At 67.1% G+C, this 56202-nt stretch carries 55 protein-coding genes and 1 tRNA gene (2 of these 56 only partly in view); 50 read left to right on the top strand and 6 right to left on the bottom strand.

The annotated features are described in order from the left end of the window. From scpB to OU996_RS14000, 9 genes are all read left to right on the top strand, one after another. Window positions 1–531 carry the 3' portion of an SMC-Scp complex subunit ScpB gene (gene scpB, locus OU996_RS13960; protein WP_267582213.1) on the top strand. It extends 177 nt beyond the left edge of the window, so 531 of the gene's 708 nt are visible here — the last part of the coding sequence; its start codon lies off the left edge, out of view; the stop codon is at window positions 529–531. Between the two features lie 30 nt (window positions 532–561). Further along, entirely contained in the window at window positions 562–1653 is a 1092-nt protein-coding gene (locus OU996_RS13965; RefSeq protein WP_420712634.1) for an ABC transporter ATP-binding protein, read from the top strand. Window positions 1654–1719: 66 nt separating this feature from the next. Further along, window positions 1720–1944, top strand: coding sequence for a twin-arginine translocase TatA/TatE family subunit (locus tag OU996_RS13970; protein WP_267582214.1), 225 nt, complete (start codon window positions 1720–1722; stop codon window positions 1942–1944). A gap of 59 nt (window positions 1945–2003) precedes the next feature. Further along, on the top strand, window positions 2004–2918 hold the full coding sequence (tatB, locus tag OU996_RS13975) for a Sec-independent protein translocase protein TatB (RefSeq protein WP_267582215.1): 915 nt from the start codon (window positions 2004–2006) through the stop codon (window positions 2916–2918). Continuing rightward, complete coding sequence (gene tatC / locus OU996_RS13980) at window positions 2915–3709, top strand: twin-arginine translocase subunit TatC (protein WP_267582216.1); 795 nt, start codon at window positions 2915–2917, stop codon at window positions 3707–3709. Before tatB ends, tatC begins: the two co-directional genes overlap by 4 nt. 126 nt (window positions 3710–3835) lie before the next feature. Further along, window positions 3836–5239, top strand: a complete 1404-nt coding sequence (serS, locus tag OU996_RS13985) for a serine--tRNA ligase (RefSeq protein WP_267582217.1) — start codon at window positions 3836–3838, stop codon at window positions 5237–5239. Window positions 5240–5461: 222 nt separating this feature from the next. Continuing rightward, window positions 5462–6229 carry a 5'/3'-nucleotidase SurE gene (gene surE / locus OU996_RS13990; RefSeq protein WP_267582218.1) on the top strand — a complete coding sequence of 256 codons (768 nt, stop codon included), beginning with the start codon at window positions 5462–5464 and terminating at the stop codon, window positions 6227–6229. Further along, window positions 6226–6879 carry a protein-L-isoaspartate(D-aspartate) O-methyltransferase gene (locus OU996_RS13995; RefSeq protein ID WP_267582219.1) on the top strand — a complete coding sequence of 218 codons (654 nt, stop codon included), beginning with the start codon at window positions 6226–6228 and terminating at the stop codon, window positions 6877–6879. The genes surE and OU996_RS13995 overlap by 4 nt, the downstream gene beginning before the upstream one ends. A gap of 114 nt (window positions 6880–6993) precedes the next feature. Further along, a complete protein-coding gene (locus OU996_RS14000) occupies window positions 6994–8241 on the top strand; it encodes a peptidoglycan DD-metalloendopeptidase family protein (RefSeq protein ID WP_267582220.1) in 1248 nt (415 codons plus the stop codon). Between the two features lie 75 nt (window positions 8242–8316). Here OU996_RS14000 and OU996_RS14005 read toward each other — a convergent pair whose 3' ends face one another. After that, complete coding sequence (locus OU996_RS14005; RefSeq protein ID WP_267582221.1) at window positions 8317–9228, bottom strand: ATP-binding protein; 912 nt, start codon at window positions 9226–9228, stop codon at window positions 8317–8319. A gap of 238 nt (window positions 9229–9466) precedes the next feature. On the opposite strand from OU996_RS14005, the gene yajC reads away from it, so the two are divergent. The 6 genes from yajC to OU996_RS14035 all read left to right on the top strand — a co-directional run bounded on the left by yajC (window position 9467) and on the right by OU996_RS14035 (window position 15310). Continuing rightward, complete coding sequence (gene yajC / locus OU996_RS14010; RefSeq protein WP_267582222.1) at window positions 9467–9805, top strand: preprotein translocase subunit YajC; 339 nt, start codon at window positions 9467–9469, stop codon at window positions 9803–9805. 47 nt (window positions 9806–9852) lie between these two features. After that, window positions 9853–11451, top strand: coding sequence for a protein translocase subunit SecD (secD, locus tag OU996_RS14015; RefSeq protein WP_267582223.1), 1599 nt, complete (start codon window positions 9853–9855; stop codon window positions 11449–11451). Between the two features lie 14 nt (window positions 11452–11465). After that, window positions 11466–12434: a protein translocase subunit SecF gene (secF, locus tag OU996_RS14020; RefSeq protein ID WP_267582224.1), complete on the top strand. Its 969-nt coding sequence runs from the start codon at window positions 11466–11468 to the stop codon at window positions 12432–12434. Window positions 12435–12472: 38 nt separating this feature from the next. After that, on the top strand, window positions 12473–12850 hold the full coding sequence (locus OU996_RS14025) for an Mth938-like domain-containing protein (RefSeq protein ID WP_267582225.1): 378 nt from the start codon (window positions 12473–12475) through the stop codon (window positions 12848–12850). Window positions 12851–12868: 18 nt separating this feature from the next. Further along, the gene (locus OU996_RS14030; RefSeq protein WP_267582226.1) at window positions 12869–13720 is read left to right on the top strand and encodes a phytoene/squalene synthase family protein; all 852 of its coding nucleotides are present in this window, start codon (window positions 12869–12871) and stop codon (window positions 13718–13720) included. A 90-nt stretch (window positions 13721–13810) separates the two neighbouring features. Beyond that, window positions 13811–15310 (top strand): phosphomannomutase/phosphoglucomutase, encoded by a 1500-nt coding sequence (locus tag OU996_RS14035; protein ID WP_267582227.1) that lies wholly within the window; start codon window positions 13811–13813, stop codon window positions 15308–15310. A gap of 80 nt (window positions 15311–15390) precedes the next feature. Here OU996_RS14035 and OU996_RS14040 read toward each other — a convergent pair whose 3' ends face one another. The 4 genes from OU996_RS14040 to OU996_RS14055 all read right to left on the bottom strand — a co-directional run bounded on the left by OU996_RS14040 (window position 15391) and on the right by OU996_RS14055 (window position 19247). Beyond that, window positions 15391–15780, bottom strand: a complete 390-nt coding sequence (locus OU996_RS14040) for a hypothetical protein (RefSeq protein WP_267582228.1) — start codon at window positions 15778–15780, stop codon at window positions 15391–15393. Next, window positions 15780–16628 (bottom strand): 3-deoxy-8-phosphooctulonate synthase, encoded by an 849-nt coding sequence (gene kdsA, locus OU996_RS14045; protein WP_267582229.1) that lies wholly within the window; start codon window positions 16626–16628, stop codon window positions 15780–15782. Before kdsA ends, OU996_RS14040 begins: the two co-directional genes overlap by 1 nt. 29 nt (window positions 16629–16657) lie before the next feature. Next, complete coding sequence (locus OU996_RS14050; RefSeq protein ID WP_267582230.1) at window positions 16658–17668, bottom strand: KpsF/GutQ family sugar-phosphate isomerase; 1011 nt, start codon at window positions 17666–17668, stop codon at window positions 16658–16660. Window positions 17669–17822: 154 nt separating this feature from the next. Further along, entirely contained in the window at window positions 17823–19247 is a 1425-nt protein-coding gene (locus tag OU996_RS14055) for a mannose-1-phosphate guanylyltransferase/mannose-6-phosphate isomerase (protein WP_267582231.1), read from the bottom strand. A 212-nt stretch (window positions 19248–19459) separates the two neighbouring features. On the opposite strand from OU996_RS14055, the gene OU996_RS14060 reads away from it, so the two are divergent. Continuing rightward, window positions 19460–20572, top strand: coding sequence for an AI-2E family transporter (locus OU996_RS14060; RefSeq protein WP_267582232.1), 1113 nt, complete (start codon window positions 19460–19462; stop codon window positions 20570–20572). Between the two features lie 130 nt (window positions 20573–20702). Next, a tRNA-Asp gene (locus OU996_RS14065) sits at window positions 20703–20779 on the top strand. Between the two features lie 145 nt (window positions 20780–20924). Here OU996_RS14065 and OU996_RS14070 read toward each other — a convergent pair. Next, window positions 20925–21104, bottom strand: a complete 180-nt coding sequence (locus tag OU996_RS14070) for a hypothetical protein (RefSeq protein WP_267582233.1) — start codon at window positions 21102–21104, stop codon at window positions 20925–20927. A 314-nt stretch (window positions 21105–21418) separates the two neighbouring features. On the opposite strand from OU996_RS14070, the gene OU996_RS14075 reads away from it, so the two are divergent. From OU996_RS14075 to bamA, 33 genes are all read left to right on the top strand, one after another. Then, window positions 21419–21757 carry a DUF1488 family protein gene (locus tag OU996_RS14075; protein ID WP_267582234.1) on the top strand — a complete coding sequence of 113 codons (339 nt, stop codon included), beginning with the start codon at window positions 21419–21421 and terminating at the stop codon, window positions 21755–21757. Between the two features lie 464 nt (window positions 21758–22221). Then, window positions 22222–22587, top strand: a complete 366-nt coding sequence (locus OU996_RS14080) for an NADH-quinone oxidoreductase subunit A (RefSeq protein WP_267582235.1) — start codon at window positions 22222–22224, stop codon at window positions 22585–22587. Next, window positions 22578–23156 (top strand): NuoB/complex I 20 kDa subunit family protein, encoded by a 579-nt coding sequence (locus OU996_RS14085; RefSeq protein ID WP_267582236.1) that lies wholly within the window; start codon window positions 22578–22580, stop codon window positions 23154–23156. Before OU996_RS14080 ends, OU996_RS14085 begins: the two co-directional genes overlap by 10 nt. A gap of 92 nt (window positions 23157–23248) precedes the next feature. Beyond that, window positions 23249–23863, top strand: coding sequence for an NADH-quinone oxidoreductase subunit C (locus OU996_RS14090; RefSeq protein ID WP_267582237.1), 615 nt, complete (start codon window positions 23249–23251; stop codon window positions 23861–23863). A gap of 15 nt (window positions 23864–23878) precedes the next feature. After that, window positions 23879–25078: an NADH-quinone oxidoreductase subunit D gene (locus tag OU996_RS14095; RefSeq protein ID WP_267582238.1), complete on the top strand. Its 1200-nt coding sequence runs from the start codon at window positions 23879–23881 to the stop codon at window positions 25076–25078. Between the two features lie 38 nt (window positions 25079–25116). Next, window positions 25117–25983: an NADH-quinone oxidoreductase subunit NuoE gene (nuoE, locus tag OU996_RS14100; protein ID WP_267582239.1), complete on the top strand. Its 867-nt coding sequence runs from the start codon at window positions 25117–25119 to the stop codon at window positions 25981–25983. Window positions 25984–25993: 10 nt separating this feature from the next. Then, complete coding sequence (gene nuoF / locus OU996_RS14105; protein WP_267582240.1) at window positions 25994–27295, top strand: NADH-quinone oxidoreductase subunit NuoF; 1302 nt, start codon at window positions 25994–25996, stop codon at window positions 27293–27295. Window positions 27296–27303: 8 nt separating this feature from the next. Next, window positions 27304–29382, top strand: coding sequence for an NADH-quinone oxidoreductase subunit NuoG (gene nuoG, locus OU996_RS14110; protein WP_267582241.1), 2079 nt, complete (start codon window positions 27304–27306; stop codon window positions 29380–29382). Window positions 29383–29395: 13 nt separating this feature from the next. Continuing rightward, entirely contained in the window at window positions 29396–30430 is a 1035-nt protein-coding gene (gene nuoH, locus OU996_RS14115) for an NADH-quinone oxidoreductase subunit NuoH (RefSeq protein ID WP_267582242.1), read from the top strand. A gap of 1 nt (window position 30431) precedes the next feature. Further along, a complete protein-coding gene (locus OU996_RS14120; protein ID WP_267582243.1) occupies window positions 30432–30695 on the top strand; it encodes a hypothetical protein in 264 nt (87 codons plus the stop codon). Between the two features lie 10 nt (window positions 30696–30705). Continuing rightward, window positions 30706–31194, top strand: coding sequence for an NADH-quinone oxidoreductase subunit NuoI (gene nuoI, locus OU996_RS14125; RefSeq protein WP_267582244.1), 489 nt, complete (start codon window positions 30706–30708; stop codon window positions 31192–31194). 103 nt (window positions 31195–31297) lie between these two features. After that, entirely contained in the window at window positions 31298–31903 is a 606-nt protein-coding gene (locus OU996_RS14130; protein ID WP_267582245.1) for an NADH-quinone oxidoreductase subunit J, read from the top strand. 3 nt (window positions 31904–31906) lie between these two features. Continuing rightward, the gene (nuoK, locus tag OU996_RS14135) at window positions 31907–32215 is read left to right on the top strand and encodes an NADH-quinone oxidoreductase subunit NuoK (RefSeq protein WP_267582246.1); all 309 of its coding nucleotides are present in this window, start codon (window positions 31907–31909) and stop codon (window positions 32213–32215) included. A gap of 10 nt (window positions 32216–32225) precedes the next feature. Beyond that, on the top strand, window positions 32226–34154 hold the full coding sequence (nuoL, locus tag OU996_RS14140; protein ID WP_267582247.1) for an NADH-quinone oxidoreductase subunit L: 1929 nt from the start codon (window positions 32226–32228) through the stop codon (window positions 34152–34154). Next, window positions 34154–35668, top strand: a complete 1515-nt coding sequence (locus OU996_RS14145; RefSeq protein ID WP_267582248.1) for an NADH-quinone oxidoreductase subunit M — start codon at window positions 34154–34156, stop codon at window positions 35666–35668. The genes nuoL and OU996_RS14145 overlap by 1 nt, the downstream gene beginning before the upstream one ends. Before the next feature lie 31 nt (window positions 35669–35699). Continuing rightward, window positions 35700–37127 carry an NADH-quinone oxidoreductase subunit NuoN gene (gene nuoN, locus OU996_RS14150; protein ID WP_267582249.1) on the top strand — a complete coding sequence of 476 codons (1428 nt, stop codon included), beginning with the start codon at window positions 35700–35702 and terminating at the stop codon, window positions 37125–37127. Window positions 37128–37129: 2 nt separating this feature from the next. Continuing rightward, window positions 37130–37900: a biotin--[acetyl-CoA-carboxylase] ligase gene (locus tag OU996_RS14155; protein WP_267582250.1), complete on the top strand. Its 771-nt coding sequence runs from the start codon at window positions 37130–37132 to the stop codon at window positions 37898–37900. Window positions 37901–37911: 11 nt separating this feature from the next. Then, window positions 37912–39600: a ribonuclease J gene (locus OU996_RS14160; RefSeq protein WP_267582251.1), complete on the top strand. Its 1689-nt coding sequence runs from the start codon at window positions 37912–37914 to the stop codon at window positions 39598–39600. A gap of 83 nt (window positions 39601–39683) precedes the next feature. Then, complete coding sequence (gene mce, locus OU996_RS14165) at window positions 39684–40088, top strand: methylmalonyl-CoA epimerase (RefSeq protein ID WP_267582252.1); 405 nt, start codon at window positions 39684–39686, stop codon at window positions 40086–40088. Window positions 40089–40097: 9 nt separating this feature from the next. Beyond that, entirely contained in the window at window positions 40098–40373 is a 276-nt protein-coding gene (locus OU996_RS14170) for a DUF1467 family protein (RefSeq protein ID WP_267582253.1), read from the top strand. 466 nt (window positions 40374–40839) lie between these two features. Next, window positions 40840–42162 carry a proline--tRNA ligase gene (gene proS / locus OU996_RS14175; RefSeq protein WP_267582254.1) on the top strand — a complete coding sequence of 441 codons (1323 nt, stop codon included), beginning with the start codon at window positions 40840–40842 and terminating at the stop codon, window positions 42160–42162. Window positions 42163–42323: 161 nt separating this feature from the next. Further along, window positions 42324–43547 (top strand): lipoprotein-releasing ABC transporter permease subunit, encoded by a 1224-nt coding sequence (locus tag OU996_RS14180; protein ID WP_267585720.1) that lies wholly within the window; start codon window positions 42324–42326, stop codon window positions 43545–43547. An 8-nt stretch (window positions 43548–43555) separates the two neighbouring features. Next, complete coding sequence (locus OU996_RS14185) at window positions 43556–44248, top strand: ABC transporter ATP-binding protein (protein ID WP_267582255.1); 693 nt, start codon at window positions 43556–43558, stop codon at window positions 44246–44248. A 119-nt stretch (window positions 44249–44367) separates the two neighbouring features. After that, window positions 44368–44820, top strand: coding sequence for a hypothetical protein (locus OU996_RS14190; RefSeq protein ID WP_267582256.1), 453 nt, complete (start codon window positions 44368–44370; stop codon window positions 44818–44820). 402 nt (window positions 44821–45222) lie between these two features. Further along, window positions 45223–48666, top strand: a complete 3444-nt coding sequence (gene dnaE / locus OU996_RS14195; RefSeq protein WP_267582257.1) for a DNA polymerase III subunit alpha — start codon at window positions 45223–45225, stop codon at window positions 48664–48666. 203 nt (window positions 48667–48869) lie between these two features. After that, window positions 48870–49868, top strand: a complete 999-nt coding sequence (locus OU996_RS14200; RefSeq protein WP_267582258.1) for a 30S ribosomal protein S2 — start codon at window positions 48870–48872, stop codon at window positions 49866–49868. Between the two features lie 113 nt (window positions 49869–49981). After that, on the top strand, window positions 49982–50905 hold the full coding sequence (gene tsf / locus OU996_RS14205; RefSeq protein WP_267582259.1) for a translation elongation factor Ts: 924 nt from the start codon (window positions 49982–49984) through the stop codon (window positions 50903–50905). A gap of 100 nt (window positions 50906–51005) precedes the next feature. Then, a complete protein-coding gene (gene pyrH, locus OU996_RS14210) occupies window positions 51006–51740 on the top strand; it encodes a UMP kinase (RefSeq protein WP_267582260.1) in 735 nt (244 codons plus the stop codon). A 143-nt stretch (window positions 51741–51883) separates the two neighbouring features. Beyond that, window positions 51884–52447, top strand: coding sequence for a ribosome recycling factor (gene frr, locus OU996_RS14215; RefSeq protein ID WP_267582261.1), 564 nt, complete (start codon window positions 51884–51886; stop codon window positions 52445–52447). 140 nt (window positions 52448–52587) lie between these two features. Beyond that, window positions 52588–53271 carry an isoprenyl transferase gene (locus OU996_RS14220; RefSeq protein WP_420712765.1) on the top strand — a complete coding sequence of 228 codons (684 nt, stop codon included), beginning with the start codon at window positions 52588–52590 and terminating at the stop codon, window positions 53269–53271. A gap of 4 nt (window positions 53272–53275) precedes the next feature. Further along, entirely contained in the window at window positions 53276–54097 is an 822-nt protein-coding gene (locus OU996_RS14225; protein ID WP_267582262.1) for a phosphatidate cytidylyltransferase, read from the top strand. 118 nt (window positions 54098–54215) lie between these two features. Next, window positions 54216–55361 carry an RIP metalloprotease RseP gene (gene rseP / locus OU996_RS14230; RefSeq protein WP_267582263.1) on the top strand — a complete coding sequence of 382 codons (1146 nt, stop codon included), beginning with the start codon at window positions 54216–54218 and terminating at the stop codon, window positions 55359–55361. 179 nt (window positions 55362–55540) lie between these two features. Then, a protein-coding gene (gene bamA / locus OU996_RS14235; protein WP_267582264.1) for an outer membrane protein assembly factor BamA crosses the window boundary here: on the top strand, window positions 55541–56202 show its beginning. It continues 1771 nt past the right edge of the window; only the first 662 of its 2433 coding nucleotides appear in the window; the start codon lies at window positions 55541–55543; its stop codon lies beyond the right edge, outside the window.

Below are 56202 nucleotides of genomic sequence, written 5' to 3' on the forward strand. Positions count from 1 at the left end.
CTGGCGGCGGATTATGCGCCGCGCGGCGTCAATCTCGTCCGGGTCGCTGGCAAGTGGATGCTGCGCACCGCGCCCGATCTCGGCTTCCTGCTGTCGCGCCACAAGCCGGAGCCACGCCGCCTCTCCCGCGCGGCGCTGGAGACGCTGGCGATCATCGCCTATCACCAGCCGGTGACGCGGGCGGAGATCGAGGAAATCCGTGGCGTTTCAACCAATAAGGGCACGCTCGACGTGCTGCTCGCCGCCGGCTGGGTGCGGATGCGCGGGCGCCGGCGCAGCCCCGGCCGGCCGGTTACCTATGGCACCACGGAGACCTTTCTGGTGCATTTCGGGCTCGACAGCATCCAGGATCTGCCGGGTCTGGAGGAGCTGCGCGGCACCGGGCTCATTGACGCGCGCGTCTCCGCCGGCTTAACCGTGCCCCTGCCCAGTGACGATGCCGGGCTGAAGGACGACGAGGATCCGCTGGAGCCCGAGTTCGACCTCTCCTTCGCCCCGGAACCGGAGGCGGATGATGAGGACGAGGGGTAGCGGCGGTTCCTCGCAGAGGAAAGGCGCCGCATGTCCCAGATGCCGGTCCGCGCGCAGGCCCGCACTCCGGTCTCGCTCGCCAATCGCCTGACGCTGGACGGGCTTCGCCACGCCTTTGGCGCCTCGGAATCGGTGCGCGGCATCTCGCTCACCGTCGAGCCCGGCGAGATCCTGTGCCTGCTCGGCCCGTCGGGCTGTGGAAAGACCACGCTGCTGCGCCTCATCGCCGGCATCGAGCGGCCGAGCGCCGGCCAGATCCTGCTCGACGGCAAGGTGGTGGCCGGTCCGGGCGTGTTCGTCCCGCCGGAAAAACGCAGCATTGGCCTTGTTTTTCAAGACTATGCGCTGTTCCCGCACCTCACCAACGAGCAGAACGTCGCCTTCGGTTTGCGGGCGCTCAGTGCGGGCGATGCGAGGGCGGAGGCGTTGCGGGCTTTGGCGCGGGTGCGGCTGGAGGCGCATGCGCAGGATTATCCGCATGCGCTGTCGGGCGGCGAGCAGCAGCGCGTGGCGCTGGCCCGTGCGCTTGTGCCACGCCCCGGCATTCTCCTTATGGACGAACCTTTCTCCGGGCTGGACAGTCGCCTGCGTGGCAGTGTGCGCGCGCAAACCCTTGCCGTGCTTAGGGAAGCGCGCGCGACCTGCATCATCGTCACGCATGACCCGGAGGAGGCGATGCGGCTCGGGGACAGGATCGCGCTGATGCGCAAGGGCGAAATCGTCCAGCTCGGCACGCCCGAAGAACTCTACCGCCACCCGGCGGATCTGTCCGCCGCGCGCTTCTTCAGCGAGGTTAATGAGGTGAACAGTGTGGCCAGTCAGGGCAAGATTCACACGCCCTTCGGCGACTACCCGGCACCCGGCCTCGCCGAGGGCAGTCCGGCCGTCGCGGCCATCCGCCCGCAGGGGGTCGATCTGCGCGCGCCCGGCACCGGGGTGCCCGGCCGGGTGATCAACCACCGATTCCTCGGCGAGCTCGATCTCTATGAGGTCGCGGTCGAGGGCCTCGATACCCCTTTGGTCGCACGCCGCCGCCCGGTTGCCGGATTGCACCGTGGCCATGACGTAGGCGTGCACATCGACGCGGCTGAAGTTCTTGTCTTCGCCGCAACCGGGCCCTAGTGTCCGCTCACAATTGCGAAGCGTCGTCACCAGGGGCCGGCGGCGCCTCGGACAGGGAGTTGTAAAATGGGTTCGCTGAGCATCTGGCATTGGATCATCGTGCTGGTCGTCGTGCTCCTCCTCTTCGGCCGCGGCAAGCTGTCGGAGCTGATGGGCGACGCCGCCAAGGGCATCAAGGCCTTCAAGAAGGGCATGTCGGACGACGACGAGACGCCCGCCAAGCCGGCCGAGCCGGTGCGTTCCCTCGACCACCAGTCGAGCGTTGAAGCCGAGCGGACCAAGGTCGGCTGAAGCCCGCTCGCGGGCGTTCTTGATCGGGGAGGGCCGCTGCGGCGGCCCCGGCTTGACATATGCTTGATATCGGCTGGTCCGAACTACTGGTGATCGGCGTCGTCGCTCTGGTCGTGATCGGGCCCAAGGAATTGCCGACTGTCCTGCGCAAGATAGGGCAGGGGGTCGGCAAGCTGCGCCGCATGGCCGGCGAGTTCCAGGGGCAGTTCAACGAGGCGCTGCGCGAGGCGGAGCTATCCGACCTCAAGGACAGCGTGAGCGGTCTGCGCAACGACCTCTCCGGTCTGGCCGACAATGCGCGCTCGACGCTGAGCAACGCCTTTCCGACCAATCCGCTGCAGGATCTCGATACCGAGATGAAGGCGACCTCGACCCCGGTCGAGCGCACGGACCTGCCGGCGGCCGACATCGAGGCGCAGCTTCCCGCGCCGAGCGAGCTGGAAACCCACGCCTTCGAGACCATCGAAGACGAGGTGCGCGCCGCGACGCAGAAGATGGAGCCTGCGGGGCCGGCCGGCGCTGCCGTTGCCGCCGCCGCGCCGGTGTCGGCTTCTGCCGCCCCGGCGACGGCGCAGCCACCGGCGCCTGCCGCGGTGACGCCTGAGAAGGCCCCAACCACGGCGCCGGCCGCGCCGGCCTCCACGGTGGCCGACGCTCCGCCGCGCCCGGCGCTGCCCAAGCGGGCGACGCGCCGCAAGGCGGCTCCCGCCTCTGACGCTGCCGCCGATCCGGTGGTCGCGCCGGTTGCCGCCACGCCCAAGGAAATCGCCTCCAAGGAAATAGCCTCCACGGAAAGCGCGCCCAAGCGTGTCGCCAAGCCGCGTGTGCGCGCCAAAGCCGCCGAGGTTGTGGCCTCGACCGGTGAGCTGCCGCTTGATACCCCGCCGGCCGCCGCCAAGGCGTCTCCCAAGCCCCGGTCTCGCGCCGCCAAGGCGCCGGCCGGTTCTACCGGCAATGAAGGGCCGGGCGCATGAGCCAGGACGATATCGACGCCTCCAAGGCCCCGCTGATCGAGCATCTGATCGAGCTGCGCTCGCGGCTGATCAAGTCGCTGATCGCCTTTTTCATCGCCTTCTTCGCCTGCTTCATGCTGGGCAAGTTCATCTACAATATCCTGCTCTGGCCCTATGAGTTCGCGGCCGGCGGCACCGAGCATGTGAAGCTGATCTACACGGCGCCGCAGGAATTCCTGTTCACCCAGATCAAGCTCGGCATGTTCGGGGCGGCGTTCATCTCCTTCCCGGTGGTGGCGACGCAGATCTACATGTTCGTGGCGCCCGGCCTCTACAGCCACGAGAAGAACGCCTTCCGCCCCTATCTGGTGGCGACGCCGGTGTGCTTCCTGATCGGCGCGGCCTTCGTCTATTTCGTCGCCATGCCCATGGCGATGACCTATTTCCTCTCCATGCAGCAGGCCGCCGGCCCCGGCACGCCGGAAATCTCCATGCTGCCGCAGGTGAGCGAATATCTCTCGCTCATCATGACGCTGATTTTCGCCTTCGGCATTTGCTTCCAGCTGCCGGTGATCCTGACGCTGCTGGCGCAGATCGGCGTGGTCTCGTCCGATCAGCTGAAGAAGTTCCGCCGCTATGCGATTGTCGGCGTGTTCGTCGTCGCGGCGGTGCTGACCCCGCCCGACGTGGTCAGCCAGCTCGGCCTCGCTATCCCCACCCTGCTGCTCTACGAAATCTCGGTGATCCTCGTGCAGATGATCGAGAAGCGGCGCGCCGCGCGCGAGGCGGCGACCGAGGGCTCGGTGGCGTAAGGGGCGTCCCGCGCGTCGCGTTTGATCGGTGCCCGTGCGATCGCCGCCCTTGTCGGCGGCGCCGTCATTGGGTAGTCCCCTGCGGCACGGGCCACAGGGCCGATCAGACGCGAAAGCGAGACGTCCATGCACGACATCAAATGGATTCGCGAGGAGCCCAAGGGCCTCGTGACCGCTCTCACCCGCCGGGGCACGCCCGAGAGCGAGGCGCAGGCGCTGGTGGACGGGCTGATCGCGCTCGACGAGCGCCGCCGCGCCGGCATCGTGAAGCTGGAAGAGCTTCAGGCCCGCCGCAACGCCGCCTCCAAGGAAATCGGCGCCGCCAAGAAGGCGGGCGACACGGCCCGCGCCGACGCGCTGATGGCCGAGGTCGGCGCGCTGAAGACCGATATTCCCGCGCTGGAAGAGGATGTGAAGGCGGTCGAGGCCGAGCTTCACACGCAGCTCGCCGCCATTCCGAACGCGCCGCTCGACGTGGTGCCGGACGGCAAGGACGAGCACGACAATGTCGAGATCGACCGTGTCGGCGCGCCGCGCTCTTACGCCTTCACGCCGAAGCAGCATTTCGAGATCGGCGAGGCGCTCGGCCAGATGGATTTCGAGGCCGCCGCCAAGCTCTCCGGCGCGCGCTTTGTCGTGCTCAAGAGCCAGCTCGCCCGGCTGGAACGTGCCATCGGCCAGTTCTTCATCAACACCCATGTCGACGAGCACGGCCTCACCGAGGTCGCGCCGCCGGTGCTGGTGAAGGACGAGGCGATGTTCGGCACGGCGCAGCTGCCGAAGTTTCGCGAGGATCAGTTCTTAGTCGGAACGGCACCCGGCCGCGACATGGGCGTTCGTCGTGCCCATAGCTTGGGGACAAAGGGGATAGACGAAGATACGGCAGCAGAGGAGGCTGCTGAGCTTGAACGGATAGCAAGCCACTCCCTCTGGCTCATCCCCACTTCCGAAGTGCCGCTGACCAATCTCGTCGCGCAGTCCATCCTCTCCGAGGAAGAACTGCCGATGCGCCTTACCGCGCTCACCCCCTGCTTCCGTGCCGAGGCCGGCTCGGCGGGGCGCGATACGCGTGGCATGATCCGCCAGCACCAGTTCAACAAGGTGGAGATGGTCACCATCTGTACGCCCGAGACCTCGCTGGACGAGCAGGAACGGATCCTCGCCTGCGCGCAGGCCGTGCTGAAGAAGCTCGACCTGCCGCACCGCGTGGTGACGCTCTGCACCGGCGACATGGGCTTCGCCTCGGCCCGCACCTTCGACATCGAGGTGTGGCTGCCCGGCCAGAACGCCTATCGCGAGATTTCCTCGGTCTCGACCTGCACCGACTTCCAGGCCCGCCGGATGAATGCGCGCTACCGGGCGAAGGACGCCAAGGCGCCGCGCTATGTCCACACGCTCAACGGCTCGGGCGTCGCGGTTGGCCGCGCGCTGGTGGCGATCCTCGAGACCTACCAGAACGAGGACGGCTCGGTGACCGTGCCGGACGTGCTGGTGCCCTATATGGGCGGGCTGACGCGGATCGGCGGGTGAGCGACGGCGGGTGACGAACAGCGTCATCCCGGACGGCCAAGGGCCTAAGCGTCATCCCGGACGGCCGAAGGCCGAGCCGGGATCGCGTGACGCGGACCCGCCAGAGGGCCGTCATCCCCGGGCTTGGCCCGGGGATCCACGCCTTCTGATCGCAGGCGCCCGTGAAAGACGTGGATGGCCGGGACAAGCCCGGCCATGACGGCGAGAGGAGTTGGAGGACCGATGCGCATCCTGGTCACGAATGACGACGGCATCCATGCGCCGGGGCTCGAGGCCTGCGCCAACATTGCGCGGGCGCTCTCGGACGATGTGTGGATCGTCGCGCCGGAGACCGACCAGTCGGGTGTGTCGCATTCGCTCTCGCTCTCCGACCCGCTGCGGCTGCGGCAGATCGAGGAGAAGCGCTTCGCGGTGAAGGGCACGCCGACCGACTGCGTCATCATGGCGGTGCGCCACATCCTCAAGGACCACAAGCCGGACCTCGTGCTCTCCGGCGTCAATCGCGGGCAGAACGTCGCCGAGGATGTCGGCTATTCCGGCACGGTGGCGGGCGCCATGGAGGGCACGGTGCTCGGCATCCCCTCCGTCGCCCTGTCGCAGGCCTATGGCTTCGAGACCCGCAAGGCGCCGCCCTACACGGTCGCCGAGCATTTCGGGCCGGACGTGGTGCGCACGCTGCTGAAGGAGGGCATCCCGCCGGGCATCGTGGTCAATGTGAACTTCCCCAACCGCCCGGTGGGCGAGGTGAGGGGGGTAAAGGTCACCGCGCAGGGCCGGCGCAACCAGGATCTGCTGCGCATCGACGAGCGGGCGGACGGGCGCGGCAATCCCTATTACTGGATCGCCTTCGAGAAGCGCATCTTCGAGACGGTGAACGGCTCGGACCTGCACGCGCTGGACGAGGGCTTCATTTCGGTGACGCCGCTGCGCTTCGACATGACCGACGAGCCGATGATGACGCAGCTCGCGCAGGTCTTCGCGCGGCCATGACGGAGGCGTCCGACGAGGCGCTGGAGCGGGCGCAGCTTCTCCTCGCGCTGCGCCAGCGCGGCATTCGCGACCGGGCGGTGATGAGCGCGCTGGAGCGCGTGCCGCGCGAGCGCTTCGTCGAGGCGGGCCTGCGCCCGCTCGCCTGGGCCGACCAGGCGCTGCCCATTGACTGCGGCCAGACCATCAGCCAGCCCGCCGTGGTGGCGCTGATGGCGCAGGCGCTCGACCTCGCCCCCGGCCATCGCGTGCTGGAGGTCGGCACCGGCTCGGGCTACGCGGCGGCGATCCTCGGCCATATCGTGCGCGAGGTGGTGAGCGTCGAGCGCTTCCGCACGCTGGCCGACGCGGCGGCGCGCCGGCTCGATTCGCTGGGGCTGTCCAATGTCGAGGTGGCCATCGCCGACGGGATGCGCGGCTATGGCGCCCGCGCGCCCTATGACCGCATCCTGCTGTCGGCGGCGGTGGAGGAAATCCCGGCGGCGATCCTCGAACAACTGACCCCCGAGGGGGTGCTGGTCGCCCCCGTCGGCCCGCCGCACGATACCCAGATACTGCTGCGCCTTGCCCGAACGGCAGGCGGGCTGGAACGGCGCGAACTCGGCCATGTCCGCTTCGTGCCGATGCGGCCGGGAATCGCGACGGTGCTTTGATCCTCCTGCCCCGAAAAGGCCGCGAAGGTTGCCGAACGCGCGGTGATTTAAGCCGACGTTTACCTATACGAGGTTTTAATCGACCTCACAGTTTTAGCGTTCGGGTGCGGTGAGATGCGTAACTTTCTGACGACCTCCGGCAGCAGCTCCCTGGTACGGCTTTCGGTTGTCGCGCTTCTTGGTGGCACGGCTGCCGCCTGCAGCTCGGATACGGGTCGCTTCAACGATCCGAACGCCAGCCCGTTCGCCACAAGCGCCGGGGCGCCGAGCTACACCGGCTCGGTCGCCGCCGCTCCCACGGGGGTCGTGCAGCAGGCGCCGATGGGCGGTCCGATGGGGTCTCAGGTTGCGGCCGCCCCGCTCGCGTCGCCATCCGCGCCGCCCTATCCCGCGCCCTATGGCTCCACGTCGGCGCCGGCCTATCCCGCCCCCTACGGCGCTCCCCAGCAGCTTGCCAGCGCCGCCCCGAACTACCCGGTCGCCGCCGCCGCTCCGACCTCCTATCCCGCCGCCGCGCCCGTGCCGGCGACGCAGCCGCTCTATGGCGCGCAGCCCCAGCAGCTGGCGCCGCAGGCCGCCGCGCCGCGCGCGCCGCAGATGGCCGCTGCCGGCGGCGGCAGCCATGTGGTGAAGCCCGGCGAGACGCTGAGCTCCATCGCCCGCAATTACGGCGTGCCGCGCGGCACGCTCGCCGCCGCCAATGGGCTCGACATCAACGCGCAGGTGCAGATCGGCCGGACTCTGACCATTCCGGGCGCCGGTGCCGCTGCCGCCAACCCGGTCGCTGCCGCGCCCAAGCCCGCAACGACCCCCGTCGTTGCCGCCGCGCCGCAGCCGGTTGCCCCCGCGGCGCCCGCCGCACCCAAGCCCGCCGCCGTTGCCAGTGCGCCGGCGACCCCGGCGCCGGTCGCCGTCGAGAAGCCGCAGACCATCGCCGCGGTGAAGCCGGCCGAGACGCCGGACGACATGCGCACCAGCTCCGGTACGCAGTTCCGCTGGCCGGTCCGTGGCCGGGTGATCTCGACCTTCGGGCCGAAGCCCGGCGGGCAGCAGAATGAGGGCATCAACGTCTCGGTGCCGGAAGGCACGGCGGTCAAGGCCGCCGAGGACGGTGTTGTCGCCTATGCTGGCAGCGAGCTGAAGGGCTATGGCAACCTCGTGCTGATCAAGCACGCTGATGGCTACGTCACCGCCTACGCGCATAACAGCGAGCTGGAGGTGAAGAAGGGCGATACGGTCAAGCGCGGCCAGGTCATCGCCAAGGCCGGCCAGACCGGCAATGTGACCTCGCCGCAGGTGCATTTCGAGATCCGCAAGGGCTCGCAGCCGGTCGACCCGTCGCAGTATCTCGCCGGCCTCTGAGCCGCCGAGCCGTTCCGGCGGAGCGCTGCGCTCCGCCGTTCCCCACCCGGCGTGACGTTTGGACCTCGGCGCCGGTCAGCGCGGGGCGGCTGGCGGTTCCGACAACGATACGCCCAGCCGTCCCGCGACATCCTGAACATATTGCCAGGCGGTGCGCCCCGAACGTGCGCCGCGCGTGGTCGCCCACTCCAGCGCCTCGGCCCGCAGCGTGTCGGCGTCGAGTGGCAGGGCGAAATGGGCGGCATAGCCTTCCACCATGGCCAGATAGTCGTCCTGGCTGCATTTGTGGAAGCCGAGCCACAGTCCGAAGCGGTCGGACAGCGACACCTTCTCCTCCACCGCCTCGCCCGGATTGATCGCCGTCGAGCGCTCATTCTCCATCATGTCGCGCGGCAGAAGATGCCGGCGGTTGGAGGTGGCGTAGAACAGCACATTCTCCGGCCGCCCCTCGATGCCGCCTTCCAGCACCGCCTTGAGCGACTTGTAGGAGGTGTCGTCGGCGTCGAAGGAGAGATCGTCGCAGAACACGACGAATCGGAACGGCGCCGGGCGCATGAGCGCCATCAGCGCGGGCAGGGATTCGATATCCTCGCGATGGATCTCCACCAGCTTCAGCGGCGACTTGCCCTCGCTGGCCATCACCGCATTGACGCTGGCATGAGCGGCCTTGACCAGCGAGCTCTTGCCCATGCCGCGCGCGCCCCAGAGCAGGGCGTTGTTGGCGGGCAGGCCGCGGGCGAAGCGCAGCGTGTTGTCGAGGAGCTGCTCGCGCGTGCGCTCGATGCCCTTGAGCAGCGCCATCTCGACCCGGCTGACCTTCGGCACGGGGGCGGGATGCCTGGCGTCCGTCTGCCAGACAAAGGCGTCGGCGGCCTCGAAGTCGCCCCGCGCGGCCGGCACCGGGGCAAGGCGTTCCAGTGCCTCAGCGATGCGCACGAGCAGCGGGCCGAGATCGGGCGGGGCGGCGGCGTCGGAAGCGTGGGTCATGGCGGGCTCCTTGTCCGCCCGGAATAGCCAGCCGGCCCGGCGAGGACAAGCGCGGGGCGCGGGACACATCGCGCGGGACGCAGGACACATCGCGCGGGACTCATGGGCCGTGGATGCTGTCCCATCCGTGACCGGGACGGGCGCCCGCGCCGTTTGCAATCGGCAGGCGCCTCAGTATAGTCCGCGCCGCTTCCGCCGGGCCTTCCGCCCGCCACTCTTCGACGGACAAGGAACCGACATGTTCATCACTCCCGCCTTCGCGCAGGGCGCCGCTCCGGGCGGTACCGACATGCTGATGTCGCTGCTGCCGTTCGTGCTGATTTTCGTCATCATGTACTTCCTCATCCTGCGTCCGCAGCAGAAGAAGGTGAAGGCGCATCAGGAGCTGGTGAAGAATATCCGCCGTGGCGACACGGTGGTGACCACCGGTGGCCTCATCGGCAAGGTCTCCCGCGTGGTGGACGACACCGAAATCGAGCTGCAGCTCGCCGATGGCGTGAAGGTCCGCCAGCTTCGTGCCCTGATCTCCGACGTGCGCGCCAAGGGCGAGCCCGCCAAGGAAGACAGCGCCGCCTGACGCTTACCTCTTGCGGGCGTTCCTGAGGGGCGGCCGGAAAGAACGACATGCTCTATTTCTCGAAATGGAAGGCACTGGCGATTGCGGTGTTCTCGACGATCATCTGCCTGATGATCGTGCCGAGCCTGCTGCCGCCGGCCGCCTATGACAGCCTGCCGCGTATCCTCCAGCGCAAGATCGTCCTCGGCCTCGATCTGCAGGGCGGTTCCTACATCGTCCTCCAGGTCGACGCGAACGAACTGCGCAAGGGCCGGCTCGAACAGCTCCGCGACGATGCCCGTCGCGTGCTGCGCGATGCCAAGGTCGGCTATAGCGGCCTCGCCATCCAGGGCGACAGCGTGCAGATCCGCATCCGCGAGGGGCAGGACGCCGACGCGGCGCTGACCCAGCTTCGTGCCCTCGCGCAGCCTCTGGGCGGCGCGATGGCGACGACCGGGCAGATGGATATGGACGTGTCGCGCTCGGGCGATATCATCACGATCACCCCGACCTCGGCGGGCATCCAGTCCCGCACGATCCAGGCGGTGTCGCAGTCCATCGAGATCATCCGCAAGCGTATCGACCAGCTCGGCACCACCGAGCCGTCGATCCAGCGGCAGGGTGCCGACCGCATCCAGGTGCAGGTGCCCGGCCTTCAGGATCCCTCGCGCCTGAAGGCGCTGCTCGGCCAGACCGCCAAGCTGACCTTCCGCCTCGTCGACACTTCGATGAGCGCGCAGCAGGCGCTGCAGGGCCGTCCTCCGGCGGGCACGGACGTGCTCTATTCGGAAGACCAGCCGCCGGTGCCCTATCTCATCGAGCAGCGCGTGCTCGTCGCCGGCGAGGATCTCACCGACGCCCAGCCGAGCTTCGATCCGACGACGCGCGAGCCGGTCGTCACCTTCCGCTTCAACACCAATGGCGCGCGCCGCTTCGCCGAGGCGACGCAGGCCAATGTCGGCCGGCCCTTCGCGATCATCCTCGACAACAAGGTGATCTCGGCCCCGGTCATCCGCGAGCCGATCCTTGGCGGCTCGGGCCAGATCAGCGGCAGCTTCAGCGTCCAGCAGGCGAACGATCTCGCCATCCTGCTGCGCGCCGGCGCCCTGCCGGTGCCACTGCAGGTGGTGGAAGAGCGCACGGTCGGCCCGGGCCTCGGTGCCGACTCGATCCGTGCGGGCGTCATCGCCTCGCTGGTCGGTGCGGGCGCCGTCGCACTGTTCATGGTCGCCACCTATGGCCTGTTCGGCGTGGTGGCGGTGATCGCGGTCGCCATCAATGTCGGCATGATCTTTGGCATCCTCGCCATGCTCGGCGCGACGCTGACGCTACCCGGCATTGCCGGCGTGGTGCTGACCGTCGGCATCGCGGTAGACTCGAACGTGCTGATCTATGAGCGCATCCGCGAGGAAGCACGGGCGGGCCGGTCGGCGATCTCCGCCATCGACGCGGGCTTCTCGCGCGCGCTGGCGACTATTCTTGATTCGAACATCACCACCTTCATCGCGGCGGCGGTGCTGTTCTATATCGGCTCGGGCCCGGTGCGTGGCTTTGCCATCACCTTTGGCATCGGCATCATGACCACCGTGTTCACGGCGTTCACCCTGACCCGCCTGATGGTGGCGATGTGGGTGCGCTGGCGCCGTCCCCAGCGCGTGCCGATCTGAGAAAGTCGAAAGTCATGCGTCTGCTCCGCATCGTCCCTGACGATACCAAATTCGACTTCATGCGCTTCCGGCGCATCAGCTTCCCGATCTCGGCGATCCTGTCGATCGTGGCGCTGGTCGCTTTCATGACTGTCGGGCTGAATTTCGGCATCGACTTCAAGGGCGGCACGCTGCTTGAGGTGCGCTACCCCAACAGCACGCTGAACATTGGCGATGTGCGCGCCAAGCTCGAGTCGCTCGAGCTTGGCGAGGTGCAGATCCAGGAAATCGGCAATGATGGCGAGGTGCTGATCCGCGTCGCCCAGCAGCCGGGCGGCGAGGCGGCCCAGCAGGCTGTGGTCGGCAAGGTGCGCGCCGCGCTCGGCGAGGGCGTGGAGTATCGCCGCGTCGAGGTGGTGGGCCCGCGCGTGTCGCAGGAACTGCTCAGCTACGGCATCGTCGGCCTGATGCTCGCCGTGCTCTGCATCCTGATCTACCTGTGGTTCCGCTTCGAGTGGCAGTTCGCGCTGGGCGCCTCCATCGCCAATTTCCACGACATCGTGCTGACCATCGGCTTCATGGCGATCTTCCAGATCGACTTCGATCTGACCAGCGTCGCCGCGCTGCTGACCATTCTCGGCTACTCGCTGAACGACACCATCGTCATCTATGACCGCATCCGTGAAATGCTGCGGCGCTACAAGAAGATGCCGACGGACGAGCTGCTGAACCAGTCGATCAATTCCACCCTGTCGCGCTCGGTCATCACCCATGTCACCGTGACACTGGCGCTGCTCGCGCTGGTGCTGTTCGGCGGCCGGGCGATCCATAGCTTCTCCATCACCATGATGTTCGGCGTGGTGCTGGTCGGCACCTACACCTCGATCTTCATCGCCTCGCCGCTGCTGATCTATCTCGGCGTGTCGACCCGCGCGCTGGCGGAGAAGGCCGAGAAGGACGCGCAGAACGCCGCGAACTCCAAGGCGGAACGCCTCGCGCCCTGAGGCGTCTTCATCGGGCAGCGCCGCGCAGGGAGACCCTTATGGCCAAGGCCGATGCCCATCTGCCGCAGCAGGTGCCGATCGACGGTTATGGCGGTGGCGGGTTCCACTTCGCCGGCATGGCCTCGGCCGGCTCCATCCTCGCGCTGCCCTCCGGCATCCATGCCTGGGGGCCGCGCGTGACCACCGAGATCGACGTGGCCGCGCTGCGGCCCGTGCTGGAGCAGGCCGGCGCCATCCAGCTCCTGCTGATCGGCACCGGGCTTGATCCCTGGGCGATCCCGGATGCGCTGCGCTGGCAGTTGCGCGATGTCGGCATTTCCGTCGATGCCATGCCGACGCGCGCGGCGGCCTCGACCTATAACGTGCTGCTGGCCGAGGGGCGGCCGGTGGCGGCGGCGCTCCTCGCGCTGCCCTGACGACGGCCGCGGGGGCGCATGAGCGAGACGAACACCGATTATTGCGCGGCGCTGGTGCGCGGTTTCGACCGCGACCGCTACATCGCCGACCTGTTCGCGCCGGCCGAGCTGCGCGGCGCGCTGTTCGCCCTGCACGCCTTCAACATCGAGGTCGCCCGCGTGCGCGAGGCGATCAGCAACCCGATGGCCGGTGAGGTACGCCTGCAATGGTGGAGCGACGCGCTGATCGGCGAGGCGCGCGGTGATGTGCGGGCGAACCCGGTGGCGGGCGCGCTGCTGGAGGCTGTCGAGCGCCACCATCTGCCGCGCGAGACCTTCTTCGCCCTGCTCGATGCCCGCATCTTCGATCTCTATGACGACCCGATGCCGTCGGTGAACGACCTCGAAGGCTATGCGGGGGAGACATCCTCCGCCCTGATCCGTCTCGCCGGCATCATTCTCACCGGCACCGCCGACCGGCGCTCGGCCGATGCGGCCGGCCATGCGGGCGTGGCCTATGCCGTGACCGGCCTGTTGCGGGCGTTTCCGTTCCACGCCCGGCGCGGCCAGTGCTATGTGCCGCTCGATATCCTCGCCGCCCATGGCCTTGGCCGGGATGACGCGGTGTCGGGCACCGCCACGCCGGCGCTGAGGGCGGCGCTGGGCGATCTGCGCGCCCTGGCGCTCAAGCATTACGAACGGGCGCTGGCGAGCCTTGCCGGCACCGATCCGGCGCTTCTGCCGGCCTTCCTGCCTCTGGTGCTGGTGCCCGGCGATCTGAAGCGCATGGAACGGGCGCATGACCCCTTCACAGAAGTGCCGGCAATGCCGCCTATGATGCGCATCTGGCGCCTGTGGAGAGGGGCGGGCGCCCTGCGCCGCGCGCTGTAAGCTCTGGCCGTTTGGCCGGCCGGGCATGAATCATGCTAGCGGTTCCTGTGACTAAACTGCACCTTTCCCGCCTCTGAGACAGGAGTGCCGATGTTTCCGTTGCCCCAGGCTTCGCTCAAGCCCAACACCTACGCCTATGAGACCGTGCCGCTCGTCAAGCCGACGGGCTTTCGCGAATATGATGCGCGCTGGCTTTTCGGCAGCGAGCTCAACCTCATGGGGGTGCAAGCGCTTGGCCTCGGCCTCGGCACGCTGATCCACGAGATGGGGATCCGGCCCGAGGTGGTGACGGGCCATGATTTCCGTGGCTATTCCTCCTCGATCAAGCAGGCGCTGACGCTCGGCCTGATGGCGGCGGGCATCAAGGTCCACGATATCGGCCTTGCCCTGTCGCCCATGGCCTATTTTGCCCAGTTCGCGCTCGATATCCCCTGCGTCGCCATGGTCACCGCCTCGCATAATGACAATGGCTGGACCGGCGTGAAGATGGGCGTGAACCGCCCGATGACCTTCGGCCCGGACGAGATGAGCCGGCTCAAGGAAATCGTGCTCAGCGGGGCCGGCAAGCCGCGCGAAGGCGGCAGCTACGTCTATGTCGAGAATTTCCCGGAGATCTACATCAAGGATCTCACCGACCGGCCGAAGCTGAAGAACAAGATCAAGGCCGTGGTCGCCTGCGGCAACGGCACGGCCGGCGCGTTCGCGCCCCGCATTCTGGAGGCGCTGGGCGTCGAGGTGGTGCCGCTCGACACTGAGCTCGACCACAGCTTCCCGAAGTACAACCCGAACCCGGAAGACATGGAGATGCTGCACGCCATGCGCGATGCGGTGCTCGCCTCCGGTGCGGATGTCGGTCTCGGCTTCGACGGCGACGGCGACCGCTGTGGCGTGGTCGACGACCATGGCGAGGAGATCTTCGCCGACAAGGTGGGTGTCATGCTCGCCCGCGACCTCTCCGCCATCTACCCGGAAGCGCAGTTCGTGGTGGATGTGAAGTCCACCGGCCTGTTCGTTACCGACCCGGTGCTGATCGCCAATGGCGCCAAGACCGACTACTGGAAGACCGGCCATTCCTACATGAAGCGCCGTGTCAACGAGAGCGGCGCGCTGGTCGGCTTCGAGAAGTCCGGCCACTACTTCTTCAACAAGCCGATCGGGCGCGGCTATGATGACGGGCTCGTCTCGGCCATCGCCATTCTCGACATGCTCGACCGCAACCCCGGCAAGAAGCTGTCGGCGCTGCGCGACGCGCTGCCCAAGACCTGGTCCTCGCCGACCATGTCGCCGCATTGCGCGGACGAGAAGAAGTACGGCGTGGTTGCCGCCGTGGTGAAGCATTTCGAGGATCTGGCCGCCAGCGGCGGCACGATCGACGGCCAGGCGATCCGCGACATCGTCACCGTCAATGGCGTGCGCGTGACGGCGGAAGACGGTTCCTGGGGTCTGGTGCGCGCCTCCTCCAACAAGCCGGAGCTGGTCGTGGTGGTCGAGAGCCCGGTCTCCGAGGCCCGCATGTACGACATGTTCAAGCTGGTGGACGGCGTGCTGCGCACCCACCCGGAAGTCGGCGCCTATAACCAGAGCCTCTGATGGGCGGCCGCTCCGGCGGCTGACACAACAGACAACGCCGCGGGGCCCTTGGGCCGCCGCGGCGTTGTTGTTTTCAAAGGTCAGCGAGCGAGCGGGTGTCGCGCGAGCGAGCCGGCAACGAGGCCGATCAGGGCGCCGAGCGAGCCGGCGATGAACTGCGCCAGCTCCGCGCTTCGGGTGGCGGTGAAGCCCTGCGCGCTCTCCAGCGTGGCGGCGAGCGCGATCAGAAGCAGCGTGGCGATCAGCCGGTGGCGCGGCGCGGCGATGCCGAGCGTCAGCAGCAGGCCCGTGCCGGCATAGGCGATGGCGTGTTCGAGATTCTTGCCCGCCCCGGTGCGCTCGACCACGTCGGCGGGCAGCAGCGAGAGCAGCGGCAGCGCGATGAGGCAGGCGAGCGCGCCGAGGCGCGCCAGCGTCTCGATCCAGCGGGGCAGGCGAGGGGCGTGGAGGACCGCGTCCGACGACGCCATCAGGCGCCGTGGCCCTTCGCCACCGCGTCAAACGCCTGAAGCCGGGCGATCAGCGCCTCGAACTGGTTCAGCGGCACCATGTTCGGCCCGTCGGAGGGCGCCTTGTCCGGGTCCGGGTGGGTCTCGATGAACAGGCCGGCGACGCCGACCGCCACCGCCGCCCGCGCCAGCACCGGCACGAATTCGCGCTGCCCGCCCGAGGAGGTGCCCTGGCCGCCGGGCTGCTGCACGGAGTGGGTGGCGTCGAAGATCACCGGCGCGCCGGTCTGCTCGGCCATGATGGGAAGCGAGCGCATGTCGGTGACCAGCGTGTTGTAGCCGAAGGAGGCGCCGCGCTCGGTCACCAGCACGTTCGGGTTGCCCGAATCGGTGAGCTTGGCGACCACGTTCTTCATGTCCCAGGGGGCGAGGAACTGGCCCTTCTTCACATTCACCACCTTGCCGGTCGCGGCGGCGGCGATGAGCAGGTCGGTCTGGCGGCACAGGAAGGCGGGAATCTGCAGCACGTCGACCACTTCCGCCACCGGGGCGCACTGGTCGTCATCATGCACGTCGGTCAGCACCGGCATGCCGTAGCGCTCGCGAATCTCGGCAAAGATCGGCAGCGCCGCCTTCATGCCCATGCCGCGCGCGCCCTTGATCGAGGTGCGGTTGGCCTTGTCGAAGGAGGTCTTGAACACCACGCCGATGCCCCGGCGCGTGGCGATCTCCTTGATCGCGGCGGCGCATTCCAGCGCGTGCTCGCGGCTCTCCATCTGGCACGGGCCGGCGATCAGCGCGATCGGCAGATCATTGCCGAAGCGCACCTCGCCGAGGGTGACGATGGCATTGGCGGAAACGCCGCTCATGGGAAGTCCTCGCGGAAGGGCGGGCGGGGTCAGATGACGCCGGCGCGCAGGAGATCGTGAATGTGCAGGATGCCGACCGGCACGCCCTCGCGCACCGCGAAGAGCACGGTGATCTGTGTGCGGCTCATGCGGCCCAGCGCGGCGCTGGCCAGCTCATCCGGCGCGACGGTGAGCGGGGAGGCGGTCATCACCGTCTCGACCGGATGGCTCAGCAGGTCGCCGCTCATGTGGCGGCGCAGGTCACCGTCGGTCACGATGCCGACGAGGCGGCCATTGGCGTCGACGACGCCGCAGCAGCCGAAGCGCTTGCCGGTGATTTCGATCAGCGCGGTGCTCATCGGCGTGCCGCGCGCGACCAGCGGGACGCTGTCCTCGCCATGCATGAGGTCGGCGACCTTGAGCAGGCGTGCCCCCAGCTTCCCGCCGGGGTGGAAGACGCGGAAATCGGACGCCGAGAAGCCGCGCCGCTCCAGCAGCGTGACCGCCAGCGCGTCGCCGGCGGCGAGCTGGAGCAGGGTGGAGGTGGTGGGCGCGAGCCCGTTCGGGCAGGCTTCCTCGACCTTGGGCAGCGCCAGCACGACATCGGCGGCGCGCCCGAGGGTGCTCTCGGCATTGCAGGTGATGGCGATCAGCGGCACCGCGAAGCGGCGCGCATAATGCACGATGTCGCTCAGCTCGGCGGTCTCGCCGGACCAGGAGAGGGCGAGCAGAACGTCGTCCGGCGTCACCATGCCGAGATCGCCATGGCTCGCCTCGGCGGCGTGCATGAACAGGGACGGTGTGCCGGTGGAGGCGAGAGTCGCGGCGAGCTTGCGGCCGATATGCCCGCTCTTGCCCATGCCGGTGACGATGACGCGCCCGCGCGCGGCCTCGATGGCGCGGATCGCGCGTTCCATACCGTCGCCCAGCGCGCCATCCATGGCCTCGGTCAGGGCGGCGAGGCCCCTGGCCTCGATCACGAGGGTACGCCGGACGCTGTCGCGCAGCGGCTCGTCCCGGAGGGACGTCGGAACGGCGGGGGTTGGCTCCGTCTGGACCATGCCCACAGCGATACTCCCTTCATCGCGCGGCCGGCAATGCCGCCGGTCGGTGCCGGCGGCTCGACGCCACGGCAGGGCTGAATAAGCGCCCTTGCCCGTCGATGCAATGGAGGGGGCCGGGAGGGGCCGGCGGACGCGCCGCCGGCCGTCAGCCTCAGCTGCGGTTGTAGACGTCTTCCAGGCGGACGATGTCGTCCTCGCCGAGATAGGAACCGGTCTGCACCTCGATCAGCTCCAGCGGGATCTTGCCGGGGTTGGCGAGGCGATGGACGCCGCCGAGCGGCAGGTAGGTCGATTCGTTCTCGCGCACCTCGAACACCCGGCCGTCGAGCGTCACTTCGGCGGTGCCCTTCACCACGATCCAGTGCTCGGCGCGGTGATAGTGCTTCTGCAGCGAGAGGCGCCCGCCCGGCTCGACGACGATCTTCTTCACATGGAAGCGCTCGCCGCGGCAGATGGTCTGGTAGGTGCCCCAGGGCCGGTGTGCCTTCAGATGCTCGCTGGCGGCGTTGTGGCGGTCGCTCTTGAGCTTGCTGACCAGCGCCTTCACGTCCTGCGCGCGCGAGGCAGGCATAACCAGCACCGCATCTTCGGTCGCGACCACGGCGAGGTTGTCGACGCCGACCGTGGCGACCAGCGGGCCGTCGGTGTGGATGTAGTTGTTGGTCGAATCGAGCAGCGTCACCGGGCCGTGCGTGACATTGCCGGCGGCATCGCCCGGCTCCAGCGCGCGTAGCGCGTCCCAACTGCCGATGTCGGACCAGCGGAACTTGCCTTCGACGACGGCGGCGCGGGTGGTCTTCTCCATCACCGCATAGTCGATGGACTTGGAGGGCGAGTCGGCAAACGCCTTGGCGTCGAGCCGGATGAAGCCGAGATCCTCGATCGAGAGCTCCACCGCCTCGCGCACCGCCGCGACGATCTCGGGCTCGAAACGCTCGGCCTCCTCGATCAGCAGGCTGGCCGGGAACAGGAAGTTGCCGGAGTTCCAGAGATACCCCTCGGTGAGGTAGCGCGCCGCCGTGGTGATGTCGGGCTTCTCCACGAAGGCCTCCACCTTGGAGGCTTCGCCCGTGCCCGTGGTGGCGCCGGGGCGGATATAGCCATAGGCGGTGCTCGGCTCGGTGGGGGTGATGCCGAAGGTGACGATGTGGCCGTCGCTGGCCGCCCGTGCCGCAGCGCGGCAGGCATCGACGAACAGTGCGTTGTCGAGCACCACATGGTCGGCGGCGAGCGCCAGGACGAGGCAGCCTTCGCCGGCGAGGCGCTGGGCGACCATGGCGGCGGCGAGCAGCGCCGGGCCCGAATCACGGCGCGTCGGCTCCAGCACGACGGTGGCCTCAAGGCCGATGTCCTGCGCCTGGCGGCGCGCGAAGAAGCGGAAATCCTCATGCGTCAGCACGATCGGCGCGCTGAACAGCGACCGGTCGGACACGCGCTTCAGGGTGTCCTGATACAGCGTATTGGTGCCGTAGAGCGACTGGAACTGCTTCGGCAGACTGTCGCGGGATACCGGCCAGAGCCGCGTCCCCGAGCCGCCGGCGAGGATCACGGGTACGATGGAAGCAGGACTTAGCATTTAGAAAATTCTCCTCACGGGGAGAGTTGGCAACCCGTGCCGCAATTCACGGGCAGGCCCCCGCCCTTGTGCAGTGCAGAATGCCTGAAATGCCGGATTTGTCTACGCGGACCCCCATGTTCAGGGTGGAAGACACGCAGGGGAACCGGCGGTGTTCCTGCACGTTTCCCGCTCGCGGCAGCACGCCGCCGGGTGGGGCGAGGATGATGGACATGTTGCGCGGGACGGAAGAGGCGGGCGGGCGGCCGGCCGCCATTGCCGGCGCGCCGGCTGCGAAGGAGCGTACCGATCGCCTGTGGCGGCGGGCGACGGAGGTCGCGATGATCGCCACCGCCATGGTGGCCGTGGGCGTGAGCCTCGTGGTGGCCCGCCCGGTCCTGGTGCCGATCGTCGCCGCCGTCATCATCGGCAGCGTGATCGGTCCGGCCATCGAGGCGATGGGGCGGCGGGGCATTCCCACGCCCGTCGGTTCGATCTTCCTGGTGGCGCTGATGGTGGCCGGCATCTATGGCCTTGCCGTCATGCTGGCGACGCCGCTGGCGGAATGGACGGCGCGCGGGCCGGAGATCGGCGGCATCCTTCAGGATCGTTTCGCCAGCTTCCAGCCGATGATGCGCAGCATCGCCAGCTTCGTCGAATCGATCGAATCGCTCGGGCGGGTCGCGGAACCGCCAATGAAGGTGGCGATTGCCGATTCCCGCATGCTGGAAAGCGCGCTGGGGCTGGTCACGCCCGTCATCGGCCAGTTCATCCTCTTCGTCGGTTCGCTGCTGTTCTTCCTGGCCGGCCGGATCCAGATCAAGCGGCGGGTGGTGCAGGCGATGGGGCCGCGCACCACGCGCCTCGCCGCGCTGCGTGTGTTCCGCGAGATCGAGGAGCGGCTAGGCGCCTATCTGGTGACCGCCACCTTCATCAATATCGGCCTTGGGATTGCCACCGGCTTCGTCACCTGGGGCTTGGGCCTGCCCAATCCGCCGCTGTGGGGCGCGCTGGCCTGCCTGCTCAACTACATTCCCTATGTCGGCCCGGCCGTCATGACGATGATCCTCGCCTTGGCGGGCATTGTGACGTTCCCGACGGTCGTGCATGGCCTGCTGCCGGCGGCGGCGTTCCTGACCATTACCAGCGTGGAGGGGCAGCTTCTGACGCCGCTCATCGTCGGGCGGCGCGTCTCGCTCAATCCCTTCGCGGTGTTTCTCTCCATGGCACTCTGGACCTGGCTCTGGGGCCCCGCCGGGACGTTCCTGTCCGTGCCGCTGCTGATCGCGGCGATGGCTCTTATGGACAGCGCATTCGCCAAGCGCCGGCCGCAACTGCCGGGATAGGGGAGGGACCATGAAGGGCGGGGCTGTGGATTATCCCCCTGTGGATGACCACCGCACCGCTTGACACCCGCCGGGGCCTGCCTTAACACCCGCCCCACTCGACGCGGGGCCAAAACATCGGCCGGTCGTTGGGGGTGTAGCTCAGTTGGTTAGAGCGCCGGCCTGTCACGCCGGAGGTCGCGGGTTCGAGCCCCGTCACTCCCGCCACTCACCAGAGCGTCGACCTCTCCCTGAATGACAATCTGACGCTACGGGCTGGGCAATTTCCTTTGTCGGCATGGTCAGCGATTTCGGCACCGCCAGCGTTTGCCGGCGATGCCCGTTGATCTGCGCGATGGCGCGTCCGGTATGGTCAGCCCTTGGGCGGCGTCTTGCTGTCGGTGCCGCTTTCCTCACCGATCGTCTCACCGGCATGGGGCAGGGCGCTGCGGGCGTTGCCCGTGCGGGTAGGTTCATTCTTCTTGGCGTCGCGGCGGGTGTCGCCCGGCTTGGACGCGGCCGCTTTCGGGTCGTGCTGGTCGGCGATGATCATGAGGGCCTCCTGCGGATGGTATGGAGGTCAATGCCGGGCTGCGCGATCCGTTCCGCTCGACGGGACGAGGTTCCCCCTTCCCGACCAGCAGCGGGGCGCGAAAGTGCAGGACGAGGCCGCCGGCGATGAGGGCGACGCCCGACGCCACGACGAGGATGAACGCCAGCGCCGCGTCCATTCAATGGCCTCTCTTACTCACCAAGATTCGCGGCGGAATGTGCGTGGCGAATCTGGCGCACTCCCCCCGGTCTTCCAGTACCTCGCGCGAACTTCTCGGCGATTAGGCGGTTAGCCCCGACACGAGGAGAACCCCGATGACCGATCAACGCTCCGCTGCGCCGACCAATGAGGCGCTCGATATCAGCAAGCCGCACTCCGCCATGCCGCCGGACGACATGCCCGAGGCACGCGCCATCCGCTTCCATCTGCGCGGCGATCATGACCTCATCGAATGCCAGGTAAGCTGGGCGGCGCTTGATGCGCTGGAGGGGGGAGCGGCCGACAGCGCCGCCGACCGACTGGCGCGTTTTGCCCAGCACCGCATGGGCATCGAGGCCGCGGCCCTGCGCAAGATGAATGATGGGTCCGAATCCAGCCGCGCCGCGCCACTTCGCATCGACGCCGACGACGTGCTGAACGCGCCGTCGGTTTGATACCTGCCGCCCGGCGCTCCGCTCCTTGGCGCGCCGGGCCTTCTCCGCCGCTGCACCGGCAATGGGCCCTTCAACCGGTCACCGTCGGCTCCAGGCTTGCACGAAGCTTGCATCGCGCCTGTCGTCGGGAGGCCTTTTCCACGCTCCGACTCTCGCAGCGCCAGCCCCTATTGGGGTGTGGAGCCCGGCCTGACCTGCAACGCACGCGGGGCAGATCGTCGCGTCATGAGCCGGTGGTCAAATGCCTCTAAGATCTCAAATTCCTGATCTTTTTCAGTCGCCAAAGCGTGACCCGAGCCCGGCTCGCTCTCAAGCTGTGAATTCTGTATACCAGCCAGCGAAGAAGGCGCATCGTTGCCCTTGCCTCGCCTAGGGCGGTGCGATAAGCCTGCCGCGTGCTTTGAATATTTCGCAACTGCGATGGTACGTCCGACGACGTATGCTGACCGGGAAGGGTGCCGTCCATGAGCAGCCTGCTGCAGGATTATCTGCCCGTCGTCATTTTCATCGGCGTTTCAGCGGTGATCGGTGTCGCCCTTCTGGTCGCGCCGTTCCTGGTGGCCTTCAGCCGGCCGGACCCGGAAAAGATGTCGGCCTATGAATGCGGCTTCAACGCGTTCGACGATGCGCGCATGAAGTTCGACGTCCGGTTCTATCTGGTGTCGATCCTGTTCATCATCTTCGACCTCGAGGTCGCCTTCCTGTTCCCCTGGGCCATCACCTTCGGGGAACTGGGCAATCTCGGCTTCTGGTCGATGATGACATTCCTCGGCGTGCTGACCGTCGGTTTCGTTTACGAGTGGAAGAAGGGGGCGCTCGAATGGGATTGAGCGCGAATAGCCCGCTGGTCGCTCCGGCGCCCAAGGGCATCATCGACCCGAACACCGGCAAGCCGGTCGGCGCCACGGACCCGTTCTTCGTCGAGGTCAATGCGGAGCTGGCCGACAAGGGCTTCCTGGTCACCGCGACGGATGATCTCATCAACTGGGCGCGTACCGGCTCGCTGATGTGGATGACCTTCGGCCTCGCCTGCTGCGCGGTCGAGATGATGCAGACCTCGATGCCGCGCTACGACGTGGAGCGGTTCGGCTTCGCGCCGCGCGCCTCGCCGCGCCAGTCGGACGTCATGATCGTCGCCGGCACGCTGACCAACAAGATGGCCCCGGCCCTGCGCAAGGTCTACGACCAGATGCCGGAGCCGCGCTACGTCATCTCCATGGGCTCCTGCGCCAATGGCGGCGGCTACTACCACTATTCCTACTCGGTGGTCCGCGGCTGCGACCGCGTCGTACCGGTGGACATCTACATTCCGGGCTGCCCGCCCACCGCGGAAGCCCTGCTCTACGGTGTGCTGCTGCTGCAGAAGAAGATCCGCCGCACCGGCACCATCGAACGCTGATCCTTCCGGGCCGACGCTCCCGCGCCGGCCCCCTGCCAACGTCTGTCTCAATCAATAAGCCGGTCACCGGCACTGACGACTACGGGAAAGACATGGACGAGACGCTGAAAGAGCTTGGCGCGCATGTATCGGAAGCGCTGCCGCACGCCGTGCAGGACGCGGCCGTCGCCTTCGGTGAGCTCACCCTCCTCGTGGACGCGCCCGATGTGATCAAGGTGCTGACCTTCCTGCGCGACGATCCCTCCTGTCGGTTCGTCAGCTTCATCGACATCTGCGGCGTGGACTACCCCAAGCGGGAGAAGCGCTTCGACGTGGTCTATCACCTGCTGTCGCCGACCCTGAACGCGCGCGTGCGCATCAAGGTCGAGACCGACGAGACCACCCCCGTGCCGTCCGCCACCTCGGTGTTCGCTGGCGCGCTGTGGTTCGAGCGCGAGGCCTATGACATGTACGGCATCCTGTTCTCCGGCCACCCGGAGCTGCGCCGCCTGCTGACCGATTACGGCTTTGACGGTTACCCGCTCCGCAAGGACTTCCCGACGACGGGCTTCGTCGAGGTACGCTATGACGACGAGCGCAAGCGCGTCGTCTACGAGCCGGTGAAGCTCGCCCAGGAGTTCCGCAACTTCGACTTCCTGTCGCCGTGGGAGGGGCCGGACTACGTGCTCCCGGGCGATGAGAAGGCCAGCAGCCCGAAGGCGGGTTGAGGTGAGGGCCCAGAGATGAACGCACCCGCCAAGGTCGATCCGAGCGTCCGCAACTTCCAGATCAACTTCGGTCCGCAACATCCTGCGGCGCATGGCGTTTTGCGCCTTGTGCTGGAGCTGGACGGCGAAGTCGTCGAGCGTGTCGATCCGCATATCGGCTTGCTGCATCGCGGCACCGAGAAGCTGATCGAGACCAAGACCTACACGCAGGCCGTGCCCTATTTCGACCGGCTCGACTATGTCGCGCCGATGAACCAGGAGCACGCCTACTGCCTGGCCATCGAGCGGCTGATCGGCGTTACCGTGCCGAAGCGCGGCCAGCTCATCCGCGTGCTCTATTCCGAGATCGGCCGCATCCTCTCCCACATGCTCAATGTGACCACGCAGGCGATGGACGTCGGCGCGCTCACGCCGCCGCTCTGGGGCTTCGAGGAGCGCGAGAAGCTCATGGTGTTCTATGAGCGCGCCTCCGGCTCGCGCATGCACGCCGCCTATTTCCGGCCGGGCGGGGTCCATCAGGATCTGCCGCGCGCGCTGGTCGAGGACATCCTCGCCTGGATCGACCCGTTCCTGAAGGTCTGCGACGATCTCGAGGGGCTGCTCACCGACAACCGCATCTTCAAGCAGCGCAATGTCGACATCGGCATCGTCACGCTTGAGGAAGCCTGGGCCTGGGGTTTCTCCGGCGTGATGGTGCGCGGCTCGGGCGCGGCGTGGGATCTGCGCAAGTCGCAGCCCTATGAGTGCTATGACGAGCTGGAATTCGACATTCCGATCGGCAAGAACTGCGACAATTACGACCGCTACTGCATCCGCATGGAAGAGATGCGCCAGTCTGCGTACATCATGCGCCAGTGCTGCGAGCGCCTCCTGAAGGAGAGCGGCCCGGTCGCCGCCGTCGACAACAAGATCGTCGCGCCCAAGCGCGGCGAGATGAAGCGCTCGATGGAAGCGCTCATCCACCACTTCAAGCTCTACACCGAAGGCTTCCACGTTCCGGCCGGCGACGTCTATGCCGCCGTGGAAGCGCCGAAGGGTGAGTTTGGCGTCTATCTGGTCTCTGACGGGACCAACAAGCCCTATCGCTGCAAGATCCGCGCGCCCGGTTTCGCGCACCTTCAGTCGATGGATTTCCTGTGCCGCGGCTACATGCTCGCGGACGTGTCAGCGATCCTCGGTTCGCTCGACATCGTGTTCGGTGAAGTGGACCGCTGAGCCCGGCAGGGTGAGCGTTCCGATCGGAAGGGTACGGCATGTCTGTCCGTAGGCTTGCGCCAAAAGAGGTCCAGCCCGAGAGCTTCGCGTTCACGGACGAGAATCTCGCCTGGGCCGAGAAGACCATCGCGAAATACCCCGCGGGCCGACAGGCCAGCGCGGTGATTCCGCTGCTCATGCGGGCGCAGGAGCAGGCCGGCGGCTGGGTCTCCGAGCCGGCGATGCGCTATGTCGGCGACATGCTGGGCATGGCGCCCATCCGCGTCTACGAGATCGCGACCTTCTATACCCAGTTCCAGCTCCAGCCGGTGGGCCGCAAGGCGCACATCCAAGTCTGCGGCACGACGCCCTGCATGCTCAAGGGCGCCGAAGACCTGATGAAGGTGTGCAAGAAGCGCATTCACGCCGAGCCGTTCCACCTGTCGGACAATGGCGACTTCTCCTGGGAAGAGGTCGAGTGCGCGGGCACCTGCACCAACGCGCCGATGATCCAGGTGTTCAAGGACGTCTATGAGGATCTGACGCCGGCTGATCTCGACCGGATCCTCGATGCCTTCGAGCGCGGCGAGACGCCCGCCACCGGCCCGCAGAATGGCCGTTTCCTCTCCGCCCCCGTGACCGGGCAGGCAACCCTTCTCGCGGCCGAGCTTTATGACGGCTCGATGGTCGGCAAGGGTGCGGGTCTCGCCCTGGCGCGTCAGGCGATTGAGGCGCGTGCCAATGGCGAGGCGGCCCCGGCCGCTCCCGCACCGGCCGCGGCCTCCGCCGCTCCGCCGGCTCCGCCCAAGGCCGATCCGGCGCCCGCCGCGCCCCTCGCGGCCAAGGCCGTTGAGGCTGCCGGCAACGCCGACAGCGAAAAGCCGTCCAAGCCAGTGGCCCCGCCGCCCGGCGGCAAGGCTGACTGAGGAGCGAACCATGCTTGCCGACAAGGATCGCATCTTCACCAATATCTACGGCCAGCACGACTGGGGCCTTCAGGGCGCCCTGAAGCGTGGCTCCTGGGATGGGACGAAAACCATCCTCGAGGCCGGTCGCGACTGGATCATCGAGCACATGAAGGCCTCGGGACTGCGCGGGCGCGGCGGCGCCGGCTTCCCGACCGGCCTCAAGTGGTCGTTCATGCCGAAGAACAATGACGGGCGCCCGCACTACCTCGTCGTCAACGCCGACGAATCCGAGCCGGGCACCTGCAAGGATCGCGAGATCCTGCGCCACGACCCGCACCATCTGGTCGAGGGCTGCCTGATCGCCGGCTTCGCCATGGGCGCGCACACCGCGTACATCTATGTGCGCGGCGAGTTCATCAAGGAACGCGAGAACCTTCAGGCGGCGGTCGACCAGGCCTATGAGGCGCGTCTCATCGGCAAGAACAATGTGCATGGCTGGGACTTCGACATCTATGTCCACCATGGCGCCGGCGCCTATATCTGCGGCGAAGAGACCGCGCTGATCGAGAGCCTGGAAGGCAAGAAGGGCCAGCCGCGCCTCAAGCCGCCGTTCCCGGCCAATGTCGGCCTCTATGGCTGCCCGACCACCGTCAACAATGTCGAGTCGATCGCCGTCGCCCCGACCATCCTGCGCCGCGGCGCCGCGTGGTTCTCGGCCATTGGCCGGCCGAACAATGTCGGCACCAAGCTCTATGGCATCTCCGGCCATGTGAACACGCCCTGCGTCGTCGAGGACGCGATGGGCATTCCGTTCAAGGAACTGATCGAGAAGCATGGCGGCGGCGTGCGCGGCGGCTGGGATAACCTGCTCGCCATCATCCCCGGCGGCGCGTCCTGCCCGATCATCCCGGCCGACCAGTGCGACGACCTGATCATGGACTTCGACGGCTGCCGCGCGGTGAAGTCGAGCCTCGGCACCGCCGGCGTGCTGGTGATGGACAAGTCCACCGACGTGATCAAGGCGATCGCCCGCATCTCCTACTTCTTCCGGCATGAGAGCTGCGGCCAGTGCACGCCCTGCCGCGAGGGCACGGGCTGGATGTGGCGGGTGATGGACCGCATGGTCGCCGGCCGCGCGCAGAAGCGCGAGATCGACCTGCTGCTTCAGGTCACGACGCAGGTCGAGGGCCACACCATCTGCGCGCTGGGTGATGCGGCGGCGTGGCCGATCCAGGGTCTCATCCGGCACTTCCGGCCGGAGATCGAGAAGCGGATCGATCAGTATTCGGCGAACCCGCATTCCGACCCGGTTCCGGTCGCGGCGGAGTAGAGAGCAACATGGCCAAGATCATCGTCGACGACATCGAGGTCGAGGTTCCCGCCGAGTACACGCTGCTGCAGGCGTGCGAGGCGGCCGGCGCGGAAATTCCGCGCTTCTGCTTCCATGAGCGGCTGTCCATCGCCGGCAATTGCCGCATGTGTCTCGTTGAGGTGAAGGGCGGCCCGCCCAAGCCGACGGCGAGCTGCGCGATGAATGTGCGCGACCTGCGCCCCGGCCCCAATGGCGAGCCGCCCGTCGTGCTCACCAAGAGCCCGATGGTGAAGAAGGCGCGTGAAGGGGTGATGGAGTTCCTGCTCATCAACCACCCGCTGGATTGTCCGATCTGCGATCAGGGCGGCGAGTGCGATCTGCAGGACCAGGCCATGGCCTATGGCGTGGACACCTCCCGCTACGCCGAGAACAAGCGCGCGGTCGAAGACAAGTATATCGGCCCGCTGATCAAGACCTCGATGACCCGGTGCATCCAGTGCACCCGCTGCGTGCGCTTCACCACCGAAGTCGCCGGCGTTGCCGAACTCGGCGCCATCGGCCGCGGCGAGGACATGGAGATCACCACCTATCTCGAGGCGGCGATGTCGTCCGAGCTGCAGGGCAATGTCGCCGATCTCTGCCCGGTCGGCGCGCTGACCCAGCGCCCCTATGCCTACCACGCCCGTCCGTGGGAGCTGGTGAAGACCGAATCCATCGACGTGATGGACGCGGTCGGCTCCAACATCCGCGTCGACACGCGCGGCCGCGAGGTCATGCGCGTCCTCCCGCGTCTGAATGAGGACGTGAACGAGGAGTGGATCTCCGACAAGACTCGCTACATCTGGGACGGCCTCAAGACCCAGCGCCTCGACCGCCCCTATGTGCGCGTCGGCGGCAAGCTGAAGGTCGCCAGCTGGCCGGAAGCCTTTGCCGCCATCGCTGCCAAGGTGAAGGGCGTGCCGGGCAACCGCATCGGTGGTCTGGTCGGCGATCTCGCCTCGGTCGAGGAAGCCTTCGCGCTCAAGACGCTGCTGGCGAGCCTCGGCTCGACCAATATCGACGCCCGTCAGGACGGGACCAAGCTCGACCCGGCGCTCGGCCGCGCGACCTATGTGTTCAACCCGACCATCGCCGGCATCGAGCAGGCCGATGCGCTGCTCATCATCGGCGCCGACCCGCGCCGCGAGGCGAGCGTGCTCAACGCCCGCATCCGCAAGCGCTGGCTGCAGGGCAATTTCCCGGTCGGGCTGATCGGCGAGCATGTCGACCTGACCTATCCCTATGACTATCTCGGCGCCGGCCCGGACACGCTGACGGATCTCGTCGGCGAGGGCACCTTCGCCGCGACGCTCAAGGGCGCCCAGCGTCCGCTGATCCTGATCGGGCAGGGGGCTCTCTCCCGCGCCGATGGCGCGGCGGTGCTCGCGCTCGCCGCGCGGCTCGCCGTCTCGGTGGGTGCAGTCAAGGATGGCTGGAACGGCTTCGGCGTGCTGCACACCGCCGCCGCGCGTGTCGGTGCGCTGGATGTCGGCTGCGTGCCGGGCGCCGGCGGGCTCGATGCGGTCGCGATGACCAATCCGGGCGGGGTGGACGTGCTGTTCGCCCTCGGCGCGGACGAGATCGACATCGCGCCGGGCGCTTTCGTGGTCTATCTCGGCACCCATGGTGACCGCGGCGCCCATCGCGCCGACGTCATCCTGCCGGGCGCGGCCTATACCGAGAAGTCGGCGACCTATGTTAACACCGAGGGCCGGGTGCAACTCGCCAACCGCGCGGCCTTCCCGCCCGGCGAGGCGCGCGAGGACTGGGCGGTGCTGCGCGCGCTGTCCGACGTGCTCGGCACGCGGCTGCCCTTCGACAATCTGGCGCAGCTTCGCGCGGCGCTCTACGCCGTGCATCCGCACCTCGCCCGGATCGACCATGTCGAGCCGGCCGATCCGGCGGCCATCGTGACGCTGGCCAATGCCGGTGGCACGCCCGAGCGCGCGCCGTTCCGCGCGGCTGTCACCTCGTTCTATCTGACCAACCCCATCGCGCGGGCCTCCGCGGTGATGGCCGAATGCGCCGCGCTCGCCTCAAGCCGCCTCGCGGCGGCGGCCGAGTGAGGGGAGGGAGAGCATGACCACCACAAGCTGGCTCGATACTCTTCTTCAGGTTCTCATCATCGTGGCCCAGAGCCTGGGTCTGCTGGTTGGCCTGCTCATCGTCGTCGCCTATGTGCTGCTGGCCGATCGCAAGATCTGGGCGGCGGTGCAGCTGCGGCGCGGTCCGAACGTGGTCGGGCCCTTCGGCCTGTTCCAGTCCTTCGCCGATCTGATCAAGTTCGTGCTGAAGGAGCCGGTCATCCCCGACGGCTCGAACAAGGGCGTGTTCCTGCTCGCCCCCTTCGTCACCTGCCTGCTGGCGCTCGCCGCCTGGGCCGTGGTGCCGATCGACGCCGGCTGGGTGGTCGCCGACATCAATGTCGGCGTGCTCTACATCTTCGCGATCTCCTCGCTCGGCGTGTACGGCGTCATCATGGGCGGCTGGGCGTCGAACTCGAAGTACCCCTTCCTGTCGGCGCTGCGCGCGGCGGCGCAGATGGTGTCCTACGAGGTCTCCATCGGCTTCGTCATCGTCACCGTGCTGATGTGCGCGGGCTCGCTGAACCTCTCGGCCATCGTCGAGGCGCAGAACACGCCCTATGGCATTCTGGGCTGGTACTGGCTGCCGCTGTTCCCGATGTTCGTGATCTTCTTCATCTCGGCGCTGGCCGAGACGAACCGCCCGCCCTTCGATCTGGGCGAAGCGGAATCCGAGCTGGTCGCCGGCTTCATGGTGGAATACGGCTCGACCCCGTACATGATGTTCATGCTCGGCGAGTATGTGGCGATCATGACCATGTGCGCGCTGACCACCATCCTGTTCATGGGTGGCTGGCTGCCGCCGGTGCCGATCGCCCCCTTCACCTGGGTGCCGGGCATTGTGTGGTTCCTGCTCAAGGTGCTGCTGGTCTTCTTCATGTTCGCCATGGTGAAGGCAATGGTTCCGCGCTACCGCTACGACCAGCTGATGCGTCTGGGCTGGAAGGTCTTCCTGCCGATCTCCCTCGGCATGGTGGTTCTGGTCGCCAGCGTGCTGCACTTCACGGGCCTTGCGCCCGGCGGGGGCTGAAATGGATGACGGGGTTCTCGCTGCCCTGATGGAAGCCTCCGCCGTCGGTTGGACGGGGGCTCTCGCCGGCGCCCTGTTCGGTGCCCTCGAATGGTTCATTCTGCCGGGGGTCGTCGAGACGACGATCCGCGGTTCCAAGGAAGCCCGCAAGCTGAGCCGGGATCAGCTTGAGGGTGTCATTTCATGGTGGAAGACGGTGATCCGGGTGTTCGCCGTCTCGATGCCGCTGCTGGGCTTCGGCCTTGCCGCGGCCATGGCCGAATGAGGAGAGCGTCATGAGATTGGATCTGGCGGCCCGCCAGCTGCTGCTCACCGAGTTTGTCTCGGCGTTCTTCCTGGCGATGCGCTATTTCTTCAAGCCGAAGGCGACGCTCAACTACCCCTTCGAGAAGGGGCCGGTGAGCCCGCGCTTCCGTGGCGAGCACGCGCTGCGCCGCTACCCCAACGGGGAAGAGCGCTGCATCGCCTGCAAGCTGTGCGAGGCCATCTGCCCGGCGCAGGCCATCACCATCGAGGCCGGCCCGCGCCGCAATGACGGCACCCGCCGCACGACGCGTTACGACATCGACATGGTGAAGTGCATCTATTGCGGCTTCTGCCAGGAGGCCTGCCCGGTCGATGCGATCGTCGAGGGACCGAACTTCGAGTTCGCCACCGAGACGCGCGAGGAACTCTATTACGACAAGGCCAAGCTGCTCGCGAACGGCGACCGCTGGGAACGCGAGATCGCTCGGAATATCGAGCTCGACGCGCCGTATCGCTGAGCGGCCGGGGGATGGACGACGTGAAGACCATAACGAGACAAGCCGCCAAGGCTGCCGGCGCGGTGCGCGCCCTGCGGGCCGGGACGATTGAGGGGTGCCGGGCATGAGCCTCGCCGCGCTGTTCTTCTATCTTTTCGCCGGGGTGGCGGTCGCCTCGGCCTTCATGGTCATCGCGTCGCGGAACCCCGTTCATTCGGTGCTGTTCCTGATCCTGACCTTCGTGAACGCCTCGGGCCTGTTCATCCTGATCGGGGCTGAGTTCCTCGCGATGCTGCTCGTCGTCGTCTATGTCGGCGCGGTCGCGGTGCTGTTCCTGTTCGTGGTCATGATGCTCGACGTCGATTTCGTCGAGCTGCGCCAAGGCTTCCTGCAATATCTGCCGGTCGGCGCGCTGGTCGGCCTCGTCTTCCTGGCCGAGCTCGTGCTGGTGTTCGGCTCCTGGACCTTCGGTCAGGGAGTGACCGGTGCGGTCGCCTCCACGGCGAGCGACGTGTCCAACACGGTGCAGATCGGCCGCGTGCTCTACACGGACTACATCTACTTCTTCCAGGCGGCCGGCCTCGTCCTGCTGGTCGCCATGATCGGCGCCATTGTGCTGACGCTCCGCCACAAGGAGAACGTCAAGCGCCAGAGCATCCCGGTCCAGAACGCACGCACCAAGGCGATGGCGATTGACGTCGTCAAGGTGCCCTCGGGCAAGGGGCTCTGAGCCATGGCGATCGGTCTCCCGCATTACCTCACCGTCGCGGCCATCCTGTTCACGCTCGGTACGCTCGGCATCTTCCTCAACCGGAAGAACGTCATCGTCATCCTGATGTCGGTCGAACTCATCCTGCTGGCGGTGAACATCAACTTCGTCGCCTTCTCGGTGTTCCTCGGCAACATCACCGGCCAGATCTTCGCGCTGTTCGTGCTGACGGTCGCCGCCGCCGAGGCCGCCATCGGCCTCGCCATCCTCGTGGTGTTCTTCCGCAATCGCGGGTCGATCGCCGTCGAGGACATCAACACGATGAAGGGCTGAGGGAGCCACCATGTTTCAGGCCATCGTCTTCCTCCCTCTGGTCGGCTTCCTGGTCGTCGGCTTGTTCGGGCGCGTCCTCGGCGCCCGTCCTTCCGAGCTCATCACCACCGGCTTGCTCTTCGTCTCCGCCTTCTTCGCCTGGATCGTGTTCTTCCAGGTCGCGTTCGGTGGCCATGACGGTACGGTCGAGCTGTTCACCTGGTTTGCCTCCGGTGACCTGCATGTGAACTGGGCGATCCGCGTCGACACGCTGACCGCGGTGATGCTGATCCTCGTCACCACCGTGTCGTCGCTGGTTCACCTGTACTCGATCGGGTACATGCACGAGGATCCGAGCCGCCCGCGCTTCTTCGCTTATCTCTCGCTGTTCACCTTCGCCATGCTGATGCTGGTGACCAGCGACAACCTCGTGCAGCTGTTCTTCGGCTGGGAAGGCGTCGGTCTCGCCTCCTACCTGCTGATCGGCTTCTGGTACGACAAGCCCTCCGCCTGCGCTGCCGCGATGAAGGCCTTCATCGTCAACCGCGTCGGTGACTTTGGCTTCGCGCTCGGCATCTTCGCGGTCTATCTGATGACCGGCTCGGTGGCCTTCGAGCAGGTCTTCGCCGCCGCGCCCACGCTGATGGACAAGAACATCCTGTTCCTCGGCCATGAGTGGCATGCGCCGACCGTGATCTGCCTGCTGCTGTTCATCGGCGCCATGGGCAAGTCCGCCCAGCTCGGCCTGCACACCTGGCTGCCGGACGCGATGGAAGGCCCGACCCCGGTGTCGGCGCTCATCCACGCCGCGACCATGGTCACCGCCGGCGTCTTCATGGTGGCGCGCCTGTCGCCGCTGTTCGAGCTGTCGCCCTTCGCGCTCAACGTCGTCATGTTCGTCGGTGCCACCACCGCCTTCTTCGCGGCGACGGTCGGCTGCGTGCAGAACGACATCAAGCGCGTGATCGCCTATTCGACCTGCTCGCAGCTCGGCTACATGTTCACCGCGCTGGGCGCTGGCGCCTATTCGGTCGGCGTGTTCCACCTGCTCACGCACGGCTTCTTCAAGGCGCTGCTGTTCCTTGCCGCCGGCTCGGTCATCCACGCGATGCACCATGAGCAGGACATGCGGCACATGGGCGGCCTGTGGCGGAAGATCCCCTTCACCTACGCCACCATGCTGATCGGCGGCCTGGCGTTGACGGGCTTCCCCTTCACCGCCGGCTACTTCTCCAAGGACGCGATCATCGAGACCGCGTTCATGAGCCACAGCCCGATCTCGGCCTATGCCTTCACGCTGACGGTCGGCGCGGCGCTGCTCACCTCGTTCTACACCTGGCGGCAGATGTTCATGACCTTCCATGGCAAGCCGCACGACCATCACCACTATGAGCACGCGCACGAGTCGCCGCTGGTCATGCTCATCCCGCTCGGGGTGCTGTCGGTCGGCGCGCTGTTCGCGGGCATGATCCTCTACCCGTACTTCGTCGGCCACGACGTGGAGCACTTCTTCCGCGAGGCGATCTTCATGTCCCCGGACAACAAGATCCTCGAGGAGATCCACCACATCCCGGCCTGGGCCAAGTGGTCGCCGACGGTGATGATGGCGCTCGGCTTCGTGGTGGCGTACTGGATGTACATCGCCAACCCGGCCGTGCCGAAGGCGATCGCCAAGCAGAATGACGTCGGCTACCGCTTCCTGCTCAACAAGTGGTACTTCGACGAGATCTACGACTTCCTGTTCGTCCGCCCGACCCTGTGGATCGGCAAGTTCCTCTGGAAAGAGGGTGACGTGCGGGTGATCGACGGGTACGGCCCGAACGGGGTGTCGGCCCGCGTGATCGACGTGACCAACCGCGTCGTGCGCCTGCAGACCGGCTATCTCTACCACTACGCATTCGTGATGCTCGTCGGCGTCGCGGCCCTCATCACCTGGTTCATGTTTGGCGGGGCGCACTGATGTACGACTGGCCCATCCTTTCGGTCGTCACCTTCCTGCCGCTGGTCGGCGCGCTGCTGATCGTCCTGATGATCCGCGGCGATGACGAGATCGCCCAGCGCAACACGCGCTGGGTCGCGCTCTGGGCGACGCTGGTCACCTTCGTCATCTCGCTGCTGCTGCTGTTCGGGTTCGACGCCTCGGGCACCGAGTTCCAGTTCGTCGAGAACACGCCCTGGCTCGGCGAGATTGCCAATTACCGCATGGGCGTGGACGGCATCTCGCTGCCCTTCGTCCTTCTCACCACGCTCTTGATGCCGATGTGCATCCTCGCGAGCTGGGAATCGATCAAGGTCCGCGTCAAGGAGTACATGATCTGCTTCCTGGTGCTCGAGACGCTGATGATCGGCACCTTCTCGTCGCTGGACCTGCTGCAGTTCTACATCTTCTTTGAAGGTGGCCTGATCCCGATGTTCCTCATCATCGGCATCTGGGGCGGCAAGCGGCGCATCTACGCGACCTTCAAGTTCTTCCTCTACACGCTGGCCGGTTCCGTGCTCATGATGCTCGCCATCATGGCCATGTACTGGCAGGCGGGCACGACCGACATCAACGCCCTGCTGAAGTTCGATTTCCCGGCGGGGATGCAGTACTGGCTCTGGCTGGCCTTCTTCGCCTCCTTCGCGGTGAAGATGCCGATGTGGCCGGTCCACACCTGGCTGCCCGACGCCCATGTCGAGGCGCCGACCGCCGGCTCGGTCATTCTGGCGGGTATCCTGCTGAAGATGGGCGGCTATGGCTTCCTGCGCTTCAGCCTGCCCATGTTCCCGGAGGCTTCGGCCTATTTCGCGCCCTTCGTCTTCACCCTGTCGGTGATCGCGATCATCTACACCTCGCTGGTCGCGCTGGTGCAGGAAGACATCAAGAAGCTGATCGCCTACTCGTCCGTGGCTCACATGGGCTACGTGACCATGGGCATCTTCACCCTGACCCAGGAAGGCATCCAGGGCGCTGTGTTCCAGATGGTCAGCCACGGCTTCGTGTCGGGCGCGCTCTTCCTGTGCGTCGGCGTGGTCTATGACCGGATGCACACCCGCGAGATCTCCGCCTATGGCGGCCTCGTGCACCGCATGCCGATCTACGCCACGGTGTTCATGGTCTTCACCATGGCGAATGTCGGCCTGCCGGGCACGTCGGGCTTCATCGGCGAATTCCTGACCCTGCTCGCCGCCTTCGGCCGCAACACCTGGGTCGCGCTGTTCGCCACTACGGGCGTCATCCTTTCCGCCGCCTATGCGCTCTGGCTGTACCGCCGGGTGATCTTCGGGCCGCTTGAGAAGGACAGCCTGAAGGGCATTCTCGATCTCAATGGCCGCGAGATGGCCTCGCTCATCCCGCTGCTGTTCTTCACCGTCCTGTTCGGCGTGTGGCCCCAGCCCATCCTCGATGCCTGCAGCGTCGCCGTAAACGCGATCGTTGCCCGCGCCGATGTGGCCGCCGACGCCATCAAGGCCGCGAGCCTGGTGCTGCCTTGAACCGTGACCCGATGACCGCGGAGCCCCGCCAATGACCTTTTCCCTTGCCGCGCTCGGCCCCGCGCTGCCCGAACTGCTGCTGGCCGTCTCCGCCATCGCGCTGATTCTGTTCGGCGCGTTTGTCGGGCCGAAGTCGACCGACATGGTGAACGGCTTCGCGCTCGCCGCGATCTTTGCCGCGCTCGTGCTCGTCGTCCTCGGTCCGTCCGAGGCGGTGCTGTTCAATGGCAGCTTCCAGGTCGACGCCTATTCGCGCTTCCTCAAGGTGCTGGCGCTGATCGGCGCCGGGGCGACGCTCGCCATGTCGGTGGACTGGCTGAAGATCGAGAAGCAGAGCCGCTTCGAGTTCGCCATCCTCGTGCTGCTCTCCACGCTCGGCATGATGATGCTGATCTCGGCCGGCGACCTGATCGCGCTCTATATGGGCCTGGAGCTCATGAGCCTTGCGCTCTACGTCATCGCCGCCAATAACCGCGAGTCGGTGCGCTCCACCGAGGCGGGCCTGAAGTACTTCGTGCTCGGCGCGCTCTCCTCCGGCATGCTGCTCTACGGCGCCTCGCTGATCTATGGCTTCACCGGCACGGTGAACTTCGCGCAGATCGCCCAGGCGGCGCGCGAGCCCTCGCTCGGGCTGATCTTCGGCATCGTCTTCATGTTCGCTGGCCTGTGCTTCAAGGTCTCGGCCGTGCCGTTCCACATGTGGACGCCGGACGTCTATGAGGGGGCGCCCGCCCCGGTCACCGCCTTCTTCGCGGCGGCGCCGAAGGTCGCGGCCATGGCGGTGTTCGTGCGCTTCGCCACCGAGGCGCTGCCGAACGTGGTTCACGAGTGGCAGCAGATCATCGTCTTCGTCTCCATCGCTTCCATGGCCCTCGGCTCCTTCGGCGCCATCGGTCAGCGCAACCTCAAGCGCCTGATGGCCTATTCCTCCATCGGCCATATGGGCTACGCGCTGGTCGGCCTTGCCGCCGGCACGGAGCAGGGCGTGCGCGGCGTGCTGGTCTACATGGCCGTCTATATGGCGATGACGCTCGGCACCTTCGCCTGCATCCTCTCCATGCGCCGCAAGGACGGCATGGTGGAGAATTATGACGACCTCGCCGGCCTCGCCCGCACCAGCCCGGTGAAGGCGTTCATGCTGGCGGCGCTTATGTTTTCGCTCGCCGGCATCCCGCCGCTGGCCGGCTTCCTCGCCAAGTACTACGTGTTCCTCGCGGCCATCGAGTCGGGGCTGTACGCCCTCGCGGTGATCGGCGTGCTCTCCAGCGTGGTCGGCGCCTTCTACTATCTGCGCGTCGTCAAGGTGATGTATTTCGACGAGCCGGCCCCGGCCTTCGAGCCGATGCCGTCCGAACTGCGCGCCGTGCTGGCGATCTCCGGCCTGTTCACCATCCTGCTCTTCGTCTACCCGGCGCCGCTGCTTGCGGCGGCGAGCGTGGCGGCACGGGCGCTCTTCTGAGGATGGCGCGACTCCCAGGCGGGACAGCGGCCGGCGCGACGCCGGTCGTTCGTTTCGACGAGATCGGTTCGACCAATGCGGAGGCGCTGGCCCGGGCAACCGGTCCGGCGCCTTGCTGGTTCGTGGCGGGCCGGCAGACGCAGGGCAGGGGGCGGCGCGGCCGTGTCTGGCGCTCCGAGCCCGGCAATCTCTACGCCTCGCTCCTGCTGGTGCAGCCCGGCCCGGCGGCGCGCCTGCCGGAACTGTGCTTTGTTGCCGCGCTGGCGCTGCACGACGCGGTGCGCGACGTCACCGGCATCGACCCGCTGCGCATCGGCGTGAAATGGCCGAACGACGTGCAGATCGACGGCGCCAAGCTCGCCGGCATCCTCATCGAAGGCACGGTGCTGCCCGATGCGCGCAACGCGGCGGTGATCGGCTTCGGCGTCAACTGCGCCCACCACCCGCTCGACGCGCCCTATCCGACCACGGATCTCGGCGCCGCCGGCTTCCCGACCGCGCCCGAGGCGCTGCTTGCCGCGCTCGATGCGGCGATGCGGGCACGATTGGCGGAATGGGCCGGCGGGCAGGGCTTCGAGGCGACCCGCGAGGCCTGGCTGAAACGCGCCCCCGGTGTGGGGCGGGCCGTGACCGTTCGTCTCGGCGAACGAGAGACGCACGGCATCTTCGAGGCACTGGATGTTTCCGGTGCTATGGTTCTGCGACGCGCCGATGGCGCACGCGAGACGATCAATGCCGGAGACGTGTTTCCCGCGCCCGGCCTGCAGGCTTGAAAGGCAACTGAGTGAGCAAATCAACGGAGGAGCTGGTGTTCGCGCCGCTGGGTGGCGTGGGCGAGATCGGCATGAATTTGGGCCTGTACGGATTCGGCCCGCGTAACCGCCGCAAATGGCTGGCGGTCGATCTCGGCATTTCCTTCGCCTCGCCCGACATTCCCGGCATCGACATCATCATGCCGGACGTCACCTTCCTGGAGCGGGAGCGCGAGCAGGGCAATCTGGTTGGGCTGGTTCTGACGCATGGCCATGAGGACCATGTCGGCGCCCTTGTTGACCTGTGGCCGCGCCTCGGCTGCCCGGTCTACACCACGCCCTTCACCCATGGCCTCGCGGAGGCCCGGCGCCTCGGCGAGCCCGGCGCGCCGAAGATACCGTTCCACATCGTCCCGAGCGGCGGGCGGACGCAGATCGGCCCGTTCGACGTCGAGTTCGTGCCGGTGGCGCACTCGATTCCCGACAGCCATTCGCTGGCCATCCGCACCTCGCTCGGTCTCGTCGTCCATACCGGCGACTGGAAGATCGACCCGACTCCGGTGGTCGGCAACGTCACCGATCCCGCCCGCTTCACCGCGCTGGGCGATGAGGGCGTGCGGGCGATCATCTGCGATTCGACCAACGCCATTCGCGAGGGCATCTCACCCTCCGAAACGGACGTCCAGCATGTGCTGGCCGAGCTGATCGCCAAGGCGCCGGCGCGCGTGGCGGTGACCACCTTCGCCTCGAACGTCGCGCGCATCCGCTCCATTGCCGAGGCGGCAATCCGCACCGGCCGCGAGGTGGTGCTGGTGGGTCGCGCCATGGAGCGCGTCATCGGGGTCGCCCGTGAGCAGCGGCTGCTCGACGGCCTGCCCGCCTTCCGCCCGGTGGATGCCTATGGCTTCCTGCCGCGCGACAAGGTGGTGGCGATCCTCACCGGCAGCCAGGGCGAACCGCGCGCGGCGCTCGCCCGCATCGCCGATGACGACCATCCCGAGATCGCGCTGTCGCCCGGCGATCAGGTGATCTTCTCCTCGCGTACCATTCCCGGCAATGAGCGCGCGGTGAACCGCATCATCAACGCGCTGGTGCTTCAGGGCGTGAAGGTGCTGACCGACCGCGACGCGCTGGTCCATGTTTCCGGCCATCCGCGCCGCGGCGAGCTGGAGCAGATGTACAAGTGGCTGCGTCCGCAGGTCTCCGTGCCCGTGCATGGCGAACCGATGCATCTGGCCGAGCATGCTGAGCTCGCCCGCGCCATGGGCGTGCGCGAGGTGGTGCGTCTCGTCGATGGCGACGTGGTGCGCCTCATCAGCGCCGACCCGACGGCCAGCGCGGAGGTGATCGAGGAGATCCCGTTCGGCCGGCTCTACAAGGACGGCCATGTGCTGGTGAACGCGGCGGACGCCGCCGTCGCCGAGCGCCGCCGCCTCTCCTTCGCCGGCCTCGTCTCGGTGGCGGTCGCGATGACGGCCAAGGGCGAGGTGGTCGGCGACCCGATGATCGACCTGTCCGGCCTGCCGCAGCACGGTGTCGGCGGCAAGCCGATCGACGATGTGATCGAGGATGCGATTCTGGACTGCCTCGACGGCCTGCCCAAGGCGCGCCGGCGCGACGCCGATGCGGTCGCCGAGTCGCTCACCCGCGCGGTGCGCTCCTCGGTCAATCAGGCGTGGGGCAAGAAGCCGCTCTGCCATGTTCTGGTGATCACGGTATGAACGGCTGACGTAGAAGCGTCACCCCGCCTGCGGGTCGGCTGGTTCAGCCGGGCCGGGGCGGGGAGTAGCTCGGGAGCGTTCACATGATCGGCCGCCTCAACCATGTCGCCATTGCCGTGCCGGACCTCGACGCGGCCATCGCCACCTATCGCGATACGCTGGGCGGCGAGGTGTCGGAGGTGGTGCCGCAGCCCGAGCACGGGGTGAACACCGTCTTCGTCGTGCTGCCCAACACCAAGGTGGAACTGCTCGGCGTGCTTGGCGAGGGCTCGCCCATCGCCAAATTCCTCGAGCGCAATCCCGAGGGCGGCATCCACCATCTCTGCTATGAGGTGGACGACATCCGCGCCGCCCGCGACCGCCTGCTGGCGGCCGGGGCGCGCGTGCTGGGCTCCGGCGAGCCGCGCCTCGGCGCGCATGGCAAGCCGGTGCTGTTTCTGCATCCCAAGGACTTCCTGGGGACGCTGGTCGAGCTGGAAGAGGCGTGAGGGCGGGTCATGGGCGTCGGCACCTACATCGCCATCTATTTCATCGTCTGGTGGACGGTGATCTTCGCCGTGCTGCCCTGGGGCGTGCGCTCGCAGCATGAGGATGGCGCGCAGGAGGACGGCACCGAGCCCGGCGCGCCGCAGCGCCCGCTGCTGATCCCGAAGATGCTGGTGACCACCGTGGTCGCGGGGGTGATCGTCGGGCTGTTCGCCTGGTCGGTGGAGACCGGCCGGCTCACGCTCGACATGTTTCCCATGCCGGTGAAGATGTACAAGATCGACTGACCGTGAGCCGGGGCGCTCGCGCCGTTACGGCGCGGCGTTGCTCCGGGCAAAAAAAGAGGCGGGACAATGCTGTCCCGCCCTTTTTTCAACTGGCCGCCCGCACCCGATTCCGTGTCGTTTCGACATCTGCCGGGGGGCTTTCTTTGCCGTCATTCCTCCCGAGACCTGGACCGGCATCGCGCTTAACAGCGGCGACTGGCGGACCTCTTTCTAGAGGCCGGCACCATAGATCAACAAAGCATGACTTGTCATCCCTGCGTCGCAATAGAACTATGGTGCGACGCAATAGGAAACGTTGCCAATACTTGAAAACCGTCATTTCCCTCGCCTGGGCGCTGCATTCGCGCCGTCGCGCACGGGCCGGGCGGGGCGCCTCCACGCGCGAGGGCTTGTATTTTGCTGACCGATCCGGTTTCTCTCCGCCATTATTGATGGGCCCGACCCCGGCCGAATCGTGAGTTTGCCGATGCGCCTCTCCCGCTACTTCCTTCCCATCCTCCGCGAAGTGCCGAAGGAAGCGGAAATCGTCTCGCACCGCCTCATGCTGCGCGCCGGCATGATCCGGCAGGAGAGCGCCGGCATCTATGCCTGGCTGCCGCTCGGCAAGCGCGTGCTCGACAAGATCTGCAACGTGGTCCGCGAGGAGCAGAACCGCGCCGGCGCCATCGAGATCATGATGCCGACCATCCAGTCGGCCGATCTCTGGCGCGAGAGCGGGCGCTATGACGACTACGGCAAGGAGATGCTGCGCATCAAGGATCGGCACGAGCGCGAGATGCTCTACGGGCCGACCAATGAGGAGATGCTCACCGAGATCGTCCGCGCCTATGTGAAGTCCTACAAGGACTTGCCGCTGAACCTCTACCACATCCAGTGGAAGTTCCGCGACGAGGTGCGCCCGCGCTTCGGCGTCATGCGCTCGCGCGAATTCCTGATGAAGGACGCCTACTCGATCGACCTCGATTTCGAGAGCGCGGTGACGTCCTATAACCGCATGTTCGTCGCCTATCTGCGCACCTTCGCGCGGCTCGGCCTCAAGGCGATCCCGATGGTCGCCGACACCGGCCCGATCGGCGGCAATCACAGCCACGAATTCATCATCCTCGCCTCCACCGGCGAGAGCCAGGTGTTCTGCCATTCCGACTTCCTGGAGATGGACACCCCCGGTTCCGACGTCGATTTCGACGACCCGGCCGCGCTTCAGGACATCGTGAACCGCTGGACCAGCCTTTATGCGGCCACGGAAGAGAAGCATGAGGAAGCAGCGTTCGCTGCGATTCCCGATGGCCAGCGCCTGTCTGCCCGAGGCATCGAAGTGGGCCACATCTTCTATTTCGGCACGAAGTACTCGGAGCCGATGGGCGCCAAGGTCACCGGCCCCGATGGCGTGGAGCGGCCCGTGCATATGGGCTCCTACGGCATTGGCCCCTCGCGTCTCGCCGCGGCCATCATCGAAGCCTCGCATGACGAGAACGGCATCATCTGGCCGGAGGCCATCGCGCCGTTCCGCGTCGGGCTGCTGAACCTCAAGGCGGGCGACGCGGCGACCGATTCCGCCTGCGACGCCATCTATGCCGAGCTGACCGCCCGCAATGTCGACGTGCTCTACGACGACACCGACGAGCGCCCCGGCTCCAAATTCGCCACCGCCGACCTGATCGGCCTGCCCTGGCAGATCATCGTCGGGCCCAAGGGCCTTGCCGCCGGCACGGTGGAACTCAAGCGCCGCGCCGATGGCTCGCGCGAGACGCTCTCCGTCTCGGCGGCGCTGCAACGGATCCTCGGATGAATCTGATCCGGCGGGCCAAGAGCGCCACGACCAGCGCCACGAGCGTCACCGGCGGCAGCGCCGGTAAGGCCAAGGCGAAGGCCGCGCCGGCCAAGGCGGCCCCGGCCACCGAGGCGGGCGGGGAGCCGACGGGCACGCGCCCGTTCAGCGCCTTCGAGTGGATGCTGTCGCTGCGCTATCTGCGGGCGCGCCGCAAGGAAGGCTTCATCTCGGTCATCGCCGGCTTCTCCTTCCTCGGCATCATGCTGGGCGTGGCGACGCTCATCATCGTCATGGCGGTGATGAACGGCTTCCGCACCGAGCTGCTGTCGAAGATTCTCGGCCTCAACGGCCATCTGCTGGTGCAGCCGCTGGACAGCCCGCTCACCGATTACGACGCCGTCGCCAAGCGCATCGCCGGCGTTCCCGGCATCACGCTCGCCGTGCCGCTGGTGGAAGGGCAGGCGCTCGCCTCCTCGGCCTTCAACGCCGGCGGCGTGCTGGTGCGCGGCGTCTCCGAGGAGAATCTGCGCAAGCTCCCGGCAATCGGCGCCAACATCAAGCAGGGCACGCTGGAGGGCTTCGACGCGGGCTCCGGTATCGCCATCGGCAAGCGCCTCGCCGACCAGCTCTCGCTGCAGGCGGGCGACAATCTCACCCTCGTCGCCCCGCGCGGCGCGGTGACGCCGATGGGCACGACGCCGCGCATCAAGGTCTACAAGATCGCGGCGGTGTTCGAGATCGGCATGTCGGAATATGACAGCGCCTTCGTCTTCATGCCGCTGCCCGAGAGTCAGGCCTATTTCAACAAGAATGGCGACGTGACGGCGATCGAGGTCTACACCGACAACCCCGACAACATGGACCATTTCCGCGCCGCCGTTCACGCGGCGGCCGAGCGGCCGATCTATATCGTCGACTGGCGCCAGCGAAACGCCACCTTCTTCAACGCGCTGCAGGTCGAGCGTAATGTGATGTTCCTCATCCTCACGCTGATCGTGGTGGTGGCGGCCTTCAACATCATTTCCGGCCTCAACATGCTGGTGAAGGACAAGGGGCGCGACATCGGCATCCTGCGCACCATGGGTGCGACGCGCGGCGCCATCATGCGCATCTTCCTCGTCACCGGCGCCGCCATCGGCGTCGTCGGCACGCTGGCCGGCTTCGCGCTCGGCCTCGTCGTGTGCCTCAATGTCGAGGAGATCCGCCAGTTCATCTCCTGGCTGACGGCGACCGAGCTGTTCTCGCCGGAGCTGTATTATCTCAGCCGCCTGCCGGCCGAGATGAATGTCGGCGAGACCGCCACCGTGGTCATCATGGCGCTCATCCTCTCCTTCCTCGCTCCGCTCTACCCGTCCTGGCGCGCCGCGCGCCTCGATCCGGTGGAAGCGCTGCGCTACGAGTAGGGGGCAGCATGTCCGGTCCCATGGAAGCGGCCCTGCGCCTCGACAACGTCCAGCAGTCCTACACCCAGGGCGAGGGGAAGCTGGAGATCCTGCGCGGCGCCGACTTCACCGTCATGCCCGGCCAGTCGGTCGCGCTGGTCGCGCCCTCCGGCACGGGCAAGTCGACCCTGCTGCACATTTCCGGCCTGCTGGAGCATCAGGACGCCGGCGAGGTCTATATCGGCGGCGTGGCGACCGGCGGCATGGCGGATGCCGCCCGCACGCAGATCCGCCGCACCGATATCGGCTTCGTCTACCAGTTCCACCATCTCCTGCCGGAGTTCTCGGCGCAGGAGAATGTGATGCTGCCGCAGATGATCCGCGGCCTCGGCAAGAAGGAAGCCGCGCGCCGGGCGCAGGAGCTGCTGGGCTATCTCGGCCTGTCCAAGCGCCTGCATCACCGCCCGGCCGAACTGTCGGGCGGCGAGCAGCAGCGCGTCGCCATCGCCCGCGCCGTCGCCAACGCGCCGCGCCTGCTGCTGGCGGACGAGCCCACCGGCAATCTCGACCCGCACACCGCCGACCATGTGTTCCACGCGCTGTCCCAGCTCGTGGAGGCGACCGGCCTCGCGGCGCTGATCGCCACGCATAATCTGGAGCTGGCGAGCCGTATGCACCGGCGCGTGACGCTGCAGGACGGCAAGGTGGTCGAACTCGGCTGAACGGCGGGGAGGGGCCTCGTGCCGGCCCCCGCCTTATCCCTGCCGCCCCCGCAAACTTCCCGATTTGCCGCAACCGACGCGCGCCCTAGCATCGGGCGTTCCCTCACGAGTCGGGCCCGATGCCGAATCTGATCGCCGATCTCGACCACATGTCGCTGCTCGCCCTCGGCGTCGCGGCCGCGCTCGCGCTCATCGTCCTGCTGCGCTGGGCGGGCGAACGTGTGGTCGCCCCGCAGGCGGCCGCGATGCTGGCGGGCGATGGCGGCTATGATTACGCGGTCGCCGGCAGCGACGAGCACCAGCCGGTGCTCGGCCGCATCGCCGGGCGACCGGGGCGCGAGGGCCATGACTGCACCGCCGAGCTGGTGCCGGATGTTGCTCGTACCGGTCACCTGCGCGGCATCTGGGTTCTCGTCGACGGCGCCCGCGTCGGACATATCAAGCCGGGCGAGATGGCCGCGTTCCACGCGGTGATGGACGGGCGTCCGGCCCGCTGCGAGGCGATCATCGTCAGCGAGAGTGGTTTTCTCGGCGTGCGGCTCGACACCGTCTGGCCGCCGCGCCTCGACTGAGCGGCCCAGCTTTTTCTCCCAATGACGCTAAGCCACGGCGCGGGCGATGATTCTCCCATGCCGCGTTTTATCCGTTACCGGGCTGTTAACCAGGTGCTGGAACGAACGAAGAACATGGATTGATTCTGGGGATTGTGGGGTGCATGTTCTCATTATGTTCTCTAGGAGGTCGACATGATCCGCATCCTTCTCCAGGAAGTCGCCGCTCTCGCCTCGGTTGGTCTGTTCGTCGCCATGGTCGGCGTCTGGGCCGGGGTGTTCACCGGCGTCTGAGCCCATCCGGGCCCGATGCAGGCCCCGTTCGGGCCTGAGGACAGCGGGGAGCATCACCCCCGCAGGGTGGACGCGGCCGGGGGCTGCGCCCACCATAAAGGGAGCTACCGCGAATCGCAGGAGACCCACATGAGCGAAGCCACGACCGATGTCGGATTCGTGCATCTGCATGTGCACTCCTCCTTTTCGCTGCTGGAAGGCGCGCTGAGCGTCGCCAAGCTCGCGGACCTCGCCAAGAAGGACCGCCAGCCCGCCATCGCGCTGACCGACACCGGCAATCTTTTCGGCGCGCTGGAATTCTCCGAGAAGATGGCCGGCTCGGGCATCCAGCCCATCGTCGGCTGCACGCTCGCCATCGACATGCCCGGCCCGGCCCCGCGCGGCCCGCTGGCGGCGGAGCGCCCGCGTATCGTCCTGCTCGCCGCTTCGGAGGCGGGCTGGAGCAACCTGATGGAGCTGGTATCCCGCTCCTATCTGGAGACCGCCTCGGACGGCGCGCCGCACATCAAGCTGGGCTGGCTGGACACCACACACACTGGCCTGATTGCACTGACTGGCGGTCCCACTGGCCCCATCGACCACGCCCTTGCGGCCGGTAGCCCGGACCTCGCCGAGCAGCGCCTAGTGGCGTTGCGGGAGGTATTTGGTGACCGCCTTTATGTCGAACTCCAGCGCCACGGCATTGCCGAGGAGCGCCGCGTCGAGACCGGGCTGATCGATCTCGCCTACCGTCTCGACCTGCCGCTGGTCGCCACCAACGAGCCTTTCTTCGCCGCGCAGGACGATTACGAGGCGCATGACGCGCTGATCTGCATCGCGGAAGGCCGCCTTGTCGCCGAGGGCGACCGGCGCCAACTCACCCCCGAGCACCGCTTCCGCACCCGCGCGGAGATGATGACGCTCTTCGCTGATCTGCCGGAAGCCCTTGCCAACACGGTGGAAATCGCCCAGCGATGTTCCTACCGCCCGCGCACCGTGAAGCCCATCCTGCCGCGCTTCACCATGGATCGCGACGAGGCGGAAGAGCTGCGCCTGCAGGCCGAGGAGGGGTTGCGCCAGCGTCTCGCGGTCCACGGGCCGGCGCCGGGGCTGACGGTGAAGGACTATGAGGACCGCCTCGCCTTCGAGCTGTCCATCATCGAAAAGATGAAGTTTCCCGGCTACTTCCTGATCGTGTCGGACTTCATCAAATGGGCGAAGGCGCAGGGCATTCCCGTCGGCCCGGGCCGTGGTTCGGGCGCCGGCTCGCTGGTCGCCTATTCGCTGACGATCACCGACCTCGACCCGCTCCGCTTCGGCCTGCTGTTCGAGCGCTTCCTGAACCCCGAGCGTGTGTCGATGCCCGACTTCGACATCGACTTCTGTCAGGAAAGGCGTGACGAGGTCATAAGGTACGTCCAGCAGCGCTATGGCCGCGACCAGGTCGCGCAGATCATCACCTTTGGTACGCTGCAGGCCCGTGGTGTGCTTCGCGACGTCGGCCGGGTGCTGGAAATGCCCTATGGCCAGGTCGACAAGCTCTGCAAGCTGGTGCCGCAAAACCCCGCCAATCCAGTCACGCTGAAGCAGGCGATCACGGACGAAGCGCGGCTTCAGGCGGAGGCCGACGCCAACCCGGTGGTGAAGCGGGCCTTCGATATCGCCACGCGCCTCGAAGGGCTCAACCGCCACGCCTCGACCCACGCTGCCGGTATCGTCATCGGCGACCGGCCGCTGGCGCAGCTGGTGCCATTGTACCGAGATCCCCGCTCGGACATGCCGGTCACCCAGTACAATATGAAATGGGTGGAGCAGGCCGGGCTGGTGAAGTTCGACTTCCTCGGCCTGAAGACGCTGACCGTGCTGCAGACCGCCGTCCGGCTGGTTGCGCAACGCGGAATCCAGCTCGACCTGTCGACCATTCCGCTCGACGACCCAAAGAGTTACGCCATGCTCACGCGCGGCGAGACCGTGGGTGTGTTCCAGGTGGAAAGCGCCGGCATGCGGCGCGCGCTGGTCGACATGAAGCCGGACCGGCTCGAGGACATCATCGCGCTGGTGGCACTGTACCGTCCCGGTCCCATGGCCAACATCCCGGTCTATTGCGCCGTCAAGAACGGCCAGGAGCAGGCCGCCTATGCCCATCCCGCTCTCGAGGCGAGCCTGAAGGAGACCTACGGCGTCATCATCTACCAGGAACAGGTGATGCAGATCGCCCAGACGCTGTCGGGCTACTCGCTCGGCGAAGCCGATCTGCTGCGCCGCGCCATGGGTAAGAAGATCCGCGCGGAGATGGACAAGCAGCGCGAGCGCTTCGTCGATGGCGCGGTGGAGCGCGGCGTGCCCAAGGGCAAGGCCTCGGAAATTTTTGATCTGCTGGCGAAATTCGCCGACTACGGCTTCAATAAGAGCCACGCGGCGGCCTATGCGCTGGTCGCCTACCAGACCGCCTATATGAAGGCGAACTACGCCACCGAATTCCTCGCCGCCTCGATGACGCTCGATATGGGCAACACCGACAAGCTTGCTGAATTCCGCCAGGAGGCGCAGCGCCTTGGCATCGAGGTGGTGCCGCCCTCGGTGAACCATTCCGGCCGCGAATTCGCGGTGAAGGACGGCAAGATCCTCTACGCGCTCGCCGCCATCAAGGGCGTGGGTGTCCATGCCGTCGATGCCATCGTCGATGCGCGCGGCGACCGGCCGTTCACCGGCCTGTCGGACTTCGCTGCCCGCATCAATGCCAAGGCGCTGAACAAGCGCACCATGGAAAGCCTTGTGAATGCAGGGGCTTTCGACGCGCTGGAAAAGAACCGCGCCCGCGTCGCTGCTGCCATCGACCCCGTGCTGGCCCATGCCGCCTCGGTCGGCGCGGAAGTGGCGTCCGGCCAGGGGAACATGTTTGGCGGGCCGGCGCAGGCGACCGAACTGCCCATTCCGAATGTCGCGCCCTGGCTGCCGGCGGAGCGGCTGCAGAACGAATACCAGGCCATCGGCTTCTTCCTCACCGGCCATCCGCTGGATGATTACGCCAAGGCGTTGGAGAAACTGCGCGTGCAGCGCTGGCTCGATTTCCAGCGTTCCGTCCGGGCCGGGCACGGCTTCGGGCGTCTCGCGGCAACGGTGGTGAGCCGGCAGGAGCGCCGCACCAAGAGCGGCAGCAAGATGGGCATTGTCGGTCTGTCCGACCCCTCCGGCCAGTTCGAGGCGGTGCTGTTCTCCGAGGCGCTGAACCAGTTCCGCGAATTGCTGGAACCGGGAAGGGCGCTGCTGTTGCAGGTTTCCGCCGAGTTGCAGGGCGAGGATGTGCGTGCGCGCATCCAGAATGCCGAGCCCTTGGACGCGGCGACGGCGCGGATGCAGAAGAGCATGCGGATCTTCCTGCGCTCGCCCGAGCCGCTGGAGAGCGTCGCCTCGCGTCTCAACGCGCTGGCGGGCAATGGGCGGGGCGATGGCGAGGTGGCGCTCGTGCTGCTACTGGGCGAGCGGGGCGCCACTGAGGTCGAGGTGAAGCTACCTGGCCGTTTCAACCTCTCGCCGCAGATCGCTGGTGCGCTGAAGGCGGTGCCTGGCGTGGTTGACGTGGAGGCCGCCTGAGCCTCGACAGGGAGTGCTGACCGGGCGGAGCTTGCGCCGGAGGGCGCTTTGGCGTATAGGCCGCGCCATTCCGCACGCGGGCATCGCGACCGGGCTCCCTTTCCTATTTCTGTAGGAACAGGTTGAACCGGACGCTCCGGTGCCGTCGCCGAATGGTTCGGCGCGGCCACGCCCGCGGAGGCTCAACCGGACGAGAAAAGACGATGGCGATTCCTGATTTCACCATGCGCCAGCTCCTTGAGGCTGGCGTGCACTTCGGTCACCAGTCGCACCGCTGGAACCCGAAGATGGCCCCCTTCATTTTCGGCACCCGCAACAACATCCACATCATCGACCTGGCCCAGACCGTGCCGGCGCTGCATCGCGCGCTTCAGGCCGTGTCGGACACGGTTGCCCGTGGTGGTCGCGTGCTGTTCGTCGGCACCAAGCGTCAGGCGGCGGATGCCGTGGCTGATGCGGCCAAGCGCTCGGCTCAGTATTATGTGAACTCCCGCTGGCTCGGCGGCATGCTGACCAACTGGAAGACCATTTCGCACTCGATCGCGCGTCTGAAGAAGCTCGAAGAGCTGCTCAACGCGGGTGAGGGCGTTGGCTACACCAAGAAGGAGCGCCTGACGCTCCAGCGGGAGAAGGAAAAGCTGGATCGCGCCCTCGGCGGTATCCGCGACATGGGCGGCATTCCCGACCTCCTCTTCGTGATCGACACCAACAAGGAAGACCTGGCCGTCGCCGAAGCGCGTCGCCTGGGCATTCCGGTCGCGGCCATCCTCGACACCAATTGCGATCCGGATGGCATCGCCTTCCCGGTTCCCGGCAATGACGACGCCGGCCGCGCGATCAACCTGTATTGCGACCTGATCGCCCGTGCCGCCATCGACGGCATCGGCCGCGCCCAGGGCGATTTCGGCATCGATCTCGGCGCCTCCGAGGCGCCGCTCGTCGAGGATCTGCCGGCCGAGACCGTGTGGACCAGCCTCGAGCCGCTCTCCGGTCCGCGCGGCATCGCCGACGACCTGAAGAAGCTGACCGGCGTGTCCCCCGTGATCGAGAAGAAGCTGACCGACCTCGGCATCTTCCACTTCACGCAGATTGCCGGCCTGAACGCTGACGACGCCCACCGTCTGGGTGAAGAAGTCGGCCTGCCCGGCCGCGTCGATGGCTGGGTGGCGCAGGCCAAGGAACTGACCGCCGAGGTCGAGTGACCCGCCTTCGCGACGGCGTCATGATCTGACGCCAAGCATTGCATCGCACGGCCGGCCCGGAACCCTCCGGCCGGCCGTGTCGTCGAATGACAGTTGAGATCGAGGGATCGAACATGGCCAACATCACCGCGGGCATGGTGAAGGAGCTGCGCGACAAGACCGGCGCCGGCATGATGGACTGCAAGGCCGCGCTGAACGAGGTCGAAGGCGACATCGAGGCCGCCATCGACTGGCTGCGCAAGAAGGGCCTCGCCAAGGCCGCCAAGAAGGCCGGCCGCGTGGCCGCCGAGGGCCTCATCGGCCTCGCCATCGAGGGCACCAAGGGCGTGCTCGTCGAGGTTAATTCCGAGACCGACTTCGTCGCGCGCAACGAGCAGTTCCAGCAGCTCGTCGTGAACATCGCCAAGGTGGCCCTCACCGCCGGCGCCGATGTCGAGACCATCAAGGCCAGCGACTATCCGGCCGGTGGCAAGGTCGAGGAAGCCATCTCGACCGCCATCGCCACCATCGGCGAGAACATGACGCTGCGCCGCGCCGCCTCGCTCGAAGTCGCGCAGGGCGTCGTCAGCTCCTATGTCCACGGCTCGGTGGGCGAGGGCCTCGGCAAGATCGGCGTGCTCGTCGCGCTCGAATCGACCGGCGACAAGGACGTGCTGGCCGGCCTCGGCCGCCAGATCGCCATGCATGTCGCGGCCGCCAATCCGCAGGCGCTCGACGCCGCCGGCATCGCCGCCGACGTCATCGCCCGTGAGAAGGGCGTGCTCGCCGAGAAGGCCAAGGCTTCCGGCAAGCCGGACAACGTGGTCGAGAAGATCGTCGAGAGCGGCCTGAAGACCTTCTATAAGGAAGTCACGCTCGTCGAGCAGGCCTTCATCCACGATCCGTCCAAGACCGTCGCCCAGGCGGTGAAGGAGACCGAGGGCAAGGCCGGCGCGCCGATCAAGCTCGTCGCCTTCGTCCGCTTCGGTCTCGGCGAGGGCGTCGAGAAGCAGGAAAGCGACTTCGCGGCTGAGGTCGCGGCGGCCGCCGGCGCCTGATTTCAAGTCTACCGTTGATAACGCACGCCGGACCGCCCAAGGGCTGTCCGGCGTGTTTTACTGTCTGCGCCCTCCCGAATCGCGCAAGCCGAGGTGCTTCATGTCCGCTCCCGCTGAAACCAACGAGCTCGCTTACACGCGTGTACTGGTGAAGGTGTCGGGGGAGGCGTTGATGGGAAGCGAGGCCTTCGGCCTGCACTGGCCGACCATCGAGAGCATCGCCGCCGATCTGGTCGAGGCCCGCAGCACGGGCGCGCAGATCGCCGTCGTCGTCGGTGGCGGCAACATCCTGCGCGGCGCCAGCGTCGCTGGCCAGGGGCTCGACCGCGCCACGGCGGACCATATGGGCATGCTCGCCACGGTGATGAACGCTCTGGCGCTTGAGAAGGCGGTCGAGGCCGCCGGTTGCCCGGCCCGCACGCTCTCCGCCATTCCCATGCCGACCATCTGCGAGCCCTATGCCCGTCAGACCGCCTCGCGCCATCTCGATCGCGGCCGCGTCGTGCTGCTCGCTGGCGGCACCGGCAACCCCTATTTCACCACCGACACCGGCGCCGTGCTGCGCGCCGCCGAACTCGAATGCGACGCGGTGATGAAGGCGACCAATGTGGATGGCGTCTACACCGCCGACCCCAAGCGCGACCCGTCCGCGACCCGCTATGAGCGCCTGACGCATGACGAGGCGCTGGCCAAGGATCTGAAGGTGATGGACGCCGCCGCCTTCGCGCTGGCCCGCGAGGCCAAGCTGCCGATCATCGTTTTCTCGATCCGCGAGCCGGGCGCGATTGCCGCTGCGCTACGCGGGGAGGGGCGTTCGACCACCGTAGCACCGTAATTGCTTGTCCTCCCCGGAGGGCGGGCGTAATCGCTTGCCACGCGCGCCGTTCCATTCGATATAGCCGCCGACCCGTTTCGCGGCACCGGTTCCGGCGCCCCCGCCAGGCCTCAGCGCCCGGCAGATGAGTAGAAGAGGTCCGCATGAGCATTGATCCGACTGATATTGCCGATCTGAAGCGTCGCATGCAGGGCGCCATTGGCGTTCTCAAGACTGAACTCGGTGGCCTGCGCACCGGCCGTGCCTCGGCGAGCCTGCTGGAGCCGATTCAGGTCGATGCCTATGGCAGCCACATGCCGCTCAATCAGGTCGCCTCGGTGAACGTTCCCGAGCCGCGCATGCTCTCGGTTCAGGTGTGGGACCGCGGCATGGTTGCTGCGGTCGAAAAGGCCATTCGCGATTCGAATCTCGGCCTCAACCCGCAGACCGAAGGCCAGGTGCTGCGCGTGCGTATTCCCGAGCTGACGCAGGAGCGTCGCCAGGAACTGGTCAAGGTGGCGCATAAATATGCCGAGGCCGCCCGTATCTCGGTGCGTCATGTGCGTCGCGACGGTCTCGATGGCCTCAAGAAGGCCGAGAAGGACGGCGATATGAGCTCGGACGATCTCGACCGGCTCGCCGATCAGGTGCAGAAGGCGACGGACCAGTCGATCGCGGAAATCGACCAGGTTGTCGCGGCGAAGGAAAAGGAAATCCTCGCCATCTAGCGGCCACGCCACCCGCGGCAGAGGAGGGGGGCTCCGTGAATATCGCCAAATTCGGGTTGTCGATCGGCAGCTCTTCCCGGACGGACAAGCAGGACGTCGCGCTCGCCAGCGCGGCGCTTCCGCGCCACGTCGCCATCATCATGGATGGCAATGGACGCTGGGCGAAGGCGCATGGCATGCCGCGCTTCGAGGGGCACCGGCGCGGCGTCGAAGCGGTGCGGCGCACGGTGACGGCCGCCCGCGAGATCGGTCTCGAGGCGATCACGCTCTACAGCTTCTCCAGCGAGAACTGGTCGCGCCCTGAGGCAGAGGTCATGGAGCTGATGGGGCTGCTCAAGCGCTTCATCCGCTCGGATCTGCGCGATCTTCACGCCAACAATGTGCGTGTGCGGATCATCGGCGAGGGGCACCCCGGCGATTCCGAGGTGCAGGAACTGCTCTATGAGACGCAGGCGCTGACCCGCGCCAATACCGGCCTGTGCCTCACCGTCGCCTTCAACTATGGCTCGCGCAACGAGATTGCCCGCGCCGCCCGCAGCCTTGCTGCCAAGGTGGCGGCCGGCGAGCTGCGCCCGGAGGACGTCACGGCCGACAGCCTGGCCGCCGAGCTCGACACGGCGGGCCTGCCGCCGCTTGATCTGGTCATCCGCACCAGCGGCGAGCAGCGTCTGTCCAACTTCCTGCTCTGGCAGGCGGCCTATGCCGAGCTGGTGTTCCTGCCGGTGCTGTGGCCGGATTTCGACCGGGGCTGGCTGGAGCGGGCGTTGACGGAATATGGCCGGCGCGAGCGGCGCTTCGGCGGCATTGAGCCCAGGGGATATTGAGCTGGTGCGGATCGGTGCCGATTTCCGTCCCAGGCTGATTTCGGCGCTGGTGCTTGCTCCCCTTGTCCTCGCCGTCTGCCTGTGGGGCCACTGGCCGTTCACGCTGGTGGTGCTGATCACTGCACTGCTGGTCTTCTGGGAATGGCTCACCGTGATCGGTGCCAAGCCCAAGCGCGCTCTGCTGATCGTCGGCTCGCTCGCGCTGATTGGCGCGGTGCTGATGCTGGCGATCCGGCCGCTGTCCGCGGCTTCCGCTCTCGTCATCGTCGGCATGGTGGCCGTCGCGCTGATCGCGCGGGGCGGGCGTCGGCTGCGGCTCTGGACGCCCTTCGGCGTGCTCTACGCCGCCGCGCTCGCCTTGCCCGCGCTGATGCTGCGCGCCGAGCCGGTCATCGGGCTGCTCAGTCTCGTCTGGCTGTTCGCCGTTGTCTGGAGCACCGACATCGCCGCTTATTTCTGCGGTCGCCTGATCGGCGGGCCGAAGCTCTGGCCGCGCGTCAGCCCGAACAAGACCTGGTCGGGTGCCATTGGCGGCGCGGTCTTCGGCATGGCCGCGGGAATGCTGACGCTTTATGTCGGCGGGCTCTCCTCCGCGCTGCTCGCCGCGCCGGCGGCTTTTCTCGCGAGCGTGGTGAGCCAAGCGGGGGATCTCTTCGAATCGTCGATGAAGCGCCGCTTCGGCGTGAAGGATTCGAGCGCGCTCATTCCAGGCCATGGCGGGTTGATGGACCGGCTGGATGGCTTCATCGCCGCCGGCGCCTTCGCGCTGGCTCTCGGCCTGCTGCGCGATCCCGCCGCGCCGGCGCTGGGCCTCCTGGCGTGGTAGCGCGGGCGGAATCGCGCCGGAATGTGACTGCATACGGACTTTCGCCCAACTTCGCCTTCAACCATCCTCCTGTGTGACGCGGCGCCTTTGTCCCCGTGCCGGTTTTGGGAACTGAACCATGGAATTTCTCGCCTCGATGGGCGGCACCGCGAGCTGGCTCCTCGGCTATGTGATCCCTTTCCTGTTCGTGCTGACCATCGTGGTGTTCTTCCATGAGCTCGGCCACTTTTGGGTGGCCCGGCGCGCGGGAGTGCGTGTGGTGGCGTTCTCGGTCGGGTTCGGGCCGGAGATTGCCGGCTTCTATGACCGGCACGGCACGCGCTGGAAGCTGTCCGCTATTCCGCTCGGCGGCTATGTGAAGTTTCTCGGCGACGACAATGCCGCCTCGACCCCGGACCGCGAGACGCTGGCCGGCATGAGCGAGACGGACCGGCGTGAGAGCTTCTTCCACAAGCCGGTGGCGGCACGTGCGGCCATCGTCGCCGCCGGGCCGATCGCCAATTTCATTCTTGCCATCGTCATCTTCGCCGGGCTGTTCATGACGGTCGGGCGGCAGGTGACCGTGCCGCAGGTCGACACGGTCCAGGCCGGCAGCGCCGCTGAGCGCGCCGGCTTCCAGCCGAACGACCTCATACTGTCGATTGACGGCGCCAAGATCGAAACCTTCGGTGACATGCAGCGCATTGTCAGCGCCAGCGCCGATCAGCCGCTCGCCGTCGAGATCGAGCGCGGCGGCCAGCGTCTCACGCTCACCGCGACGCCGGACCGCCGCGAGGTGACGGACAGTTTCGGCAATGTCCATCGCCTCGGTGTTCTCGGTATCGCCCGCTCGACCGGCAATGGCGAGGTGAAGACCGAACGATTCGGCCCCGTGGCGGCGGTCGGCATGGCCAGCAAGGAAGTGTGGTTCATCGTCGACCGCACCTTCAGCTATCTCGGCGGCGTGGTGACGGGCCGGGAATCGGCGGATCAGCTCGGTGGGCCGATCCGCATCGCGCAGGTTTCCGGCCAGGTCGCGACCTTCGGCGTCGCCGCGCTGCTGCAGCTTGCGGCGGTTCTGTCGGTTTCGATCGGTCTTCTTAACCTCTTTCCCGTACCGTTGCTGGACGGGGGGCACCTGCTCTTCTACGCCATCGAAGCGCTGCGCGGCCGCCCGCTCAGCGAGAGGGCGCAGGAGGTCGGTTTCCGCATTGGACTGGCTCTGGTGTTGATGCTGATGATCTTTGCGACGTGGAACGATATTCTCACTATTTCAAAGTCTTAAGTGCCTTCCGCTGCGGCGTTGCCCTCGGGCCACGCCGCGCGGAAAAGGCGTGGGTGTCGGGGTGGCTCGGTTTGCAGGCTTGCCAAAAGTCTGTACAAGCGGGGTCGCAGGGTGAAGATCATGCCGAGCTGCGGCCGCGGCCGGCGTGATGTCAGAACAACGGTAAGGTTGCGCACCAAATGGCTGGTAGTTTCCGGTTCGTGAGTAAGTTGGCGTCGGTCGCCAGTGTTGTTGCACTGATGGCTGTCGCGGGGGTTGCCGGAACGGTCGTCGCGCCTGTGGCTGCGGTCGCTCAGACTGCAAGTTCCATCGTCGTTGAGGGTAATCAGCGTGTGGATTCGGAGACGATCCGGTCCTATTTCGCGTCGAAGCCGGGCGAGGCGCTGACGCCGGCCAAGATCGACGAGGGGCTGAAGGCGCTCTACGCGACCGGCCTGTTCTCGGACGTCAATGTCAGCCGCAGCGGCAATCGCCTCGTGGTGCGCGTGACCGAGAACGAGGTCATCAACCGCGTGGCGTTTGAGGGCAATCGCAAGATCAAGGACGAGCAGCTCGCCAGCGAGGTTCAGTCCAAGGCCCGCGCGCCGTTCTCCAAGACCACGGTGCAGGCCGACACCCAGCGCATCATCGAACTCTACCGCCGCTCGGGCCGCTACGACGTGAAGGTCGTGCCGAAGACCATCGAGCGCGGGCAGGGCCGTGTCGATCTCGTCTTCGAGATCACCGAGGGCGAGAAGCTCGGCGTCGCCGGCATCGTCTTCGTCGGCAACAAGGCCTTCTCCGAGTACAAGCTCAAGGAAGAGCTGACCACGACCGAGACCAACTGGCTGTCCTGGATCAA

It is taken from the genome of Ancylobacter sp. SL191, assembly GCF_026625645.1.
Lineage (GTDB): Bacteria > Pseudomonadota > Alphaproteobacteria > Rhizobiales > Xanthobacteraceae > Ancylobacter.

What these genes read in the sequence shown, in the direction of transcription:
- OU996_RS13965 (WP_420712634.1), top strand. Translation starts at nt 562, where the DNA reads ATGTCCCAGATGCCGGTCCGCGCGCAGGCCCGCACTCCGGTCTCGCTC.
- OU996_RS13970 (WP_267582214.1), top strand. Translation starts at nt 1,720, where the DNA reads ATGGGTTCGCTGAGCATCTGGCATTGGATCATCGTGCTGGTCGTCGTG.
- tatB (WP_267582215.1), top strand. Translation starts at nt 2,004, where the DNA reads ATGCTTGATATCGGCTGGTCCGAACTACTGGTGATCGGCGTCGTCGCT.
- tatC (WP_267582216.1), top strand. Translation starts at nt 2,915, where the DNA reads ATGAGCCAGGACGATATCGACGCCTCCAAGGCCCCGCTGATCGAGCAT.
- serS (WP_267582217.1), top strand. Translation starts at nt 3,836, where the DNA reads ATGCACGACATCAAATGGATTCGCGAGGAGCCCAAGGGCCTCGTGACC.
- surE (WP_267582218.1), top strand. Translation starts at nt 5,462, where the DNA reads ATGCGCATCCTGGTCACGAATGACGACGGCATCCATGCGCCGGGGCTC.
- OU996_RS13995 (WP_267582219.1), top strand. Translation starts at nt 6,226, where the DNA reads ATGACGGAGGCGTCCGACGAGGCGCTGGAGCGGGCGCAGCTTCTCCTC.
- OU996_RS14000 (WP_267582220.1), top strand. Translation starts at nt 6,994, where the DNA reads ATGCGTAACTTTCTGACGACCTCCGGCAGCAGCTCCCTGGTACGGCTT.
- OU996_RS14005 (WP_267582221.1), bottom strand. Translation starts at nt 9,228, where the DNA reads ATGACCCACGCTTCCGACGCCGCCGCCCCGCCCGATCTCGGCCCGCTG.
- yajC (WP_267582222.1), top strand. Translation starts at nt 9,467, where the DNA reads ATGTTCATCACTCCCGCCTTCGCGCAGGGCGCCGCTCCGGGCGGTACC.
- secD (WP_267582223.1), top strand. Translation starts at nt 9,853, where the DNA reads ATGCTCTATTTCTCGAAATGGAAGGCACTGGCGATTGCGGTGTTCTCG.
- secF (WP_267582224.1), top strand. Translation starts at nt 11,466, where the DNA reads ATGCGTCTGCTCCGCATCGTCCCTGACGATACCAAATTCGACTTCATG.
- OU996_RS14025 (WP_267582225.1), top strand. Translation starts at nt 12,473, where the DNA reads ATGGCCAAGGCCGATGCCCATCTGCCGCAGCAGGTGCCGATCGACGGT.
- OU996_RS14030 (WP_267582226.1), top strand. Translation starts at nt 12,869, where the DNA reads ATGAGCGAGACGAACACCGATTATTGCGCGGCGCTGGTGCGCGGTTTC.
- OU996_RS14035 (WP_267582227.1), top strand. Translation starts at nt 13,811, where the DNA reads ATGTTTCCGTTGCCCCAGGCTTCGCTCAAGCCCAACACCTACGCCTAT.
- OU996_RS14040 (WP_267582228.1), bottom strand. Translation starts at nt 15,780, where the DNA reads ATGGCGTCGTCGGACGCGGTCCTCCACGCCCCTCGCCTGCCCCGCTGG.
- kdsA (WP_267582229.1), bottom strand. Translation starts at nt 16,628, where the DNA reads ATGAGCGGCGTTTCCGCCAATGCCATCGTCACCCTCGGCGAGGTGCGC.
- OU996_RS14050 (WP_267582230.1), bottom strand. Translation starts at nt 17,668, where the DNA reads ATGGTCCAGACGGAGCCAACCCCCGCCGTTCCGACGTCCCTCCGGGAC.
- OU996_RS14055 (WP_267582231.1), bottom strand. Translation starts at nt 19,247, where the DNA reads ATGCTAAGTCCTGCTTCCATCGTACCCGTGATCCTCGCCGGCGGCTCG.
- OU996_RS14060 (WP_267582232.1), top strand. Translation starts at nt 19,460, where the DNA reads ATGTTGCGCGGGACGGAAGAGGCGGGCGGGCGGCCGGCCGCCATTGCC.
- OU996_RS14070 (WP_267582233.1), bottom strand. Translation starts at nt 21,104, where the DNA reads ATGATCATCGCCGACCAGCACGACCCGAAAGCGGCCGCGTCCAAGCCG.
- OU996_RS14075 (WP_267582234.1), top strand. Translation starts at nt 21,419, where the DNA reads ATGACCGATCAACGCTCCGCTGCGCCGACCAATGAGGCGCTCGATATC.
- OU996_RS14080 (WP_267582235.1), top strand. Translation starts at nt 22,222, where the DNA reads ATGAGCAGCCTGCTGCAGGATTATCTGCCCGTCGTCATTTTCATCGGC.
- OU996_RS14085 (WP_267582236.1), top strand. Translation starts at nt 22,578, where the DNA reads ATGGGATTGAGCGCGAATAGCCCGCTGGTCGCTCCGGCGCCCAAGGGC.
- OU996_RS14090 (WP_267582237.1), top strand. Translation starts at nt 23,249, where the DNA reads ATGGACGAGACGCTGAAAGAGCTTGGCGCGCATGTATCGGAAGCGCTG.
- OU996_RS14095 (WP_267582238.1), top strand. Translation starts at nt 23,879, where the DNA reads ATGAACGCACCCGCCAAGGTCGATCCGAGCGTCCGCAACTTCCAGATC.
- nuoE (WP_267582239.1), top strand. Translation starts at nt 25,117, where the DNA reads ATGTCTGTCCGTAGGCTTGCGCCAAAAGAGGTCCAGCCCGAGAGCTTC.
- nuoF (WP_267582240.1), top strand. Translation starts at nt 25,994, where the DNA reads ATGCTTGCCGACAAGGATCGCATCTTCACCAATATCTACGGCCAGCAC.
- nuoG (WP_267582241.1), top strand. Translation starts at nt 27,304, where the DNA reads ATGGCCAAGATCATCGTCGACGACATCGAGGTCGAGGTTCCCGCCGAG.
- nuoH (WP_267582242.1), top strand. Translation starts at nt 29,396, where the DNA reads ATGACCACCACAAGCTGGCTCGATACTCTTCTTCAGGTTCTCATCATC.
- OU996_RS14120 (WP_267582243.1), top strand. Translation starts at nt 30,432, where the DNA reads ATGGATGACGGGGTTCTCGCTGCCCTGATGGAAGCCTCCGCCGTCGGT.
- nuoI (WP_267582244.1), top strand. Translation starts at nt 30,706, where the DNA reads ATGAGATTGGATCTGGCGGCCCGCCAGCTGCTGCTCACCGAGTTTGTC.
- OU996_RS14130 (WP_267582245.1), top strand. Translation starts at nt 31,298, where the DNA reads ATGAGCCTCGCCGCGCTGTTCTTCTATCTTTTCGCCGGGGTGGCGGTC.
- nuoK (WP_267582246.1), top strand. Translation starts at nt 31,907, where the DNA reads ATGGCGATCGGTCTCCCGCATTACCTCACCGTCGCGGCCATCCTGTTC.
- nuoL (WP_267582247.1), top strand. Translation starts at nt 32,226, where the DNA reads ATGTTTCAGGCCATCGTCTTCCTCCCTCTGGTCGGCTTCCTGGTCGTC.
- OU996_RS14145 (WP_267582248.1), top strand. Translation starts at nt 34,154, where the DNA reads ATGTACGACTGGCCCATCCTTTCGGTCGTCACCTTCCTGCCGCTGGTC.
- nuoN (WP_267582249.1), top strand. Translation starts at nt 35,700, where the DNA reads ATGACCTTTTCCCTTGCCGCGCTCGGCCCCGCGCTGCCCGAACTGCTG.
- OU996_RS14155 (WP_267582250.1), top strand. Translation starts at nt 37,130, where the DNA reads ATGGCGCGACTCCCAGGCGGGACAGCGGCCGGCGCGACGCCGGTCGTT.
- mce (WP_267582252.1), top strand. Translation starts at nt 39,684, where the DNA reads ATGATCGGCCGCCTCAACCATGTCGCCATTGCCGTGCCGGACCTCGAC.
- OU996_RS14170 (WP_267582253.1), top strand. Translation starts at nt 40,098, where the DNA reads ATGGGCGTCGGCACCTACATCGCCATCTATTTCATCGTCTGGTGGACG.
- proS (WP_267582254.1), top strand. Translation starts at nt 40,840, where the DNA reads ATGCGCCTCTCCCGCTACTTCCTTCCCATCCTCCGCGAAGTGCCGAAG.
- OU996_RS14180 (WP_267585720.1), top strand. Translation starts at nt 42,324, where the DNA reads ATGCTGTCGCTGCGCTATCTGCGGGCGCGCCGCAAGGAAGGCTTCATC.
- OU996_RS14185 (WP_267582255.1), top strand. Translation starts at nt 43,556, where the DNA reads ATGTCCGGTCCCATGGAAGCGGCCCTGCGCCTCGACAACGTCCAGCAG.
- OU996_RS14190 (WP_267582256.1), top strand. Translation starts at nt 44,368, where the DNA reads ATGCCGAATCTGATCGCCGATCTCGACCACATGTCGCTGCTCGCCCTC.
- dnaE (WP_267582257.1), top strand. Translation starts at nt 45,223, where the DNA reads ATGAGCGAAGCCACGACCGATGTCGGATTCGTGCATCTGCATGTGCAC.
- OU996_RS14200 (WP_267582258.1), top strand. Translation starts at nt 48,870, where the DNA reads ATGGCGATTCCTGATTTCACCATGCGCCAGCTCCTTGAGGCTGGCGTG.
- tsf (WP_267582259.1), top strand. Translation starts at nt 49,982, where the DNA reads ATGGCCAACATCACCGCGGGCATGGTGAAGGAGCTGCGCGACAAGACC.
- pyrH (WP_267582260.1), top strand. Translation starts at nt 51,006, where the DNA reads ATGTCCGCTCCCGCTGAAACCAACGAGCTCGCTTACACGCGTGTACTG.
- frr (WP_267582261.1), top strand. Translation starts at nt 51,884, where the DNA reads ATGAGCATTGATCCGACTGATATTGCCGATCTGAAGCGTCGCATGCAG.
- OU996_RS14220 (WP_420712765.1), top strand. Translation starts at nt 52,588, where the DNA reads ATGGATGGCAATGGACGCTGGGCGAAGGCGCATGGCATGCCGCGCTTC.
- rseP (WP_267582263.1), top strand. Translation starts at nt 54,216, where the DNA reads ATGGAATTTCTCGCCTCGATGGGCGGCACCGCGAGCTGGCTCCTCGGC.